Below are 55,023 nucleotides of genomic sequence, written 5' to 3'. Positions count from 1 at the left end.
GCTGGGCATCTCCAGTGCCTGCAGCAGCTGCCAGCGCAGATAGGCGGCAAAGTTGCGGTTCTGGCGATAGCCGACAAAGAACAGCTGTCGGGCGCCGATCAGCGCCAGGGCGATGTCCTCCAGCTGCTGTGCCGAGATCTGTCCTATGGTGACAGCCAGATTCTCAGAGGCCTGGCGCAGATGGGTGGCAATCACATCCGCAGTGGGCTTGCCCTGGGCCGATGCGGCAGCCAGAAACAGCGGCGAGCCGTTGTCGCCCTGGGCGCGGGCATGGCGGCGTGCATCCTCGTAGCCCTCATAGCCCAGCCGCTGTATGAAGCGTGTGACCGTGGCATTCGATACCCCCGTGAGCTTGGCCATCTCGGCCGCCGCATAGCTCGACAGATTGCCGGGAAAGTCCAGCAGGAATTCCGCCAGCCGCCGCTCCGAAGGCGGCAGCTGCGGCAGGGCCGCACGCACGCGGGCGATGAAGGAGTGGGCTTCGGCGGGTTCCGGGGTGGAGGAGCTGGGGTTCATGACGGCGGATGGCAGGCGGGCCCGCAGATCTGCCGGCCCGCTGTTTTTTGTCGATACCGGCAATGTAGCGGTTATTTGGCGGCCATTGCCGAGCTGCCATCAGCGCCCGCGCAGAAACAGCGCATCCAGCTCCTTCATGCTCAGCTGACGCCAGGTGGGGCGGCCGTGATTGCACTGGTCGGAGCGCTCGGTCACCTCCATCTGGCGCAGCAGCGCATTCATCTCGTCCAGCGTGAGCTTGCGGTTGGCGCGCACTGCGCCGTGGCAGGCCATGGTGGCCAGAATCTCGTTGCGTGCGCGCTGCACCACGGTGCTGGCGTCATGCTGGGCCAGTTCGGCCAGCACGCTGCGCGCCAGCTCCACGGCATCGCCCTGGGCCAGCGTGGCCGGCACGGCGCGCACGGCCAGGGTCTTGGGCGAGAAGGGCGAGACCTCCATGCCCAGGGTCAGCAAGGTTTCGGCATGGGCCTCGGCCGTGGCGACTTCCTCGGGCGTTGCGGCAAAGGTGGCAGGAATCAGCAGCGGCTGGCTGGGAATCTGCTGGTCGCCATTTTCCGTATTCACGGCGCTCTTGAGCTGCTCATAGACGATGCGCTCATGGGCGGCATGCATGTCCACGATGACCATGCCCTGGCTGTTCTCGGCCAGGATATAGACGCCATGCAGCTGGGCCACGGCCCGGCCCAGCGGCCAGACGGGGGTGTTGTCTGCCGCAGCCGTCACGGGTGGTTGCGCTGCTGGCGCTGCGGCATGTTCGGCAGTGTGCGTAGCAGCAGGTTCGACCGGGGCTGCAGCTGCAGCATTGGCAACGATCTCAGTAGCGGCTGGCGCTTCCTGCATCTGGGGTGCAGGCGCTTTTCGCTGAAAGTAGCTGGACTGGCCCGAAGGGCGCAGCCTGATGCCTTCGTCCTCGGGCTGAGGCACGGGGCTTGGCATGGCCGTGGTGTTGGTGATCGTGGTCGCGCCGGGGGCCGATTCAGGCACCTCAGCTGTGGCACCCGCAGGGGCCGCAGTCACCATCTGGGGCGCGGGCGCGGTTTTAGCAGTGGCTTCGCGCATGGGCTCCCAGAGCTTGGCCAGATCGCGCACGGGATTGCCGATGGCGGGTTCGCCAAAGCTCATGCGGGTTTGCGGCCAGGCCGGGGCTGCGACGGGCTTGGTCGCGGGCTTGGCCGGGACAGGCGTGGCAGTGCTCTTGTCGATCAGGCCGGGCTGGCGGGCGGCTTCCTGGGCAGCCGCCTCTACCACGGCCGCGGCGCGCGGCGTGGCCAGCGCGTTCTCGATCGCGTGGCGCACCGCCTGGTGGACTTCGCGGCTGTCTCGAAAGCGCACCTCGATCTTGGTGGGATGCACGTTCACATCCACACGCGCGGGGTCGATCTCTATATAGAGCGCGTAGACCGGCTGCTTGTTGCCATGCAGCACGTCCTCATACGCAGAGCGGGCCGCATGCGTCAATACCTTGTCGCGAACAAAGCGGCCGTTGACATAGCAGAACTGCTGGTCGGGACGCGAGCGCGCCGCGTCCGGGATGCCGACGCGGCCCGTGACGTGGACGGGGCCGGCCCAGTGATCGACGGCGACCGAGTTGTCGACAAACTTGTCGTTCAGCACATCGGCCAGGCGGCGCGACAAGGCTTCGTCGGGCGTGCTGCCGGCAGCGCGCCATTGCTCGACCAGCTTGCCTTCATGCCAGATGGCAAAGCCCACATCGGGGCGTGCCAGCGCATGGCGACGCACGGACTCTATGCAATGCGCGAGTTCGGTGGCATCGGTCTTGAGGAATTTGCGGCGCGCGGGCGTGGAGAAGAACAGCTCCTTGACCTCTACGGTCGTGCCCTGGTTGCGTGCGGCGGGGCGCAGCTCGCCGCTGCGTGCATCCAGCAGATAGGCCGAGTCCTGACCTGCAGGGCGCGAGAAGATGGAGGTTTCCGATACCGAGGCGATGGCGGCCAGTGCCTCGCCGCGAAAGCCCATGGTGGCCACGGTTTCCAGATCGTGCAGATCGCTGATCTTGCTGGTGGCATGGCGGCGCAGGGCCACGGGTAGCTCGTCGCGCGGGATGCCGCAGCCGTCGTCTTCCACCGCGATCAGGCGCACACCGCCGGCCAGCAGGCGCACGGTGATCTGGGCTGCGCCCGAGTCCAGAGCGTTGTCCACCAGTTCGCGCACCACGGAGGCGGGGCGCTCGACCACCTCGCCGGCGGCGATCTGGCTGATCAGCTCGTCGGGCAGGTCGCGAATCGGCCGGCGCACGGGGGCTGCCTGGTCGGCGGTTTCGGTAGGGGAGGGGGAGAGTTCGGGGCTGGTTGCGTTCACGGCAACCATTCTAGGCGGCTGTACAAACCGGCCGGGAAGTGAGTTTTTTGAAAGGGGAAAACACAAAGAGCCGCCGGAATACTTCTGGCAGCTCTTCGTTGAACCCGCGGGCGCAGGGCTTAGTGGCGGTGGCGGTAGCCGCCCTTGGTCAGTTCGTTACCGATCAGAGCACCGGCGGCGGCACCGCCGATGGTGCCCACGGGGCCGCCAAACAGCACGTTGCCCACTGCACCGCCGGCCACGGCACCTGCGCCGATACCGACTTGCTGACGGCTGGGGCCATGGGCGCAGCCGCCCAGTGCCAGGGCACCGGTCAGTGCGGCTGCCAGAGTCAGGGCCTTGCCATAGCGCATTGTGAATGTTTTCATGTTCGTATTCCTCTCGTCGTGCTAGTTATGGAAAGCGGTCTGGTCTCTGTGCCCACTCCTGCGCATGCGGGAGGCCGGAGACGCCGGACTTTGTTGGCCAGGGGGCCGATGTCGTGATTTGCAATGCACGGCTTGCGGCGACACATCTCTACTGTGCCAGCAGAAATGGCAAGCTGACGTATTGTTGACGTTTAGTTTTATCAAAACTTGTAACAAACCAGCATTAAATGGCGGGCCTTGTTGCAGTCTGCAAGCAGCTGTGAGTTTGCTCTCAAAAACATGGCACTACAGCAAAGGGTGGAGCGTCTGCGGGCTTTGGGGGCGCAGTACATTACTGGCCGGCATACGCCGGTATGCCAATCCATTTTTGAGGACCGTGTTTTGGAAATCATTCAGTTTCTGATCGACTTCATCCTGCATATCGACAAGCATCTGGAAGCCTTTGTCGTGGCCTATGGGCCCTGGGTGTATGCCCTGCTGTTCATCATCGTGTTTGTCGAAACCGGTGTGGTGGTCATGCCTTTCCTGCCCGGTGACTCGCTGATGTTCATCGTCGGCGCGCTGTGCGGTGCCGGCTACATGAGCTACCCGTTGGCGGTGGTGGTGCTGCTGGCAGCAGCCATCCTGGGCGACCAGAGCAATTACACGATAGGCCGCTACCTGGGCCCCAAGGTGTTTCAGTGGGAGGACTCGCGATGGTTCAACCGCAAGGCTTTTGACCAGGCCCACAACTTCTATGAGCGCTATGGCGGCGTGACCATCATTCTTGCGCGCTTCATGCCTTTCATTCGCACCTTTGCACCTTTCGTGGCCGGTGTGGCTCATATGAGCCGCGCCAAGTTCAGCCTGTTCAATGTCGTGGGGGCCGTGCTCTGGGTGGTGGGCATCAGCGCCGCAGGCTACTTCTTCGGCAATATGGAGTGGGTGAAGAACAATCTTGAAAAAATCATCTGGGGTCTGATCCTGGTGCCCGGTCTGATCGCCATCTTCGGTGCCTGGCGCGCCGGCAAGGCCGAAAAAGCCAGGACCGCCTGATCTGCACTCTTGACAGTGCTTTGCCCCGACCGGAAAAGCGCTGACCCATGAAAAAGCCCCGGCAAGCCGGGGCTTCTTTTTTGGGCATTCAGATCGGATCGAGGCGTTTATTTGCGCTTGCCTACCTCGTTGCCGATCAGCGCGCCTGCCGCGGCACCGCCTACGGTGCCCAAAGTGGAACCAAACAGTGCATCACCGACCACGCCGCCAGCGACGGCGCCGACACCAGTGCCGATCTGGGCATTGGTGGGCGAGGTGGAGCAGCCTGCCATGGCCAGCGTGAAGGCAGCAGACACGGTGATGGCAAGAGTTCGCAGTTTCATGAGGTCTCTCCTGTACAGCTTGCCCTAGAGGCCAGCTTTCATAAGAACACGCCTTGATCTTGAACCTTCTGCCCTGGCTTTCAGGTAGGAGAGAGGGCCAAGCCTGTGTCATTCAGGCTTGGCGACTGTCATCGAGCCGGCTTGTCGGCTGACAGCCAGCATGGTGGTTTTGTGTAAGCGCGCACTTAAACCGATCGGCTGCGCGCCAGGGGCGGGTTGTGGGCGAAGTACTTGCGTATGCCCGTCATCAGCGCATCGGCCAGTTGCTCGCGGTAGGCGGCAGAGGCCAGCTTGGCTTCTTCCTCGGGGTTGCTGATGAAGGCCGTTTCCACCAGCACGCTGGGAATGTCGGGCGCCTTCAGCACGGCAAAGCCGGCCTGCTCCACGCGGGCCTTGTGCAGCTTGGCCATGCTGCCGATTTCGCCCAGCAGCGAAGTGCCCAGCTTGAGGCTGTCCTTGATCTGGGCGGTGGTGCTCATGTCCAGCAGCATGCGCTGCACATGCTGATCCTGCAGTCCGCCCACGTTCAGGCCGCCCACGAGGTCGGCCTGATTTTCCTTGTTGGCCAGCCAGCGGGCGGCCGTGCTCGATGCCCCGCGTTCGCTGAGCGCAAACACGCTGGCACCGCGCGCTGCCGGGGTGGTGAAGGCATCAGCATGGATGCTGATGAACAGATCGGCCTGGACGCGGCGGGCTTTTTCCACGCGTGTGGCCAGGGGCACGAAGAAGTCGGCGTCGCGCGTCATGAAGGCGCGCATGGGGCTGCCGCCTATACGCGAGTTGTTGATGCGCTCGCGCAGCAGATGGGCGACCTTGAGCACCACGTCTTTTTCACGCAGGCCGCTGGGACCGGTGGCGCCGGGGTCTTCGCCGCCATGGCCGGGGTCCAGCGCCACGATGATGATGCGGTCCGTGCTTTGCGAGGTGGCAATATTGGGTGCAGGCCTTGGCGCCGGTGCCGGGCGTGGCGCGGGAGCAGGTGGCGGCGGCACGGGAGCCGGTGCCGGAGCCTGTGCAATTACCGCGGGAGCCGGTGCTGGAGTGCTGGGGCGCTGGTTGCGCTGGGCAATCAGATCGCCTAGAGGGTCGGCCGGAGGGGCTGTCGCAATCGCTACAGGGGGCGGTGTCGTGATGGTAGGGTTGTGCGGTGCCGGCGCGGCGGCCGTGCTGCCGGCATCGCGCAGGCGCTCGCTGATCAGGGCTTCCAACGGATCCACGGCCTTGGCGGGATAGAGGTCCAGTACCAGCCGGTGCTTGTAGGGAGCAATCGGGGCCAGCGTGAAGACCTGGGGCCTGGCTTCCTGCTTGAGGTCGATCACCAGACGCACCACGCCGGGTGCAAACTGGCCGACGCGGATGCTGGCGATATTGGGGTCGTCGGAGCGGACCTTGGCCACCAGTTCCTTGAGCGCCGGGTTCAGATCCAGGCCCTCGATATCGACGGCCAGGCGCGGCGGGCTGGGCACGAAGACCGGTTTGGCCGTCAGCGGAATATCGGATTCCAGCGTGACGCGCGAGTAGTCGGGTGCGGGCCAGACGCGCACGGCCACGATGCTCGCGCCCTGCGCAATATGTTGGCGACCCAGCAGCAGAACCACGCCGCCTGCCTGCAGCAGATTGCGGCGGGAGAGGCCCGGTCGGGAAGGGCCTGGCGGGGAGAGATCCAGTCGGGGCTGATCGGGAAAAGCCGTGGAGGAAGTTGTTTTGCTCATGCCGTCAATGCTTCAAGCACGGTGCAGCCTGCGGGGGTGCCGGCCTTGAGCGTCACCTGTCGCTGCACATCGTCAATTGCTTCGATATGGATAGCTATATCCGCAACAGGTGTAACCGCTGCAGCCTTTTCAGGCCATTCTGCCAGCTTGAGTCCGGCGCTGGCAAAAATGTCACGAAAACCTGCATCTTCCCATTCACGCGGATCGTCGAAGCGGTAGAAGTCAAAGTGCCAGATCGAGAGATCGCCAGCCTCATGCGGCTCCACCACTGCGTAGGTCGGGCTCTTGATGCGGCCCTGCACGCCCAGGGCGCGCAGCCAGTGACGCACCAACGTGGTCTTGCCCGCACCCAGGTCGCCATGCAGGGTCACATAGGCGTTGCGCAGTTGGGGCAGGGCGGCCAGTTGCCGGGCAAAGCGCTCGGTATCTTGTTCGCTTTGCCAGAGTATCTGGCACTGCGCCAGCGCCGGTGTGGGCTCGCTTCCTACAATTCGGGGTGTATGTTGAGCAGCAGTCAATTGGTTCCTTTGATGCAAGCCTGGGCTCGCGAGCTGGGATTTTCCCAAATCGGCGTGGCGGGCGTGGATTTGTCCTCGGCAGAACCCGGTTTGCTGCAATGGTTGGCGCAAGGGTTTCATGGCGAGATGCATTACATGCAGGCCCATGGTTTGAAACGAGCCCGGCCAGCGGAATTAGTTCCCGGCACGGTGAGCGTGATTACCGCGCGCATGGATTATCTGCCGCGCGAGACCGGGGACGGCTGGCAGGCCGTGGAATGGGATCGGCTCAAGCGTCCCGAAGAAGGCATTGTCTCCATCTACGCCAGAGGCCGTGACTATCACAAGGTGCTGCGCAACCGCCTGCAGAAGCTGGCTGAGCGCATCGCACAGGAAATAGGCCCGTTCGGCCACCGTGCCTTTACCGACTCCGCCCCGGTGCTGGAGGCCGAGCTGGCAAGCCGCAGCGGCCAGGGCTGGCGCGGCAAGCACACCCTGGTGCTGAGCCGCGAGGCCGGATCGATGTTCTTTCTGGGCGAAATCTATGTGGACTTTGCGCTAGAGCCCACCGTCCCCGTCACAGCGCACTGCGGCAGCTGCTCGTCCTGCATCGACGCCTGTCCCACGGGCGCCATCATCGCGCCGCACAAGGTCGATGCGCGGCGCTGCATCTCCTATCTGACCATCGAACATGCGGGCAGCATTCCCGAGGAACTGCGGCCCTTGATGGCCAACCGCATCTATGGCTGCGATGACTGCCAGTTGGCCTGCCCCTGGAACAAGTTTGCCCATCCGAGCATCTTGCCGGACTTCGACGCCCGCGCCGGACTGGCAGGCACTCAACTGGTGCATTTCCTGGCCTGGGATGAAGCCACTTTTTTGCGCGTGACCGAGGGCAGCCCCATCCGCCGCATTGGCCATGTGCGCTGGCTGCGCAATGTGGCCGTGGCCCTGGGCAATGCCTGGCGCGAAACCGGCAGGCCCGAACTCAGGGCCGCGCTGCAGAGCCGGGCCGATCATCCCGACCCCGTGGTGGCCGAGCATGTGGCCTGGGCGCTGGCGCAGCGCGCCTGACTTTTAGTGAAATTGGCCCCTATCGCTTATTCAGTAAGTACAAGAAGCTATCAAATTTAAATGCCGATCAGCCAGAGCCCGAAGGGCAGGCTGAGCACGCCCAGCATCGTGGACAGCGACACCAGACTGGCCACAAACGAGCCTTCATAGCCCATGCGCACAGCCAGCACATAGCAGGACGAGGCAGTAGGCAGGCTGGAGAACGCCATCAGCGCAATCGCCTGCGGCTGGTTGAGGTGGAACAGCTGAACCATGGCAAAGGCGATCAGCGGCTGGATGGCATGGCGTATCAGCAGCAACTCGCTGGCCAGCAGCTTGTTGCTGGCCAGAGCACTGAGCTTGAGGCCGGCGCCGGCGGCCATCAGGCCCAGTGCGATCGAGGCCGCACCGATGCGTGCCACGGGGGCTTCCAGCAGGGCCGGAATTTTCAGTCCGGCGGCATTGAACAGCAGGGCGCTGACGGTGGCGATGATCAGCGGATTGCGCAGCAGATGACCGACAAAATGCTGGTCGCTGCCACGCGTCATGGGCCAGACGGCGGCCACATTGAACAGCGGCACGGATACGCCGATCAGCACCGAGACATAGAGCAGTCCGTCCGGCCCTGCCAGGCGCGAAACCAGTGCCAGCGCGATAAAGGAGTTGAAGCGAAACGCCACTTGCGCTGCTCCCGCATAGCCGCGTGCATCGATGCGCCGGCCAAGAAGAGGCAGGTGCGGAAGGCTGTAGGTCAGCGCAATGCCCAGCAGGCCTCCCAGCACACCGGCAGCCAGCAATTGGCTGGCGTCGCCCCACTGGATCGGGTTGCGCGTGATGGAGTGAAACAGCAGCACCGGAAACAGCAGGTAGTAGACGAGCTGCTCCACGGCTTGCCAGACGCTGCGGTTGATGGGCGTGAAACGGCACAGCACATAGCCCAGCACGATGAGCGCGAAATCAGGAAAAAGCAGTTCTAGATAGTTCACGGCCTGTAAGCATAGGGCCGGTCATAGGTTTGCTGAGAGAAAGCTGTCGCCAAGTTTCTATGTAGTAGTACTTACTGTTGTCGCTCGGCTCATTCGAGCTGAACTTTGATGCGCTTCAAGGAAATGGTGTGAATCTAGGGTAATTACTGAGAAATCAGGGCTAACAAGAATGTGTCGGGTTTTTTGCGGCACGTACCATCAGCCGTTAATTTCAGAACTCATAAGGAGACCCCTTCATGAATCGTCGTATGTGCGTGGGCCTGACAATGGCTCTGGCAACTGTAGGTTTCTCGACCGGTGTGTTGGCTGAGGCCAACTACCCCACCAAGCCCATCAAGCTGCTGGTGCCCTTCGCCGCAGGCGGCACGACCGACATCATTGCGCGTGTGATCGCCGAGCCGCTGAGCAAGGAACTGGGTCAGTCCGTGGTGGTGGACAACAAGGGCGGTGGCGGCGGCGTCATCGGTGCGCAGGAAACCGCGCGCCAGAAGCCCGACGGCTACAACCTGGGCATTTCCACGCTGTCGACCATGGCCACCAATCCGGCCATCAACCCCAAGACTCCCTACAACCCGCTGACGGACTTCACGCCCATCATCAATATTGCGGCCACGCCCAATGTGATCGCCGTGAACCCCAAGTTCCCCGGCGCGGCTAACTACAAGGCTTTCGAGGCCGAACTCAAGGCCAATCCCGGCAAGTACTCCTATGGCTCGTCCGGTACGGGCGGCATCCAGCACATGCTGATGGAGCTGTACAAGTCGCTGACCGGCATCCAGATGACCCATGTGCCTTATCGCGGCGCGGGCCCGGCCCTGAACGACGCGGTTGCCGGCCAGATCCCCATGATTCTGGACAACCTGCCTTCGGCACTGCCTTTCATCAAGGACAACCGCCTCAAGGCCATCGCCGTGGCAGCTCCCCAGCGTCTGGCCGTGCTGCCTGACGTGCCCACCTTCAAGGAAGTGGGTCTGCCCCAGGTCAATCGCATGGCTTCCTACGGCATTCTGGGCCCCAAGGGCATGGACAAGGCCATGGTCGACAAGATCAATGCCGCAGTGAAGAAGGTGCTGCAGGACCCCGCGGTCAAGAAGCGCATCGAAGACACCGGCTCGCTGGTGGTGGGCAACTCTCCTCAGGAGTTCGCCAAGGAACTGAAGGAAGAGTTCGAAACCTACAAGCAGGTCGTGGCCAAGCAGAAGCTGACACTGGACTAAGCAGCTGATCTGCTGCCGATACAGTAGCGGATACCGCAAGCCCGAATTGCCTTTGAGGCGATTCGGGCTTTGTTTTTTTATATTATTTTCCGCTGCCCAGGCAGCAACAGAATCTTGCCGATGCTGACCCCGGACTCCATATGTCTGTGCGCCCCAGCAGCATCTGCCAAAGCGAAGGAGCTATCGATCACGGGCCGTATCGCTCCACTCTCCAATGCACCAAGCCATCGCTGGGCAAAGCGCTGGACCATCGCCTGCTTGACTTCGGGCGGGCGTGACTTCATCACGGTTCCGAAGATCCGCAGATGGCGGTACAGCACCAGGTCCATGGGCAATGCAGCGCCCTGGGAGCCGCCCAGCAGGCCCACCATCACCATGCGCCCGCCGACGGCCAGCGATCGCACATTGGGCTCCAGGTAGGGGGCACCGACGAAATCGATCACGATGTCCACGCCTTTGCCGTCGGTGGCCTGGGCCACCACGGTTTGGAAGTCCTCGCTGCGATAGTCGATGAAGACATCGGCTCCGAAACCCAGGACCGCTTCGCGCTTGTCGCCGCTGGCCGTCGCAAAAACCCGGGCGCCGGCAGCATGTGCAAGCTGAACGGCGGCCGATCCGACACCACCCGCTGCCGCATGGATCAGCACCGACTCGCCGGCGCGCAAGCCAGCCAGATGAAACAGGGCCTCGTGTGCGGTCACGAACACCTCGGGTATCGCACCGGCATCCACCAGGTCCAGATTCCCGGGGACATGTATCGCCATGCGGTGGTCTATGCGCGAAATCTCGGCATAAGCGCCGCCGCCCACGATGCCCATGACCCGGTCGCCCACGGAGAAGCCCTGCACCAAGGGACCGGCCTCGATCACGGTTCCGGCGATCTCCAGGCCCATGGTGTCTGCGTCACCAAAGGAAGCTCGGCCATAGGCGCCCTTGCGGTGATAGAGGTCGGCACGATTGACGCCGATGGAGGCGTTGCGTACCAGCAAGTCGTGGGGGCGAAGCTCAGGAGCCGGCAGCTCGCGGGCCACCAGCACCTCGGGCCCGCCAAAATCGTCAAAAACGATGGCCTGCATGGTGGTGGGCTTTGCTGCGGGGATGGAGTCTGTCAAAAAGGTGGGCATAGCGTCGTTCTCGAAATATCTTTGAGCGCTGAAGATTACGACGCAAAGCTTTGTTTGCAATGCAGCGATTTCGCTCTACATTGATGCAAATTTGCATCAACTGATGAGCCATGAACTGGGACGATACCCGCATCTTTCTCGCCCTGAGCCGTACGCACTCATTGCGCGCCGCAGCGCGCAGCCTGGGCATTGATCAGGCAACGGTCGGGCGACGCCTGAATGCGCTGGAGTCCGAGCTGGGGGCAAAGCTGTTTTTGCGGGCCAAGGATGGATACCTGCTCACGGCCGCTGGCGAGGTGGCACTGGCTGCGGCAAAGCGTATGGAGAGTGCGGCCCTGGACTTGCGCACCAAGATCGAGGGTCAGGATGAAAATCCCGGTGGGCTGGTGCGCGTGACAAGCACCGACTCCATCGCTATTGACCTGTTGCTTCCCGCTGTGGAGCGTTTGCAGCAGCACTGGCCGAATATCCGCGTGGATCTGGAAGTCTCCACCCAGTTGCTGAGCCTCGGTCGTCGGCAGGCGGATATTGCTTTTCGCAACGTCAGGCCTGATACCCCGGAGCTGGTGGTTCGCCGTGTGGCTTCGTGGCCTGTGGGGCTGTTCGCAAGCACGAGTTATCTGGCTCGCTTTGGCGAGCCCGCCCCTGAAGACGAGTTGCGCGGTCACCATCTGGTGGCATACGGGCCTTATCTGGAGCAGAGTCCGCTACTGAGCATGGCCGGAGTGCCGGCACGTCAGGCCAGGATTGCCATGTCGGTCCGCTCCAGTCTCCTCGTGCGCAAGGCGGTTGCTGCAGGCATCGGGATTGGGGAAATGCCGTTGTGGATGGGGGAGCGCGAAGGCCTGGTGCGTATCTGGCCGCAACGCCGACGTCCGAACGACTACGAAGTCTGGCAGGTCATGCATCCCGATCTGCAGCGCACGGCTAGGGTGAGAGCGGTTGCGCAGTTCCTGGCCGAGGCTTTCGATGGCCCGTCAGCCGGCATCAGCTGAAGCAGGCACAGCACTTGCCATTGCCGGTATCTGACCCTGATCTTCATGGTGCACCGAGCTGATTTCAGTTCGGTGCATCCTCGCCAGCGTGTACGCTAGCTCCATGTCCGACACTCCTAAAAAAGCCCGCAAACCGCAGATTCCCGATGACTGGCCGCAGCCCTTGCCGCAGAGCCAGCATGCGCTCGATCAGTTCATCGATGCCCTGCTGCTGGAGGACGGGCTTTCGCGCAATACCCTGTCCGCCTATCGGCGTGACCTGACAGCGGCTGCGCGCTGGCTGGCGCGGCTGCAGCCGCCCAAGGCGCTGGATGCTGCGCAGGAAGCCGATCTGCAGGGCTATTTCACGGCCCGTGTGGAGGGCACCAAGGCCACCTCCTCGAACCGCAGGCTGACGGTGTTGCGTCGCTACTTTCACTGGGCGCTGCGTGAAAAGCGCATCGCTGCCGACCCCACGGTGCGCATGCTGGCGGCCAAGCAGCCGCCGCGCATGCCCAAGACCCTGACCCAGGAGCAGGTGGAGGCCCTGCTCGATGCGCCCGATGTGGACAGCCCGCTGGGCTTGCGCGATCGCGCCATGTTGGAGCTGATGTATGCCAGCGGTCTGCGCGTCAGCGAACTGGTGGGCGTGCGCATGCATGAGCTGGACCTGCGCTCGGGCGTGCTGCGCGTGACGGGCAAGGGGCGCAAGGAGCGGCTGGTGCCGTTTGGTCAGGAGGCGCAGCACTGGCTGGAGCGCTATCTGCAGCAGGCGCGAGCGGCGATTCTGGGAGGGCAGCAGACCGAGGAGGTGTTTGTGACCCAGCGCGGCGCGGGCATGAGTCGCGTGATGTTCTGGGTCATCGTCAAGAAATGCGCGCAGATTGCAGGTGTGAACTCGCCGCTGTCGCCACATACGCTGCGCCATGCGTTTGCCACCCATCTGCTCAACCATGGCGCCGACCTTCGCGTGGTGCAGATGCTGCTGGGGCATGCCGATATCTCCACCACCACCATCTACACCCATGTGGCGCGCGAGCGGCTCAAAGCTCTGCATGCCGAGCATCACCCGCGCGGCTGAGCCGCTACCTAGGTCGTCGCGCTGCCAAGCTGCAGGTGGTACAGCCCCCAGACGGCGGCAGGAAAGCGCTGCTTGACGGGCAACTGGCCGAGCTCCGGAATCTGATGGGCTGCAAAAATGGCCCAGAGCGGGCCCACGCCGCCCATTGCCAGCGGCACGCCGTCCAGCTGGGTGGCAATCAGCATGCGCCAGCGCACGGCCTGGGCCAGCGGTATCTGGCTGCGATAGCCATCTATGCCCTGCAAAGTCAGTTGCAGGCCGCGCGCCATGGCCTGGCCTACATCCACGCCGGCGGCCTGCAGCACCTGCTCCAGCAGCGGGCCTTGCAGGCTGTGCTCGGCTTCGTCGTATTCCAGCGTGGTCCTGAGCGTCTGCTGCTCCAGGCTGTTGAGCGCATCCATGCCACAGGACCAGGCTGCATCAAACAGATAGCCATGGATGATCAGCATGCGGTCCGCCACGGCCTGCGGCTTGCCGCGATTGGCCTGCACACCGGGGCCGCTGATGGTGAGCACTGCGGGCTGCAGGCCATCGAGCACGCAGGTGCGGGAGGCCTTGCGTGTGGCCGCGGCGGGCAGAGCCATGGCGCCCAGTGCAGCGCCCGCAGCACCGCTTCGCAGCAAGATGGAGCGACGGGATAGAGGTTGTTTTTCTGCCATGGGGCGCTTTCTTTGTGGAGATTGCTGCAGTCTAGCGGCAAGCCTTGCGGGCGTCATTGCGACATGTCGATGAAGGTGTTGGTCAGTTGGAGTGTTGGTCTATTTGAATGTTTGAAGTTTTATTTTGATGTTTTCTGTCCGGTGAATTGACGAATCGTCGTCCAAATCAACCGGGGAATTCACTTTGGTCAAAAATGCAGGTCTTGATTTTTGGATTTCGAGTGATGACTAACTTTCTGCGTCGCAGCATGCTGACCTGTGCCCTGGCAGCCGTGCTGCCTGCCACCTTGTCCCTGAATGTCCAGGCGGCCGACAAAGCCGACGCGGCTGGCTGGCCCAGCCGTCCCATTCGTCTGGTGGTGTCCTACCCTGCCGGTGGTGTGAGCGATGTGGTGGCCCGTGCACTGGGTGAAAAGCTGTCACAGTCGCTGGGTCAGTCGGTGGTGATCGACAACAAGGCCGGTGCGGGTGGCGCGATTGGCCTGGACCAGGTCGCCAAGTCCAACCCCGATGGCTATACGCTGGGCTTTTCGTCCATCAGCCCGCTGACGCTGAGCCCCCATCTGGGCAAGCCGCTGTTCGATCCGCACAAGGATATTGTTCCCGTGGTCAGCGTGATGTATTCGCCCGTGCTGCTGCTGGGAACGACCCGTCTGGCAGCCAAGAGCTTTCCCGAGCTGATGACCCAGGCCAAGGCCCACCCCGGCGATGTGCGCTGGGCCACGGCCGGTCTGGCCTCGCTGGGCCACATCATGCTCGAGCAGATTGCCGATCAGGGCAAGGTTCAGATCACCCATGTGCCTTACAAGGGCGGTGGCCAGCAGCTCAATGACGGCCTGAGTGCACAGTTCGAAGTGTTGTCCACGAATGCCGGCCCAGCCGTGATGCAGCATATCAAGGCCGGCAAGTTCAAGGCCCTGGCCGTGGGAGCTCCGGCGCGTCTGGACTCGCTGCCCCAGGTGCCCACGCTGGCCGAGCTGGGTTACAAGAACGCCAACACCACATCGGTCTTCGGCATCTTCGCTCCCGCAGGTGTGCCCGCCCCCGTGCTGGCTCGCCTGAATGCCGAGGTGAACAAGGCGCTGGCGCTGCCCGAGATCCGTCAGCGCCTGGAAGCCACTGACAATGTGCCTACCGGCGGCAAGGCTGCGGACTTTGCCAAGCAGATCGAGGTCGAGTCCAGGTCCAACGCCCAGATCATCAAGGCTGCAGGTATCCAGACCAACTGATCGGAACTTTCTTGAATGAAAAAGGGCTTGCGGTCACATCGGCTGCAAGCCCTTTTTCGTTGTGCGCAGCAAGCGCACTGACTGGTCGCGAAGCGGATTGGTTCAGATCACTTCGCTGGCCAGGTTGTCGGCCCAGCTCAGTGCCTGCAGATGGGCCCAGTTGACCTGGTGGTTGGACAGCTGCAGCGCATTGGCGGCGCGGGCAAAAGCCGCTTCGTCGCCAGACTCGCAGGCGCGCGTCAGATCCAGGAAGGGTGCAAAAACGCCCTGGTTGTGTACCAGTGCTTCAACCACGGACTGGGGCAGGGCTACGGATTCCAGGGCCTTGGCCATGGGCTGGCTCAGCATCACATCGAGCAGCGAGAAAACGCCCACGACGAAAGCGTGGTCGCATTCCTCGGGCGGCAGCAGCTCGGCGGTCAGCAGCTCCATCAGGCGGCCGCGCACCACGGCTGTCTGGCCCACAGCCGGCGGTGTGCCGCCGGCGCGTGAGGTGGTCAGCAGCAGGGCCGCCCAGCGGAACAGCTTCTTGAGGCCCAGAATCATCACCGCATGGCGGAAGGAGGTGATCTCGCAGGACAGGCCGAAACCCGAGCTGTTGATGAAGCGCAGCAGGTTGAAGGACAGCGTGGGGTCCTTCTTAAGCAGCTCTTCGATCTCCTCCGTGCTGGCCTGCTGGCGCACCAGGTTGATGAGCTGGATGATGGTGGTCTGCGTGGGGCGGATGGTGCGCGCCTGCACGAGCTGGGGCTGGGCGAACCAGTAGCCCTGGAACAGCTTCACACCCAGGCCCAGCATATGCTCGAACTGCTCGGCTGTTTCGACCTTCTCGGCCACGATCTGGGCGCGTGTGTAGGTCTGGGCAAACTTCACCAGCTTCTCGGCATGCTCGATCGCGAAGCTCTGCATGTCCAGCTTGACGAAGGAGGCCATGGGCAGCCATGACGCATAGTTGCGGCGCAGCAGGTTCTGGTCGAAAGCCAGGCGAAAGCCACGCTGGCGCAGGGCCGCAAATGTGGGCAGGCAGGCTTCGATGTTTTCCTGCGTGGCATCGGCGGGCAGGGCCGGCACTTCCAGTACCACACGGTCGGGGTGAATCAGCTCCAGGTGGCCGCCGCTCAGGCTGTCATGGGTGCAGTTGATGAAAACCGTCTTTTTGCCCACCAGGGCTTCGGCACCGGCGTAGGACAGTGCATTGAACAGCAGTGCCGCATCAGATGCTGCTGTGTGTGCGTTATGTGCAACCGAGCGGTCAAACAGCTCGTAGCCATACACATCCCGCTTTTCATCGACGATTGCCTGACGCGCAATGCTGGCCATATTGGCCTCGTCCCTGTCTGCAACGGGGCTGGCGGTTGGTGAAGAGGCGTTTGTGTCAGAGGTATCCATGTCGGTTATCGCTTGGGTGTGGGGCAAAAGCGCTGTCAGTCGGACAGACACTCCGTCCATCTCAAAGCCTGCAGATGAGCGTGATTGATGTCCCCGTGCTCCAGCTCCAGGCTGCAGGCACTGCGGTCGAATTGTTCCTGGTCATGACTCTCGCAGGCCTTGGTGAGCATCAGCAGCTCGCCCAGAATGCCTTCATGATGCAGCAGCGCGGCAGAGACCGATTCGGACACCGGAATCAGCGCCAGCGCTGCAGGCAAAGGCATGCCCAGCATGCGGTCCAGCATGGAGAACATGCCGCAGATAAAGGCCAGATCGGCATCGGTGTCCGTTAGCGAGTGCTTGGCCAGCAGCTCCATCAGACGGCCGCGAATCACGGCGGTCTGGCCTACGGCCGGCGGGGGGCCGCCTTCACGGGCGGCTGTCAGCAGCATGGCAGCCCAGCGAAACAGCTTGTTCAGGCCGAGCAGCATCACGGCCTGCTTGAAAGAGGTGATCTTGCGATGGGCGCCAAAGCTGGCCGAGTTGATGAGGCGCAGCAGGTTGAAGGCCAGGGCGGCGTCCTTTTTGAGAACTTCCTCGATCGCATCGGTGCTGGCCTGCTCGCGTACCAGCGTCAGCAACTGGATGATGCTTTGCTGCGTCGGGGTCAGAAGGCGGGTCTGCATCACCGTGGGACGGGCAAACCAGAAACCCTGGAAAAGCTCTATGCCCAGGCGCTGCCCCAGCTCATGCTGATGGGCACTTTCGACTTTTTCGGCGATCAGCTCGGCGCGGGTGTGGCGGTTGGCGAACTTGACCAGCACCGTAAGCTGGTCCGGTGCCAGCGTGGAGAGGTCTAACTTGATGTAGTCGGCCAGCGGCAGCCAGGCCGAATACACAGACTCCAGTACCGTGTGGTTGAAGGCCAGATGAAAGCCCTGGTCCTTGAGTGCCAGCAAGGTGGGCAGGCGGGCTGCCACCTCATGCACGGCAGCATGGCCCAGAGGGGGGATCTCCAGCACCACCTTGTCGGCAGGCAGCAGCTCCAGGTGCTCGCCGGTCAGACCTTCGTGAGTGCAATTCACGAACATGAGCTTGGTGCCGACCAGATCTTCCTCTCCAGCATGCGTGAGGGCCGCAAAGATCAGCGTCGCGTCTGAGGCCATGGTGTGACCATAAGGCGAGCGCGAGCGGTTGAACAGCTCGTAACCAATGATTTGCTGCAGCCCGTTGACGATGGGCTGGCGTGCAATCATGCCTTTGGACAGGTTGCGCGGCGAGGCGAATGCCTGGTCCTCTATGGTTTGTTCACTCATTGCTGCATGACGTCTGTGTGGGAAATGGTTGGCTGTGCCGGTTATTGTAAGAACGAGCCGATCATAGTGTCAGCTTCGTGCGTTCAGTCCGTTTGTGCCAACAACTTCGGCTCGCGGGCCTCGCTTGTCGGTGGTTCTTGATTCGAGTCAATAAAAAAATACCTATATCTGTTGCAGCCAGGCGATCTCGGTTGCGGTGAAGCCTGCGGCACGGCGTGCCTTCTCATTGAAGGGTGGGCGCAGGCGCGGCGCTTCATGGCGCTTTGTCAGCTCCAGGTACAACGACTCGGGGTCCAGACCGTTTTTCTCGCACAGCCAGCGATACCAGTGGTTGCCTATGGCCACATGGCCCACTTCCTCGCGCAGGATGATGTCCAGAATGTCACAGGCCGCCAGCGCATCGGTCGCGTGGGTGTTGCGCAGCTTGTTCTGGATCTGCGGCGTGGCGTCCAGGCCGCGCGCCTCCAGCGTTCTGGGTACCAGGGCCATGCGGGCCACGATGTCGCCCGCCGTTTTTTCGCACATGGTCCACAGGCCCTGGTGGGCCGGATGGTCGCCATAGTCCTGACCATGATGCTGGCGCAGATGATCGCGTAGCAGGCGGAAATGCTTGGCTTCCTCTGCAGCCACCTGCAGCCAGTCGTGGTAGTACTGCTCGGGCATGCCGTCAAAGCGCCAGATGGCGTCCAGTGCGAGGTTGATGGCATTGAACTCGATATGTGCAATGGCATGGATGAGCACGGCCCGGCCTTCGAGGGTGGCCGGCGAGCGGCGCGCCACGGCCGTGTGGTGCTTGAGCTCGGGCCGGGCCGGGCGGCCGGGAAGCTCGGATTCGGGGATGCGCAGTGTCGGTGCTGTTTCTGCTATCGAATAGAGAGCTTTTTGTGTATGCAGATCAATGGCTGCAGCAGCTTTTCTCTCTGGGTCTGCAAGGCACAAGACCTCTAGCGCGCGATGACGTAACTCCATCCCTACAATTCTAGGTTCTATAAAGAAGCAACCCACAGGGAGACAAGCAGATGGCAATTTACGAACTCGACGGCGTTGCGCCGCAGATCGACGAAAGCGCCTGGGTGGCCGACAGCGCCGAGGTCATGGGCCGCGTCAAGCTGGACAAGGACGCCAGTGTCTGGTTTGGAACGGTCATCCGCGGGGATACCGAAAACATCAGCATCGGCGCGGGCTCCAACATCCAGGATGCCAGCGTGCTGCATGCCGATTTCGGCAAACCGCTTACGGTGGGTTGCAATGTGACGGTTGGCCACCAAGTAATGCTGCATGGCTGCACGATTGGCGATGGCTCGCTCATCGGCATCGGTGCAGTGGTGCTCAATGGCGCCAGGATAGGCAGGAACTGCCTGGTGGGCGCAGGCTCGCTGGTGACCGAGGGCAAGGAATTTCCCGACGGCTCCATGATCCTCGGCAGCCCCGCCAAGGTCGTGCGCGAGCTATCGCCCGAGCAGATCGAAGGTCTGCGCCAGAGCGCCAGGAACTATGTTGAAAATGCTCGCCGCTTCAAGCGCGGCTTGCGCAAGCTGGGCTGAGGGCCCTGCTTTTTACCGGAATCGATTAGCGTGTCTGAACTGCATAAATTCATTTTTGACGGCCTGCCCGTGCGTGGTGCCATTGTTCGCCTGACTGACTCCTGGCAGGAAATCCTGCAGCGCCGTGCCGGCAACAAGGATACCGGCGCCTACCCAGAGGCCGTCAGCACCTTGCTCGGCGAGATGACGGCGGCTGGCGTGCTCATGCAGTCCAACATCAAGTTCAATGGCGCGCTGGTATTCCAGGTCATGGGTGACGGCCCGGTCAAACTGGCCGTGGCCGAAGTGCAGTCGGACCTGAGCCTGCGTGCCACGGCAACACTGGTGGGAGAGGCCAATCTGCCCCTGCGCGGCCAGTTGGCCCCGCTGGCAGAACTGGTCAATGCCCATGGCGCGGGCCGCTGCGCCGTCACGCTGGACCCCAAGGACCGCCAGCCCGGCCAGAACCCCTATCAGGGCGTGGTGCCGCTCAACGATGGTGCTGGCGGCCGCTTCGAGCGCCTGTCGGATGCGCTGCAGTTCTACATGATGCAGTCCGAGCAGCTCGACACCGTGATGGTGCTGGCCGCCAATGACCAGATCGCTGCCGGTCTGATGCTGCAGCGCATGCCTGTGAAGGGCGAGGCGAATCTGGCCGCGGCCACCGAAAGCGGAGAGGCCGAGCATGATGCCCAGGGCTTGAACGAGGAGTACAACCGCATTGCCACGCTGGCCTCCAGCCTGACGCAGCAAGAGCTGTTGACGCTGGATGTGGAGACCATTTTGCGGCGCCTGTTCTGGGAAGAGAAGCTGCTGCGCTTCGCTCCGCAGGCCGACGAGCAGGCCCCGCGTTTCGCCTGCACCTGCAGCCGTGACCGTGTGGCCGCCATGCTGACCTCGCTGGGCGAGGAAGAGGTGGATTCCATCGTGGCCGAGCGTGGCAAGATCGAGGTGGGCTGCGACTTCTGCGGCCAGCAATACCAGTTCGACGCCATCGATGCGGCGCGTCTGTTCACCGAAGTGCAAAAGCAGCCGCCCAGCTCCAGCTCGGTGCAATAACTGAACAGTCTGCCCGCGGCTATGGAGCTCTGATGGCGGGAGACACCCTGCAAGAGCCCAGGTCGGGGCAGCGCGGGTGTCTTCCAGCTCGGAAAAGATAGGGGAGAAGGCACGAGGCGCCTCAGGGGGCGCTTTTCAAGGCCTCGAACAGTGCCAGCTCGCACTCAGGATCGCCGCATTGCTCGCAGGCTTTGCGGCGTATTTTCTGACTGGAACTCCAGGGGTTTTTGCTTGAAATCCAATCCCAGTCTGCGGCCGGTTCCATGAATTTCAGAGAGGCGGCCAGTTGCTGCCATTGGGCAGACGGTCTGCCGTACAGCATCACATAGCTCTGAGAGCGTGCTTCCAGCAGTGCGCGCCATTGGCTGATCTGCTGAGCGATGGCGGGGTCCGGGTCGGCATCGCGCCAGTCCTGGCCCAGCACATAGACCAGGGCATCGGCCGGCCATTCATCGCCGCTCGCGGGGGCCATGCATTGCCAGGGGCCGGCCAGGCCCGCATCCAGACGGGCCTGCAGCAAGCCATGCGCCATGCTGCGCGCCAGGGCATGGGGAGCGCCCAGCAGCACCAGCGTGGGCGCAGGAACAGCAAAGCCAGCGCGGGGCTGGCTTCGGGACGGAGCGGGCGCCGGATCAGCGCCTGGAAACCTGAATATAGATTTCATTGGGTTTGACCATGCCCAGCTCGTAGCGGGCCTTTTCTTCCACGGTGGACAGGCCGTCCTTGAGGTCGTTGACCTCGGACTGCAGCCTGTCGTTTTCCGATTTTTCTAGGGCATTGGCCGCGTATTGATCCTTGATTTGCTGCTGCAGCTCGTGCACATAGGCCATGCTGCCATTGCCCAGCCAGAGCTGGGCATGAATGGCGGTCAGCAAGACCAGTAAAGTGACGCAGACGACGCGGTTGACCATACAAAAACCTGGTGGAATCAAGGGTAAGCGCCCTGGCCGCAAAGCGGTTGCCGGGCACTTACTTCAGCTGCGCACTTTAGCGCAGGTTGTAGAAGGCAGCGCGGCCGGGGTACTCGGCGACATCGCCCAGGTCTTCCTCGATGCGCAGCAGCTGGTTGTACTTGGCGATACGGTCGGAGCGGCTCATGGAGCCAGTCTTGATTTGACCAGCATTCAGGCCCACGGCGATGTCGGCAATGGTGCTATCTTCGGTTTCGCCAGAGCGGTGCGAGATCACGGCGGTGTAGCCGGCGCGCTTGGCCATTTCGATGGCGGCGAAGGTCTCGGTCAGGGTGCCGATCTGGTTGATCTTGATCAGGATCGAGTTGGCGATGCGCTTTTCGATGCCTTCCTTGAGGATCTTGGTGTTGGTCACGAACAGGTCGTCACCCACCAGCTGAACCTTGGCGCCCAGGCGCTCGGTCAGGATCTTCCAGCCATCCCAGTCGCCTTCGTGCATGCCGTCTTCGATGGAGATGATGGGGTACTTGTCGCACCAGCCGGCCAGCATGTCGGTCCACTGGGTCGAAGTCAGTGTCATATTGCCTTCGCCGGCCAGCACATACATGCCGTCCTTGTAGAACTCGGAAGCTGCGCAGTCCAGGCCCAGGGCGATCTGCTCGCCGGGCTTGTAGCCGGCCTTTTCGATGGCTTCGATGATCAGCTGGATCGCGGCTTCGTGGTTTTCCACGGAAGGTGCGAAACCGCCTTCGTCGCCCACGGCGGTGGACATGCCATTGTGGTGGATGATGGCCTTCAGAGCGTGGAAGACTTCGGCACCCCAGCGCACGGCTTCACGGAAGGTGGGGGCACCCACGGGGATGATCATGAACTCTTGCAGGTCCAGCGAGTTGTTCGCGTGGGCGCCGCCGTTGATCACGTTCATCATGGGCACGGGCAGCTGCACGCCGCCCATGCCGCCGAAGTAGCGGTACAGGGGCAGGCCGGCTTCTTCGGCTGCGGCGCGGGCCACGGCCATGGACACGGCCAGCATGGCGTTGGCGCCCAGGCGGCTCTTGTTGTCGGTGCCGTCCAGGTCGATCAGGGTCTTGTCCAGGAAAGCCTGCTCGGAAGCGTCCAGGCCCAGCACGGCTTCGGAGATTTCGGTGTTGATGTGCTCCACAGCCTTGAGCACGCCCTTGCCCAGGTAACGGCTCTTGTCGCCGTCACGCAGTTCAATGGCTTCGCGCGAGCCGGTGGACGCGCCCGAGGGCACGGCGGCACGGCCCATCACGCCGGATTCCAGCAGCACGTCGCACTCAACGGTGGGATTGCCGCGGCTGTCCAGCACTTCGCGGCCTACGATGTCAACAATGGCACTCATTGCATTTCCTTTGGGTTTCTGAAATCGGTACGTGCAGGCTGACTTCTTTCATGAAATCACGCCCAAGCGCTTGTGCATAAAGCGCAAGCTGCTATCAAAATTGTGAAGCCGACTCTTCTCCACATGCTGCGCGCGCGCCATGCACGCGACGAGTATGGAAGAGGCTGCGGCGGCTATTGTGCACAAATTTGGTGGGCCGCTTTTGCCTTGACGTGTTGCTGCAGTCGAATTTCTTGCGCAAGACGTTTCTGTGCAAGCATTCGGACACAAAAGCGGACACAAAAGCGGATACAAAAAAGGCATGACGCCACGCTTCATCGTGTCGGTCATGCCGGGGTGCATCATCTGCTCAGACGCCGCTGCCCGCCTTGGGGCGGCCGGGGCGTATGGACATGCAGGCCTGCTGCAAGGCCGTCATGTCGCTGCGGATGCGCTGTGTATGCATGCTCAGGCCTGGAAGCGGTCTTCCAGGAAGCCGTTGCGCTTGGTCACATCGTCCAGCGCCACCAGTGTCTCCAGCAGTGCCTTCATGTGCTTGAGCGGCACGGCATTGGGGCCGTCCGACAGGGCGTTGCAGGGATCGGGGTGGGTTTCCATGAACAGGCCAGCCACGCCCACGGCCACGGCCGCACGCGAGAGCACGGGCACCATCTCGCGCATGCCGCCGCTGGATGTGCCGTTGCCGCCGGGCAGTTGCACGCTGTGGGTGGCGTCGAACACGACAGGGGCGCCGGTTTCGCGCATGATGGCCAGCGAGCGCATGTCGCTGACCAGGTTGTTGTAGCCAAAGCTGGCGCCGCGTTCGCAGGCCGTGAAGCTGTCCGCGGGCAGGCCCGCTTCCACCGCCGCAGCACGGGCCTTGTCGATGACATTCTTCATGTCGTGCGGGGCCAGGAACTGGCCCTTCTTGATGTTCACGGGCTTGCCCGACTGGGCCACGGCGCGGATGAAGTCCGTCTGGCGGCACAGGAAGGCGGGGGTCTGCAGCATGTCGACGACAGACGCCACGTAAGGCACTTCGGTTTCGGTGTGCACATCGGTGAGGATGGGCACGTTCAGCTCCTTCTTCACCTTGGCAAGGATTTCCAGACCTTTTTCCATGCCGGGGCCGCGAAAGCTGGTGCCCGAGGAACGGTTGGCCTTGTCGAAGCTGCTCTTGAAGATGAAGTTGATGCCCAGCGAGGAAGTGATTTCCTTGAGTTGCCCGGCCACGTCCATCTGCAGCTGTTCGGATTCGACCACGCAAGGGCCGGCGATCAGAAAGAAGCGCTTGTCCAGACCAATATCAAAGCCGCAGAGTTTCATGGGGGTTCCTTTTTGCACGCCGTGCATGCTTCAAAAACTGAAGCTGCTGGCGCTCTATTTTGAATGACTTCAACATCATTTGATGCTGAAGTCATTGCATTTCAAGCGCTGGCAGCTCCTATTTAAGGATTGATTCCGGAGGAAGGGAATCAGGCCTTCTTGCCAGGCTGGGCCTTGTTGTCCATGGCCGCCTTGATGAAGGCGTTGAACAGCGGGTGACCATCCCAGGGGGTGGACTTGAACTCGGGGTGGAATTGCACACCGATGTACCAGGGGTGAACCTTGGCGGGCAGCTCGACGATTTCGGTCAGCTGTTCGCGCTGGGTCAGGGCCGAGATCACCAGGCCGGCTTCGCGCAACTGGTCCAGATACTGGGTGTTGGCTTCATAGCGGTGGCGGTGACGCTCGGTCACCACGTCGCCGTAGATGCTGTGCGCCAGCGTGCCCTTTTGCACGTCGGAAGACTGTGCGCCCAGACGCATGGTGCCGCCCAGGTCGGAGTTCTCGTCACGGGTCTTGATCGTGCCGTCCGCGTCCTTCCACTCGGTGATCAGGGCGATCACGGGATTGGGGGTGGCGGGGTCGAACTCGGTGGAGTTGGCGCCTGCGAGACCGGCCACATGACGGGCGTACTCGATGGTGGCAACCTGCATGCCCAGGCAGATGCCCAGGTAGGGCACCTTGTTCTCGCGGGCAAACTTGGCCGTAGAGATCTTGCCTTCCACGCCGCGCGAGCCGAAGCCGCCGGGCACCAGAATGCCGTCGTAATCCTTGAGCAGCTTGGTGGCATCCGCGTCGTGGATGGTTTCCGAGTCCACATGCGTGATCTTCACGCGCACATGGTTGCGCATGCCGGCGTGCTTGAGTGCTTCGTTGACCGACTTGTAGGCGTCGGACAGCTCCACGTACTTGCCCACCATGGCAATCTTGACTTCGCCCTGGGGATGCTCGGTCTCATAGACCAGGTCGTCCCAGCGCTTGAGATTGGTGGGAGGCGTGTTCAGGCGCAGCTTGTCGCAGATCAGGCCGTCCAGACCCTGCTCGTGCAGCATGCGCGGCACCTTGTAGATGGTGTCCACGTCCCACATGGAGATCACACCCCACTCGGGCACATTGGTGAAGAGGGAGATCTTGCTCTTTTCCTCTTCGGGCACCTGGTGCTTGGCGCGGCACAGCAGCGCATCGGGCTGGATGCCGATTTCGCGCAGCTTCTGCACGGTGTGCTGGGTGGGCTTGGTCTTGAGCTCGCCGGCCGTCTCGATGAACGGCAGGTAGGTCAGGTGCACAAAGGCGGAGTTGTTGGGGCCGAGCTTGAGCGCCAGCTGACGCGCAGCTTCCAGGAAGGGCAGGGACTCGATATCGCCCACGGTGCCGCCGACTTCGCAGATGGCCACATCCACTTCGTGGTCGGTGCCAAGGCCCGCGCCGCGCTTGATGTATTCCTGGATCTCGTTGGTGACATGGGGGATGACCTGCACGGTCTTGCCCAGATAGTCGCCACGGCGTTCCTTTTCCAGCACGGACTGATAGATGCGGCCCGTGGTGAAGTTGTTGCTCTGACGCATGCGCGTTTCGATGAAACGCTCATAGTGGCCCAGGTCCAGATCGGTCTCGGCTCCGTCATCGGTCACGAACACTTCGCCGTGCTGGAAGGGCGACATGGTGCCCGGGTCCACGTTGATATAGGGATCGAGCTTGATGAGGGTGACTTTGAGACCGCGCGATTCCAAAATCGCAGCAAGGGAGGCTGAGGCGATTCCCTTACCTAGGGAAGACACCACACCGCCGGTGACGAAGACGAACTTGGTCATGTCTTTTTTTGGTGGTGGTAAAACAGGATTATAGGTTCGCCACGAATTTCGGCGTGGCGTACAGGGATGCTTGTGCGGCAGCAAAGCCGCTCAGGTCTGATAAATTGCGCAGCATGAATGACGTGTTCGCAGGCAAACATCTGGTGCTGGGTCTCTCCGGAGGCGTGGCTTGTTACAAATCGGCCATGCTGTGCCGCTTGCTGGTCCAGGCCGGTGCCACGGTGCAAGTGGTCATGACGGAGGCGGCCGAGCAGTTCATGACGGCCGTCACCATGCAGGCGCTTTCTGGGCGCGCAGTCTACACCTCCCAGTGGGATGTGCGCGAACCCAACAACATGCCCCACATCAATCTGAGCCGAGAAGCCGATGCCATCCTCATCGCGCCCTGCAGCGCGGACTTCATCGCGCGCCTGGTGCAGGGCCGCTCGGACGAGCTGCTCAGCCTGATGTGCCTGGCCCGCCCCATGGAGAGCGTTCCCCTGCTGCTGGCCCCGGCCATGAACCGCGAGATGTGGGCCCACCCCGCGACCCAGCGCAATCTGGCCCAGGTGCAGGCCGACGGTGCCCAGGTGCTGGGCGTGGGCAACGGCAGCCAGGCCTGCGGCGAGACCGGCGACGGCCGCATGCTGGAGCCCGAGGAAATCATGGAGGAGCTGGCGGCGCATTTCACGGCCAAGAGCCTGCAGGGCCAGCATCTGCTGGTGACGGCCGGCCCGACTTTCGAGGCGATCGATCCGGTACGCGGCATCACCAATCTTTCGAGCGGCAAGATGGGCTTCGCAATTGCCCGTGCGGCGCACGAGGCCGGCGCCCAGGTCACGCTGGTGGCAGGCCCCGTGCATCTTCCAACGCCGCGCGGAGTGACCCGCGTCGACGTGCAGTCGGCGCGCCAGATGCAGACTGCCGTGCAGTCCCTGGTGGCGGGGGCCTCGATCTTCATTGCCACGGCCGCCGTTGCCGACTGGCGGCCGGCCGAGTTTTCCGATCAGAAGATCAAGAAGGATGGCTCGGGCGATGTGCCGGCCATGGACTTTGTCGAGAACCCCGACATTCTTGCCGGCGTGGCCCAGTCCGACCAGGCCCGGTCCGGCAAGCTGTATTGCGTGGGCTTTGCGGCCGAAAGTCATGATCTGCTCAAGCACGCCAGCGCCAAGCGGCTGCGCAAGAGCGTGCCGCTGCTGGTCGGCAATATCGGTCCCGCCACCTTTGGCAAGGACGACAATGCACTGCTGCTGATCGACGATCAGGGCTCCAAGGAGCTGCCTCATGCCAGCAAGGACGTGCTGGCGCGCCAGCTGGTCGATGAAATTGCGCAGCGACTGAGCGCCAAGCGTCCCTGATCCGTGATCCCAGGAGTCCGAACATGAATCCCTCCAGTTATGAAGGCCCGCGCAATGGCGACTATGTGGCTTATGTGGATCAGCTGATGCGAGCCAGTCCCGAGTACCGCCGCACGCAACGCAGCATTGCCGGAACGATTCAGACCGCGGTCGTCACGCCAGGCTCCCAGGCCGGCTCGCCCATGTCCCAGCTGCGCAACACCCTGCAGAAGGCGCGCGACATGGCCGAGCAGGCGCAGCAGGTGCCGGGAGCGCGAACCACGGCGGCTGCTCAACCGGCCCAGCGCACGGCTGCTGCACGGCGCCCCAATACGGCCGTGACCAAGCAGGAGGCGCAGCAGCGCTTCAGGGCCATGGAGCGCGAGATCGAGGGGCAGAAGGCTCAGAACGGTCGCAAGCCCTGGGTGTCTCCGGGCTCGCTGGCGCTGATCGTGGGCGGGGTGATCCTCTCCCAGTTCATTCAGGGCTTTGGCGTGCTGCTCGCACTCATGGGTCTGATGTCGCTGGTGGGCGGCGTGCTCAAGCGCCTGCAAGGCCGCTGACAGGCGTCAAGCGCCAGCTCTTGCCCGGCAGCGGGCACAATGGCGCCCTTCAGGAAAACCGCTGGCCGCTGCCATGCAGCTGCCGCAATGAATGCAAGGCCCGGTTCACGGGCCTTGTTTCAAGACAGACAAGACTAGCCAGATCCTTATGAATGTTGATGTAAAGATTCTCGATGCGCGCCTGCGCGACAACCTGCCCGCCTACGCCACCCCCGGCAGTGCCGGACTGGACCTGCGCGCCTGCATCGATGCGCCCGTGACCCTGGAGCCCGGCCAGTGGCAGCTGATTCCCACCGGCATGGCCATGCACCTCAAGGACCCCCATTACGCGGCGCTCATCCTGCCGCGCTCGGGCATGGGCCACAAGCACGGCATCGTGCTGGGCAACCTGGTCGGCCTGATCGACTCCGACTACCAGGGCCAGCTCATGGTCAGCGCCTGGAACCGTTCGCAAACCGCCTTCACGCTGCAGCCCATGGACCGTCTGGCCCAGCTGGTCATCGTGCCTGTGGTGCAGGCACAGTTCAATCTGGTGGATGACTTTGCCGACGCCAGCGAGCGCGGCGAAGGCGGCTACGGCTCCACCGGCAAGCACTGAGTCTCTGGACTCGCCCGCACCTCGCGCAACATGAGCCGCCAGACCCGCAGCCGCTCTGCCTCCTGGACCAAGGTGCAGCTGGGGCGCGACCAGCACATGCGGCGACGCCTGCAAAAACGCCACTGGCTGCGTCTGCATGCCGCTCTGACCGGCGGCCTGAGTCTGGCTGCCATGTCCCTGATCAGCCTGTGCCTGCTGCATGCCGGTGTGCACAGCATGGGGCTGCGCTATGGGCTGGCGCTGGCCTGCGGCTATCTGCTTTATCTGCTGCTGGTGCGTCTGTGGGCGGGCTGCATGCTGCGCCGCGACTGGGACGGGGGCGAGCTGCCCTCCGATGGTCCCGGCTTGGGCGGCAAGCCGGGCAGTGCCGACGCTGCGGGCTTCGAAAGCGGGCAGGGAGGCTCCTACGGCGGCGGCGGTGCCGGCGGCCACTGGGACGATGGCGCAGCCGTGCCTGATATCGCGCCTGCGTCATCGGGCCTGGAGCTGCCGGATGTCGATGTGTCGGGGCTGGACGGACTCGATGAAGGCGCCGTGGTGCTCGTGCCGGTGCTGCTGGTTTTTGCGGCCCTGCTGATCGCGGTCACGGGCATGGGCTCGCTGGTGTGGCTGGTGTTCGGTGCCGATCTGTTCCTGACCGTGGCGGTAGAGGTGGCGTTTGCGCTGCTGATGACCCGAACCCTGTATGTGGTGGAGCGCGAAGGCTGGCTGCTGGCGGCGCTGCGCATCAGCTGGAAGCCCGTGCTGGGTGCCCTGGTCGCGGCCGTGGCGCTGGGGCTGCTCGCCGACTGGCTGTTTCCCCAGGCCGATACCCTCGCACAGGTGCTGCGCAGTCTTTGATCAGCTTCAGTCCTGGTGCCTGCCGCCAGGCAGTTGCAGCTGCATGCGCAGCCCGCCCAGCGGCGACGGCAGAGCCTGGATGCTGCCACCATAGGTCTGAACCAGATCGCGCACGATGTCCAGGCCCAGCCCGGCGCCGGGACGCTGTTCGTCCAGCCGCTCGCCGCGCGCAAAGATGCGCTCGCGCAACTCGGGGGCAATGCCCGGGCCGTCGTCGTCTATGCACAGCGTCAGTTGCTGGCTGTCATCGGCTATAGGCTGCACCTTCAGAACGACCTTCGACCTGGCCCATTTGCCGGCGTTGTCCAGCAGATTGCCCAGCATCTCCATCAGGTCCTGGGAGTCGCCCTTGAAGTCCCATTGCGAGGGGTCTCCCTGTAGCTCGAAGCGTATGCAGCGCGCCGCATGCAGCTTGTCCATGGTGTGCACCAGGGAGTGCAGCGGTCCGGCCAGCGCGGTGCGCAGGCCATGGCCTTGCTGCGCCGCTGCGGCGGCGGCGCGGGCGCGGGCCAGGTGATATTCGACCTGGCGGCTGGCACTGGCGACCTGCTCGCGCACCAGGATCGCGAGCGGGCTGTCCTGCTGCGCGGCCGCGTTGCCCATGATGCTCAGCGGGGTGTTGACTGCGTGAGCCAGATTGCCGGCCTGGGTGCGGGCTCGCTCCACCATCTCGGCATTCATGCGCAACACATGGTTGAACTCCTGAACCAGGGGCATGATTTCGGCCGGGTGCTCGCCCCTGATTTCAGAAGCTTCGCCCTGGCTCACGGCGGCCAGCTGACGGCGCAGGGCGGCCAGCGGAGCCAGTGCCAGCTGCAGCTGCACAACCACGGCGGCGATCAGTCCCGCCGCCAGCATGCACAGCGCGGCCACCAGCATCTTGGTAAAGCGCTGCAGCGGCGTGGCCAGCATGGCCGCGTCGGCGGCAATCATCAGGCGCAGCGGCGGGGCATCGGCCTCGGGCAGCTGCACGGTACGCGTCACGATCACCAGGGTGTTGCCATTGCCGTCCGACATATGGCCGTAGCTGGCCGGTGCGTGCAGGGGCAGGGTGGGTTCCCAGACCTTGTCGGCCTGGAAGAAGGGCCAGTCCAGGGTCTGGTCCCAGAGCGAGCGCGAACGCTGGATGCCGGCCTGAACCGTTTGCTGGCCGCTGGCATCGAGCTGGTCCACCTGCCAGTACATGCCCGACAGCGGTTGCTGCAGCAAGGGATCGCCGGAGAAGGGCGAGACCGTGACCGGGACGGCCTGATCCGGCTGGTAGTTGACGGCGCCGCTGAGGCGGTCGAGCTTGGCCACCAGCTGGCTGCGCAACTGCTGGGTCAGGTGCTCGGCAAACAGCGTGCGCAGGCCCCAGCCCGTGAGCAGCAGGGCCGCCAGCACCCAGATCAGGGCGCCCGCCAGCAGTCGCAGGCGTAGCGAGTTCTTCCAGGAGCCCGCAATCAGCGGGGGCGGCTGTTGGGTCGTGGGGGAGGTCAGAGTGTGCTCGGACATATGGTTTATGTGTGGTTGGAGGGCGCGACCAGGCGATAGCCCAGGCCGCGCACGGTTTCAATCGAGCCTGCAGGCAGCTTTTTTCGCAGGCGCCCGACAAAGACCTCGATGGTGTTGGAGTCGCGGTCGCTGTCCTGCGGGTAGATATGCTCGGACAGCTCGGTGCGCGAGACCACGGCGCCCATGCGCTGCATCAGCAGGGCCAGTACCTTGAATTCATGGCTGGTCAGCGTCAGCGCCTGACCTTCGACGGTGACGCGCGCCTGACGCGAGTCCAGGGTGATGGAGCCGCATTGCCACAGTGCGCTGGCATGCGGGCTCAGACGCCGCAGCAGGGCCCGCAGACGAGCCAGCAACTCTTCCATGTGGAAGGGTTTGGCCAGATAGTCATCGGCTCCGGCATCCATGCCCGCGACTTTTTCATGCCAGGCGGCTCTGGCGGTGAGTATCAGCACCGGCATGGTGCGGCCCTGAGCGCGCCAGGCGCGCAGCACGCTTAGCCCGTCGCGCACCGGCAAGCCAAGGTCCAGCACCGCAGCGTCGAAGCTCTCCACCTCGCCCAGGTATTGCGCCGTCTCGCCATCGGCGGCCGTCTCCACGGTGTGGCCGGCCTGCAGCAGGGCCTGATGCAGCTGCTCGCGCAGCGTGGGTTCGTCTTCAATCAGCAAAATTCGCATGCTCTGCAGCCTTCCTGAGTGCCGGGGTTCACTTCTTGCGCTTCATGCTGATGAGGCTGCCGTTGCTGGCATCGATCTCCAGCTTGACCACCTTGCCATCGTTTTGCAGCAGCCGGATCTCGTAGACAAAGCGGCCGTCCTCGCGGTCGAACTCCACCTTGATGACCTGGCCCTGGTATTGCTGCTCGACCTGATCCAGAACCGTGCGCAGCGGCAGCACCTGACCCTGGCGCAAGGCCTGACGGGCGAGTTCGTGGTCGTTGTCGCCGGCATCCGAGGTGGCAGGCCACAGGCTCAGTGCGGCAAAGCCTGCCGTTGCCAGCAGCATGGCCAGCACGGCATGAAGGGCGCGCCGGCGTGGGCGTGGCGGGGATTGCGGTTCATTTGAGGCGTTGGAAGAAGTCATGGCGAAGGAGCTGGAGTTGAGGTGATGCGGCCTGGTGGCGCTCTGCAGCCAAGGTTATAGGCCTGCATCGATGAACGGAAGCTGAATGGCGGCTTCAGAAACGGTTCAGGGTGAATGCGAACAATCGGTCGCAATCCCAACAGGGCACCTCCCGCCCGGCGGGCCGTATTTTTGTCCCCCTCGTTCACCAACCGACTGCAGGAGTTTCCATGTCTCATCTTCAAGCCCCCGTCTTTGCTATGCCCGCTCGTGTCCTGTCGCTATACCGGACCATGCAGCGCAGCGGCGGCATCGCCCTGCTGGGAGGCGCCGCGCTGCTGTCCGCAGGCACCTGCCTGGCCGCAGAAAATTCCCTGGCTGACCGTGCCTCGGCCTCGGTGGCGGCCGTGCGCGGCATGGCGCTCGGGCCGACCCTGTCCATCCGCGATGTCTGCGACCGGCTGGAGAAGGCCGGCTATCGCGAATTCCAGGAAGTGGAATGGGACGACGGCCTCTACAAGGTCAAGGCCACGGCCAGCGATGGACGCTTTGTGAAGCTCTATGTGGATGGGCGCAGCGGTGAAGTGCTGCGCGTACGCAGCAAAGGCTGAGTTTGCTATATTTTTAATAGCTTTCGGCGCTTTGTGATGGAGGTTTCAAATGATATTTGAATCGGAAATAAGCGCTGCTCAGGGCAAGGCGCTATGGTTTGAAGAGTGGTAAACGGCTGCGCTTTACTCAAAGTATTGTGAGCAAATGTGAAAGCTGTCGTCCTGGCGAGCCTGTGCCGCGTTGCAATGGAAAGGCAGACCGTGCAAGGTTTGCAGAGCAACTCATAACAGGGACTGCGGCGCATGGAATGTGCATGCGCCAATCAGGAGATTTCCATGCAAATCAATCAACGCTGGGGCCGGTTGGCCATGGTGAGCGCAATCGTTGCGGCTCTGTCGGCCTGCGCGGCCTATCCCCAGGGGGGCTACCAGAGCGGCGGCTATCAGGGGGGCTACTCCCAAGGTGCTTATTCGGGTTCTGGCTACCCTGGCAGCACACAGGCCTACCCCGTGGGCAACAACCAGGTCCAGACCTATCCCGCCAATAACTGTGGCTACAACAACCCCAACTGTTATTCGCAGCAGCCTCAGCAATACGCTCAGCAGGGCCGTGTGATGAATATCGAGACCGTGCGCGTGCAGGACGGCAGCGGTGTTGGCGCAGGCGGCGCGATTGCCGGTGGCGTGATCGGCGGCGTGCTGGGCAACCAGGTGGGCAAGGGCTCGGGCCGTACACTGGCGACCATCGCCGGTGTGGCTGCAGGCGCTTTCGCCGGCAATGCCGTGCAAAACAGCATGGGCGGCGGCAGCGTGCGCGATATCTACCGCGTTACTGTGCAGCTGCAGGACGGCAGCGTGCGCGCTCTGGACTACCAGCAGCCTCCGCAGCTGAGCATCGGCGAATACGTGCGCGTGGAAGGCAACCAGATCTTCCGCCGCTAGGCAGCCGAGCGCACAAAACAAAAGGGACTCCTCGGAGTCCCTTTTGTTGTCTGAAGCGATGAGCGATGCTTGAGCCGGTGGCGCAGCGCAACTCAGTGACAGCAAGCAAGAGCCTAGGCCGCCCCGCCGCCCCGCAGCGAAGCTGTCGTCCCCCTGAGGGGGGAGGCGCAAAGCGCCTCAGGGGCTCAGTGAAGTGTTTCGTTGCCCGGAGCCATGGGCTCGATACGGAAAAATCCCGTACCGGCTGTGCCACGACCGATTTCTTCCTCGGTGGCCTCGCGCACGGCTTCGATCTTGAGGTGCAGGCGGATGGCGATTCCGGCCAGCGGGTGGTTGCCGTCCAGCACCACGTGCTCGGGATAGATTTCGGTGACCGTGTAGAGCAGATCGGGAGGCACGGGGTTGGTGCCCTTGGGCATGGCCGTGCTCTCGAAGCTCATGCCTTCCTCGATCTCCTCGGGGAACAGCTCGCGCTTTTCCAGGAAGATCAGGCTCTCGTCATAGTCGCCGAATGCTTCTTCGGGCTCCAGGTGCAGGTCCAGTGTGGTGCCTACGCCGTGGCCTTGCAGAGCCTCTTCGATGCGCTTGAACAGATCATCGCCTCCGACAAGGAATTCCACGGGCTCGTCCAGCACGTCCAGCTCCTCGCCCAGGGTGTCTTTCAGTGTCCAGGTCAGGGCGACCACGCATTGTTGGGTAACTTCCATGGTGTGTGTATGCAGTTGGTGGGCCGCGGGCCAGTCCCGCAGCCGAAATTGAAACGCCGCCACGACCGTGGCGCAATGGCAGGCATTGTCCCATGCGCTGCCCGGCACTGCAGCACAGGCCTTTTGTTACACCCTGCAAAAAGCACTTGCACGGGCTTCACATTGGCGCTCTTGCAGGCCTGCATACTGGCCTCATCTTTGCTGCAAGTAATTTGCGGGCTTAAAGGAAAGCACCATGACCTCTCAAGAACAACAACTGCTGCAAGACCTGTGTGCCAGACTGACGCTGACCCAGGGCCAGCCCAAGGATGCACAGGCCGATGCCGAGCTGCGCCGTGGATTGAGCAACGCGCCCGATGCGGTCTACTGGCTGGCCCAGCGCACCCTGATGCTGGAGCAAGCCATTCAGCAGGCCCAGCAGCAGATCGGCGAGTTGCAGCAGCAGGTGAAGCAGGCCCAGCAAAGCCAGAGCCAGGGCGCAGGTAGCTTTCTCTCGGGCGGCCTGGGCACGCACTTTGGCCGGGCTCCCGAGCGTTATGCCGAGGACGGCGGCTACGCTGCCAATGCCCAGCCTCCCTATCAGCCCCAGTACCAGCCGCAGAACCAGCCGCAAGTGGCGCCTCAGCCCTCCAGCTGGCGCGACCGTTTCTTTGGCGGCGGCTCGGCGCCGCGTGCTGCAGCGCCGCAGGCCTATGGCCAGCCCGCAACCTCTGCCGGCAGCAGCTTCCTGGGCAATGCCGCAGCGGCCGCAGCCGGTGTGGCGGGCGGCATGTTTCTGTTTAACGGGCTGGAGAACCTGATGGGCGGCCATCACGCCGGCTCGGGCAGCCAGAGCGGCGGCAGCGAAAGCAAGTCGCTGGCGCAGGACAGCAGCAACCAGGGCTTGCATGGCGACAGCGGCAATACCTCGAGCCTGGCCAACGATGCGGGCCTGGGCAGCATAGACAACTCAGCCAGCTTTGACAGCGGCAGTTGGGACGATGGCGGCGGCTTCTTTGACGATGACTTTGCCTGATTACATGCTTTGAGATTTTTGAGGCTCAAGCCCTTTTCCATCAAGCGCTAGCAGCTATGGATTAGATAGTGAGAAGGGAAAAGAAAGCCACCTGGCGTTTTCAAATCAGGTGGCTTTTTTAATTTCAGTAGCGATGGGCGCGAGCTTTAACTAGGGCGTGACCTAAGTGTGGGACAGCAAGCAAGCGCCGCCGCGCAGCAAAGCTGTCGTCCCCCTCCGCGAAGCAGAGAGGGGGAAGCGGCGGGGCCGCCCAGGCAAAGCCGCTCAGGGGGGTCTTTAGAACGGATAGTGGCGTGCTTCAGTCTGCATGGTAATCCAGCGTGTCTCGGTAAAGGCATTGATGCCCTGCTGGCCGCCGAAATGGCCATAGCCCGAGGCCTTGACGCCGCCAAACGGCATCTGAGCTTCGTCATGCACCGTGGGGCCGTTGATATGGCAGATGCCGGCCTCGATGCGCGCAGCCACACGCCAGCCGCGGGCCGTATCCCGGGTGAAGACTGCGGAGGACAGGCCGAACTCGTTGTCATTGGCCGTGGCAATGGCTTCTTCCTCGCCATTCACGCGCACGATGCCCTTGACCGGGCCGAAGGTCTCCTCGTGGAAGATGCGCATCGCCGGCGTCACATGGTCGATCAGCGTGGCGGGCATCAGCGTGCTCTCGGCCTTGCCGCCGCAGACCAGTTTTCCGCCCTTGGCCAGCGCGTCGTCGATCATGGCATTGCAGCGCTCCACCGTGGCCAGATCGACCACCGAGCCCAGTACCACGGGGCCCTTGCGCGGGTCGCCCAGCGGCAGGCTGCTGGCCCTGGCGGCAAACTTGGCGATGAACTCGTCGGCCACCTTGTTGTCCACCACAAAGCGCTCGGTGGACATGCAGATCTGGCCCGAGTTGGCAAACGCACCAAAGGTGGCGGCGTTCACTGCCGCATCGATATCGGCATCGTCGAGCACCAGGAAGGGAGCCTTGCCGCCGAGCTCCAGCAGCGCGGGCTTGAGATGTCTGGCGCAGGTCTGGCCGATGATGCGGCCCACACGTGTGGAGCCGGTAAAGCTCACGCGGCGCACGGCCGGGTGGGCCACGATGGCTTCGACCACGCTGCCCGCATCGGCGGGCGCATTGGTCACAAAGTTCACCACGCCGGCGGGCAGGCCCGCGTCCTGCAGTGCCTCGATGATCAGGCCGTGGGTGGCGGGGCAGAGTTCCGATCCCTTGAGGATCACGGTATTGCCGCAGGCCAGGGCCGTGGAGATGCTGCGCACGGCCAGGATCACGGGGGCATTCCAGGGCGCGATGCCCAGCACCACGCCGGCGGGCTGGCGCACGGCCATGGCCAGGCTGCCGGGCACGTCGGAGGGAATGATCTCGCCATTGATCTGCGTGGTCAGCGAAGCCGCTTCCAGCAGCATGCTGGCGGCCAGATGCACATTGAAGCCGGCCCAGATGCCCGAGGCGCCGGTTTCTGCGGCCATGGCCGCGGCAATCGCTTCGCCCTTGGCTTCCAGCGCCTGGGAGGCCTTCATCAGCATGGCGCGGCGGGCGTTCGGCCCCAGTTGCGACCAGGCGGGGAAGGCTGCTGCCGCTGCATCGCAGGCGCGAATCGCGTCCTCGGTCGTGGCTGCCGGGGCGCGCGTGGCCACGCTTCCATCCAGCGGGTTCCTGCGTTCAAAAGTCGCGCCATTGCCGGCTGCGCATTCCTGGCCGGCTATCAGCATTTTTTGTTCGATCATTTGTGTCTCCTTTTAAGTGTCGAGCCAGTCGATAAGACTGGTAATTGTTCAGGGCCTTCAATGAAGTGCGGCCTGGTAAAGGGGTGCCGAGCAAGGGCCTAGGCGGCCCAGCCGCCCCGCAGCATGGGCTGCCCCAGCGTGGGCTGCCCCAGCGATGGCACCGTCCCCCTCCGGGGAAGCGGCAAGGCCGCTCAGCGGGATTCATCTCAATGTTCACCGCCTAAATAAGCGCGGCGCACGGCGGGGCTGCTGCTGAGTTCTGCGGCCGAGCCTTCGCCCACGATGCGCCCGGTTTCCAGCAAGTAACCACGGTCGGCAATCGCCAGGCTCTGGCGCGCGTTCTGCTCCACCAGCAGCACGCCCATGCCCAGCGTTTTGATGCGCGCCAGGGCTGCGAACAGCTCTTTGCACATCAGCGGTGACAGGCCCAGCGAAGGCTCGTCCAGCAGCAGGATATCGGGTTGGCTCATTAGCGCGCGGCCCACGGCCACCATCTGCTGCTCGCCGCCGCTCATGGTGCGCACGGCCTGGGGCAGACGGTCGCGCAGCTTGGGAAAGAGGGCGAAGACCTGCTCCAGATTGCTGGCCTCGTTGGCGCGCGCGCGCCGGGGCTGGGCTCCCAGCAGCAGGTTTTCCTTGACGCTGAGATCGCCGAACACGCCGCGCCCCTCGGGCACCAGGGCCAGGCCGGCTTGCACGATGGCATGCTGGGGCAGCTGCATCAGCTCCTGGCCCGCCAGCTGGGCGCTGGCGCCGGCCTGGGGCGTGACCATGCCGCCTAGCGCCTTGAGCAGGCTGGACTTGCCCGCTCCGTTGGCGCCCAGCATGACGACCAGCTCGCCGGGCCGCACCTGGAGGCTGACCTGGTGCAGCGCCTCATGCTTGCCGTAGCTCACCGAGATATTGCGCACTTCAAGCATGGCGAACCTCCGCTGACCGGTCTTCATCTGCACTCACATCTTCCCCCAGATAGGCACGCACCACCTCGGGCTCTTTGAGCACCTGGGCCGTGGGGCCGTCGGCTATTTTTGTGCCCGCGTTCATCACCACGCAGCGGCTGCACAGCGCGTGTACGGCGTCCATCACATGTTCGACCATGAGAATCGTCAGCCCCGTGGCCTGCAGCTGCCGGATCAGCGCAATGCCCTGCTGCAGCTCCGTGGGGTTCAGGCCTGCCAGCCATTCGTCGAGCAGCAGGATCTGCGGCTCCAGCGCCAGCGCGCGGGCCAGCTCCAGGCGCTTCTGGTTGATATAGGTGAGCTCGCCTGCAGGAGCATTCGCAAATTCGGCCAGACCCACCTGATTGAGCAGTTGCAGGGCACGCGCAGCAGCAGGTTTGCCAAACAGTGGTCGGGGTTTGAAGGCCATGCCGGCAATGACGTTGTCGCTGCAGCTCATGGAGCCCAGCACCTTGACCAACTGGAAGGTGCGTGCCACGCCCAGGCGGGCGATCTGGTGGCTTTTGAGCGGGTGGATGGGCTTGCCGTTGAATACGATCTCGCCGCCGTTGACGGGCAGGGCGCCCGAGATCAGATTCATGGCCGTGGTCTTGCCCGAGCCATTGGGGCCGAGCAGGCCCACGACCTCGCCCGGGTAGACGTCAAAGCTCAGTGCGTTGACGGCCACCAGGCCGCCGAAGCGTTTGGTGGCGCTGCGCACGGAAAGCAGGGTGGCGGTCTTCATGGCTGGTCTCCCTTGCTGGCCGAATTCCTGCCCAGCAGCCTGGCCAGCACGCCAGACAGGCCCTGGGGAATGAAGTACACGATCACGATGAACACCAGGCCCAGCAGAATCGAGAAATGGTTGGGGAAGTTGGCACCCAGGTACTCGAACAGCAGCACCAGCGGCACGGCCCCCAGAATCGGGCCGAGCAGCGCGCCGGCACCGCCGAGCAAGGCCATGATCAGGGTTTGGAACGAGACGGCGGTAGCAAAGGCAATGCTGGGGTCGATATAGGTCCAGCGCGGAGCCATGATGGCGCCCGTGACGGTGATGAACACGGCGCTGACGGCGAACAGCAGCAGCTTGGCCGTGGTGGTGTTGATGCCCACATGGGTGGCCACGGTCTCGTCCTCGCCGATCACGCGCAGGGCCAGACCCAGGCGCGAGCGATTGATGAGGGCGCGCAGCGCCAGCACCAGGGCCAGCATGGCCAGCAGCTGCCAGTAGATATCGAGCTGGGTGATCTCCACGAACACATAGCGGCCCAGGTCCTTGGTGATGTTGACTTCCCTCCAGGTGACGAGCTGCTTGACCAGCTCGGCCAGGCCGAAGCTGAAGATCACGAAGTACACGCCCGACAGCCGCAGCGTGGACAGACCCACGATCAAGGCCATGATCAGGCCCACGCCGGCCGCAATGCCCAGCACGGCGGCCCAGGGCAGGGACTCGCCGAACACGGCGGTGACATAGGCGCCCATGCCGAAGAAGGCGACGGTGGCCAGCGAGATATAGCGCGTCGGTCCAGAGAACAGCGCCCAGGCCGTGGCCAGCACGCAGTACATCAGGATGCTGATCATGAGCGAGAGGTAGTACTCGTCCGTCAGCCAGCGCGGCAGCAGTGCCAGGCCCAGCAGGGCGGCGGCGCTGACGGCCCAGATCAGGATTTCCTTGCGATGCTGATTCATCGTGCGGCCCTCCCGAACAATCCTGTGGGCTTGAACAGCAGCACCAGCAGGAACACCGCGTAGTTGACGGCCAGCGTCAGGCCGGGGTCGACAAAGGAGGCCACCAGCGTTTCGGCAAAGCCCAGCAGCATGCCGGCCACCAGGCAACCCATGAGATTGCCCACGCCGCCCATGATGACGACGATCAGCGCCTTCATCGCAAACATGGTGCCCATGCCGGCCGAGAAGGGCAGAAACATGCTGACCAGCACGCCGCAGACCGCCACCAGCGCGCCGCCCAGACCGTAGGCCAGGGCCGCCGTGCTGCGCACATTGATGCCGACCAGAGGTGCGAACTGCGGTGCCACGGACACGGCGCGCACCACGGCGCCGGCGCGGGTGCGCGTCAGCAGCAGGTACAGGCTGCCCCCCAGCACGATCGCAAAGCCCAGCACCAGCAGACGGTTGGCGGCGACCTTGCTGCCCAGGATCTCCACGGGTTCGGACAGATAGCTGTAGCTGTGATAGTCGCCGCCGAACATCACCAGCATGATGCCCTGCACGACGAACAGCATGCCGAAGGTGGCCAGAATCGAATCCACCTCCAGCGCGGGCCCGCCCTTGGCGCGGCGCACCAGCGGGGTCAGCAGCAGCTGATAGATCAGCCACTGGATGGCAAAGCCCAGCGGCACCACCAGCAGCACCAGAAGCAGCGGTGAAATACCCCAGCTGCTCACCGCAAAAAAGGCCAGAAAGGCCGGTGCAATCAGAAACTCCCCATACGAGAGATTCATGATGCGCGCCACGCCATACTGCAGCGTCAGCCCCATGGCCACCAGGCCGTAGAGCCCGCCCAGCATGGCGCCAGCAAGAAGGATGTCTATTAAATTCATAGCGTATACCGCTGGTGATTCATTGTTCTTGTTATGAAATCAACGCAAAGTGAAAGCGAGACATGCGCAACCAGCTCTTGTTTTGATAGTTCTTGCGGAGCTGGGCGAATGCTGGAATAGGCATGCCCCAGCAACGGGACAGCGAGGAAGGGCAGCCCCGCACCGAGGCTGTCGTCCCCCTCCCATAGCGCGAAGCGCGTAGAGAGAGGGGGAAGGGGCGCAGCGCCTCAGGGGGTGACCCGCGGTATCACCGCAGGTTTGACCCCCGCCCGGTTGGTCGGTGCAATCGCATTGAACTCGCCGTTCTGCCACTGGCCCACATGCCAGAGCTTGGTCAGCATCTGGCCTTCAAGCTTGACGGGGCCGAGCACGGTCTCGAAGCTGCCGCTCTTGAGCTCCTGGGTCACGGCGGCGCGGTCAATCTTGCCCACGCGCTCGATGGCCTGCTGCAGCATCTGCAGCGAGGTATAGACGATGGGGCTGGCAAAGCGGTCCGACTCCTGGCCGGTCACTTCCTTGAAGCGCTTCAGATAGGCCTGCATCTGCGGGTTGCCGGCATCGATGCCGCCCGGCGCCATCACGCCTTCGGCCGCTGCGCCGAACTTGCCCTTGAACATGGGGAACTGCGTGCCCACGCCGGTGAAAAGCACCTTGGGAGCCAGGCCCAGCGTCCTGGCCTGCTCGTTGATCAGCATGGTGTCGGGCGGATAGGAGTAGGCCACGAAGGTGTCGGCACCCTTGCCCTTGGCCTCGTTGATGACGGGCGTCATGTCCTGCGTGCCGATCGGGTAGCTCTTGTCGTAGACCAGCTCGAAGCCATGCTGCTTGGCGGCCTTGCGCGTGGCATTGGCCAGCTCCACGCCAAAGCCGTCGGCGATGTTGATCATGGCGATCTTGTTGTTGATCTTGCCGTCTTTCTTGGCCTTTTCCAGCATGGCGACCAGGCCCTCGGCATATTCGCCGCCCGTGCCCAGGAAGAAGAAGGCATGCTTCCAGCGCTTGGCCAGATCGGGGGCCTTGTCGGTCACCGAGGTGGCGGCCAGCAGCGGGTATTTGTGTTTTTCGTAGGTCGGACCGACGGCCAGGTTGGAGCCCGTGCCCCAGGGCGGCAGCACGAAGTCCACCTTGTCTTGGGTGATCAGGCGCTCGGTGGCGCGCACGGCCTCCTCGGTGCTGGAGCGGTCGTCGTATTCGATGACCTCGATGGGCACGCGCTTGTTGTAGGCCTTGAGCATGATGCCGCCGGCGTCGTTGATCTCCTTGACCCAGAGCTTGTAGTTGGGCGCCGTGGTCACGGAAGTACCGCCCGCGTTGACGCCGGTCTTGGCAATTGCCCAGCCGATACGGATGGACTTGGGCGCTTCCTGGGCCAGGGCCTGGCCGCACAGGCCCGCCAGGGCCGTGGCTGCGACCAGGCTTTTGAGAACAAAACGCTTGTCGGCGAATGTCATGTTTGTCTCCTTTTGATGGACGGGTGTCCGGGTTTTCGGCCATCGTAGGAAATCGCGGCGCAAGGGGCTTGTCTGTGCGTGCACTGCGTCTTGTCTGTGCATGCAAGTGTCTGTGGGTAAACACTGATTTCCCTGCGAGGCGCCGGTTTTGCCCGGCCCCTGGTCTGGATTGCTATGGATAATGAAGCATCCTGTTACTTCTTCAGGAGCCCAGATGCGGCCAGACATTCCTGCCTACCAAGTGACCGAGAAGATGACCGAGATGCAAGGTGCCCAAGCCGTGGGCGCCTGGCAGCACTGGATGTCCACGCTCTATGGACTGGAGAGCGATGTCTATGGCGATCAGCATTTCTCGGCGCGGCTGGGAACCCTGGAGCTGGGGCCGGTGGGCATGACCCGGATCGAGGCCAGCCGCCATCGCGTGCGGCGCACTTCGGCCAGCATGGCACGCCACAGCACCGACTTTCTCAAGATCGTGGCCCCCTGGCATGGCGAGGCCCGCGTCTGCCAGAACGGGCGCGAAGCCGTGGCGCGCAGCGGCCAGTGGCTGATCTATGACACCACGCAGGAGTACGAGGTGCTCAACCCCGAGTGGTGCGAGCATCTGATCATCACCTTGCCCAAAAGCCGCTTCGAAGACCATGGCCGCGCCATCGACGCCCTCATGGGGCGCTATGTGGGCGGCAGCGAAGGCGTATCCCGCATTGCGCTGGACATGATGCGCGGCACTTTTGCCGAATGTCGGGCCATGGGCCAGGGACTGGCCCAGCATGTGACGGATTCGCTGCTTCAGTTGATCCAGCTGTCCCTGCTCGATGCCTGCGGCCGCGCGGCCTCGCTGAGCGCCAGCGAGCTGCTGCAGGGCCGCATCAAGGCCTATGTGCGCCAGCATCTGCGCGATCCTGCCCTGAGCGTGGATGCCGTAGCCGCAGCGCTCAACTGCAGCAAGCGTCATCTCTACAACGCCTTTGCCGATGAGAGCTTGTCCATCAGCCAGCATATCTGGGCCGAGCGCGTGGCCCTGTTCCAGCGCGAACTGCTCAGTCCTGCCAATCGCCACTGCACCCTGACCGAGCTGGCGCTGGCCAGCGGCTTTGCCAGCGGCGCGCATCTGAGCCGCCTGTTCAAGCAGCACACGGGGCAGACGCCGGCGCAGTTCAGGGCAGGCGTGCAGTCTTCGAGTCTGCTGAACTAGGCATTAAATTGGCCTTAAACCCAATCCAGGAAATCGCAAACAGCTATTGATACAATAGCAAACAAAAAGCAAACAAGGAAAAGAAAGCCACCTGGCGTTTTCAAATCAGGTGGCTTTAAAAATTTGAGGCTAGGGCGCAGCAATTGAACAGGCATGCCCCATCAAAGGACAGCAAGCAAGCGCCGCCGCGCAGCAAAGCTGTCGTCCCCCTCCCGCATTGCGAAGCAAAGCGAGAGAGGGGGAAGGCGCAAAGCGCCTCAGGGGGAGATCAAATGTTTATTCCGCACTTGCCCGGGGCCAGAATCCCATTGGGGTCCAGAGCACGCTTGATCTTGCGCTCGATATCGCGCTTGACCGGACCGTAGCTCTGCGCCACGCGCTCCTGGAAGGCCGTGTTCACGCGGTACACGGCATAGCCTTCCTTCTCGAACTCGTCCAGCAGCTCGGCAAAGCAGGCGTTGGCGCGCTTGGTTTCCTCTTCGTTGCTGCGGTCGTAGAGCACATCGATGACATGGTGCATATCGCGCCAGCCGACGATGAACTCGCCCACATAGTCCAGGCCATGCTTGTTGAGGATCTTCTTGGCCAGCGACTTCTGCTTGTCGCACTCGCTGCCGCGCGCCTGCGACACAGGGGCAAACCACATCGAGCCGCCACCCCCGCGCCAGTTGTAGAGGCCGAACTCCTGCAGGTTGGGCACGCCCGACATGAGCTGGGCACGGTACTTGAAGGGCTGGGTGTCGCCAGCCATCTCCTCGGTGATCAAGCGGCCCTTGCCCAGTTTCTTGAGCGCGTCCTGCACGATCTTGAAGTTGACGTCGACCTGCTCCCTGGTGCCGTACAGCGCAGCGTAGACATTCCAGGCGCCCAGATGCTTGTCTTTCTGGATCTGCTTGAGGATGGCGTCCGGCGTATGGCCGGGCTCGGTGGTGTAGTCCGAGCGGCGGGTGTTGCAGGTGGATGCCTCCCACAGCACGCCGGCAATCACCACCGAATTGGGGATGACCTGGGCGATGCGCAGGGGGCGGATGAATTCCACGATCTCGGAGATATCGCTGTCTTCGTCGAACTGGATTTCCAGCGGCTTGAAGACCGGGGGCTTGGGCATCAGCCAGAAACCCATCTTGGTGCAGATGCCGTAGTTGGACTGGGTGAACATGCCGTCCAGCGTCGGGCCGTAACCCCATTTGAACACCTGCCAGGCCTTGTCGCCCTTGACGCCTCCCATGCCGGTGCGCAGCACATCGCCGTTGGCCATCACCACTTCCATGCCGCACTGCATCATGAAGTGTTCGCCATAGGGGGTGTAGCCCACGCCGCGGTCCATGGTGTTGCCCAGCGGGCCGGCAATGGCCGAAGGTGCCGAGAACGACAGCATCAAGGGAATCTTGTTCTCTTCGAGGTAGTCGTAGAGCATCTGGTAGGTCACGCCAGGCTCGACCAGGGCCGTGCACAGTTCGGGGTCCACGTGGATGATCTTGTTCATCTTGCGCAGATCCAGCACCACCTGGCCGCGCTGGCCCGGCGCGGCCGAGCCGTAGCCGAAGTTGCGGCCGGTGGAGATGGTCCACACGGGCACCTTGTGCGCGTTGCAGATCTTGACGACCTCTTGCACCTGCTCCACGGTGGTGGCAGTCACCACGGCGGAAGGTGTGTGCTCTTCGGTGGGCACAGCCATCATCACCTTGGTGTAGGGACGAACCAGCTCGTCCTTGATCATCACATTGTCTTCGCCCAGGGCCTTCTTGAATTGGGCGATGGCCGCATCAAAGCTGCTCTCGCTCATGCCCTTGGGCAGGGCCATGTATTTGCTTGTCATGCTCTGCTTTCCTTGTTTCTTAGATTACGCAGCTAAAGGACACGCGGGCTTCCTTGCCTGCTGCCGCCGTGGTGGTGTTCATGACTTGACCGGACGCCAGCGACCGACCCAGCGCCTGGGCCCAGTCGGCGGCGGCGCCGTCCACACGATGGTGTTCCACGGCCAGCACGCGGCCACCGCTGGAGCGAACCAGGTCCAGCACCAGCGTGGCCGAGGCGTCATCAAGCAGACCCACCAGCAGGGTTTCCTGACTGTCGGTCAGCAGCTCGCCCAATTGGTTGAATGCGGCGCTGTCCAGACCTTGAAGGCCGGTATGCACCACGTTGCGGGAGGTGCTCTGAACACCGGCCGCAAAGGCCTTGTCCAGCGCGCTGGCGTGCATGGAGGAGGTCACGGCCAGCACCTCGGCAGAGCGTGTGGCTGCGCTGGCGGTGCGGCCTGCAGCGGAGGTGGTGGCAGCCTGTGCCCAGCCTATGCCGGAGACAGCCAGACCAGCAGCGGTCAGACCTTTGAGAAGGGAGCGACGATCGGTTTGCATTGCATCGTCCTCCTTATTTCCTGGCTGGCTCGGCTGCCTTGGGGGCCTCGGTCTTGGACAGGTAGTTTGCCAAGTCTTCCAGCGTGGCGTCGTCGATATCGGTTACGCGAAAGGACGGCATGGCGTTCATGCCGTTGCGCGCAATGATCACGTAGGTCGCGGGCGGAAAGCCTCGCCCCTTGATGACGGGGCCTATGCCGGCTTCATGGCATTTGGCGCAGGTCTTTTCGTAGAAGCGCTGGCCGGGGCCAATGTTGTGAGAGTCCGCAGCCGAGGCGGCGAGGCTGAGGCCAGACAGCAGGGCTGCCAGGGCCAGTTGGGAGGCATGTTTCAACGTGGGTCTCCGGTGGTTCTGTTGGTCGGCAGACACAAGGCGCAGGTTGGGGTCCGCGCCTTGCCCATGCGGGCGCTGCACCTGAGGTCTTTGCCTCATGGCCCAGTGCCGGCGATGGAAGTTTCAAGCGAGGACAGGAGTCATGCCTGCCGGCTACGACTGCTGTCCTGGACGCTTTAGAAGGGGTAGTGACGTGCGGTGGTCTGCATGGTGATCCAGCGGGTGTCGGTAAAGGCATCGATACCGGCCTGACCGCCAAAGTGGCCGTAGCCCGAGTTCTTCACGCCGCCGAAAGGCATCTGTGCCTCGTCGTGCACGGTGGGGCCGTTGACATGGCAGATGCCCGCTTCGATGCGGCCGGCCACGCGCCAGCCGCGCGCTGTGTCCCTGGTGTAGACGGCGGAAGACAGGCCGAACTCGTTGTCGTTGGCCATGGCAATGGCCTGCTCTTCGCCACGCACACGCACGATGGCTTTTACCGGGGCAAAGGTCTCTTCACGGAAGATTCGCATCTCGGGGGTCACGCCGTCTATCAGCGTGGCTGCCATCAAGGTGTCGCTGGCCTTGCCGCCGCAAAGAATCCTGGCACCCTTGGTTACGGCGTCGTCGATGAGCTCGTTGACGCGGTTCACGGTGTTCATGTCCACGACGGAGCCCAGCACCACAGGGCCTTTGCGGGGGTCGCCCAGAGGCAGGGTTGTGGCGCGGCCCACCAGCTTGGCGATGAATTCCTCGGCCACGGCCTCGTCCACGATGATGCGCTCGGTGGACATGCATATCTGGCCCGAGTTGGCGAAGGCGCCAAAGGTGCAGCCGGCCACCGCGGAGTCGATGTCGGCATCGTCCAGGACCAGGAATGGGGCCTTGCCGCCCAGCTCCAGGATGACGGGCTTGAGGTATTTGGCGCAGGTCTGGCCGATGATGCGGCCCACGCGCGTGGAGCCCGTGAAGTTCACGCGGCGCACGGCGGGGTGGGCCACCATGGCCTCGACCACGGCGCCGGCGTCTTCGGGCGCATTGGTCACAAAGTTCACCACTCCGGGCGGCAAGCCGCCTTCCTGCAGCGCTTCGATGATCAGGCCGTGCGTGGCAGGGCACAGCTCCGAGCCCTTGAGGATCACGGTGTTGCCGCAGGCCAGGGGCGTGGCAATGGCGCGTACGGCCAAGATGATGGGGGCATTCCAGGGGGCGATGCCCAGCACCACGCCGGCGGGCTGGCGCACGGCCATGGCCATGCTGCCGGGAATGTCCGAAGGAATCAGCTGGCCGTTGATCTGGGTGGTCAGCGATGCGGCTTCGAGAAACATATTGGCGGCCAGATGCACATTGAAGCCGGCCCAGATGCCGGAGGCGCCGGTCTCTGCCGCCATGGCTGCGGCAAAGGCCTCGGCCTTGGCCTCCAGGGCCTGGGAGGCCTTCATCAGCATCAGCCTGCGTTCTGTGGGGCCCAGGGCCGCCCAGGCAGGGAAGGCCGCCTGAGCGGCTTCCACGGCACGCACGGCGTCGGCTGTTGTGGCGGCCGGGGCACGCGTGGCGACCGAGCCGTCCAGAGGGTTTTTGCGCTCGAAAGTGGCGCCATTGCTGGCCTGTGCGGTCTTACCGCCGATGAGCATGCTTTGTTCAATCATCTTCGCTTCCTTCACTACCAAGGGCGCGTGACCGCAGTCACTGCTTGTTGATGCAAGTTGAAAAGTGGGGGCTGGTGTCGTTGCACAAGGCTTGTGTCACCGGGCTTGTCTCCACCTTTTGTGATGTTTCGCCTGACACTGGCGTGTGAGTGATCGTAGGAAAAGCCCTGGCAAGATGCTGTGCGCAATGTGCACAAACCGTTTGACGAATCGTGCACGCGACCTAGGGTTTGCACTAGTTTGAATGCACTGTGGGAGATTCTTCATGGCCTGAGCGCGAAAGTGCTCACTTACCGATAATTGCTGTACTTTGTCGGTACAGGCAGAGATAGATACAACGAGGAGTCAAGGCCCATGACCGCGCCCGTGGTACTGAGTACCGATGGTCTTCCCGAGAAGGAAACTGCACCAGCCTGGCAGGGCTGGATGGCGCAGCTGTTCTCGGGTCTGGATACGGATCTGTATGGCGACACCTGTTTTGACGGACATCTGAGCGTGGCATACGCAGGCGATGTGATGCTCACCAAGCTGGATGCCGGGCGCCATCGCGTCATACGCGACAGCCACCGTCTGCGCGACAGCGAAGCGGCCTACCTCAAGATCGTGGCGCCCTGGAGCGGCCATGCCGAGGTGGAGCAATACGGCAGCAAGGCCTGCGTGAGCAATGGCAGCTGGGCCATCTATGACACCTCGCAGCCCTATGTGGTGGCCAATCCCCGGCACACGGAGCACCTGATCATGATGGTGCCCAAACAGAGCATTGCCGAGCGAGGCCTGCGTCTGGAAAACCTCATGGGTCGATCGGTGGGGGGCAGCGCCGGCATTGCGCGCATTGCTCTGCAGACCATGCGCAGCACTTACCAGGAACTGGACAATATGACGGCACCGCTGGCGCGCCGCGCCGGGGAGTTGCTGGTGGATATGGTGCATCTGTCCCTGCAGGCACTTGGCGGGCAGGCCACGGCGGTGACGCAAAAGCAGGCTCTGTACGACCGCATCTGCGAGCATGTGGCCTGCCATGTGCGCGACCCCGGGTTGTCGGTCGATCAGGTGGCCGAAGCACTCAATTGCAGCCGTCGGCATCTGCACAACGCCTTTGCGGGGCGAGACCAGTCGCTGGGCGGCTTCATCCAGCAAAGCCGGCTGGAGCTTTGCATGCGGGAGCTGCATTCCCCGGCGCTCGCGCACCGCACCATTACGGAAATTGCCATGGGCTGTGGTTTTGGCAACAGCGCGCACTTCAGCCGTGCCTTCAAGGCCTATGCCGGCATGTCGCCGTCCGAGTTCAGAGCGCTCGGTCATTGATCTGTGCCGACCAGCGTTTTCGAGGCCTATAGGACAATGCAGTCCGTTGCTTAGAAAGCAGGACTGTATTCATGGACATCAATACGCCGCTCACCCTGCTGGGTGGGCTCACCGCCTCTCAATTCATGCGCCGCCACTGGCACAAAAAGCCCTTGCTGGTGCGTCAGGCCATCCCCGGCTTCAAGGCCCCGATTCCGCGTGCCCGACTGCTAGCCATGGCGGGCGAGGATGGCGTGGAGTCGCGCCTGATCCAGCAGCTCGAAGGCGACAACTGGAAGCTCAGCCACGGCCCGCTGTCCCGTCGCAGCCTGCCTGCATTGACCAAGCCGGGCTGGACCGTGCTGGTGCAGGGCGTGGACATGCATGACGCCAAGGCGCATGAGTTGCTGCAGCAATTCCGCTTTGTGCCCGAGGCGCGCCTCGATGATCTGATGATCAGCTTTGCCACCGATCAGGGGGGCGTAGGCCCGCATTTCGACAGCTATGACGTGTTTCTGCTGCAGGCCCAGGGCAAGCGCCGCTGGCGCATCGGTCGTCAAAAAGACCTGTCTCTGCAGCAGGGCAAGCCACTGAAAATCCTCTCCAATTTCGAGCCCGAGGAAGAGTTCGTTCTGGAGCCCGGCGATATGCTGTATCTGCCGCCCAAATGGGCGCATGACGGTGTGGCGGAAGGCGAATGCATGACGTATTCGATAGGCTTTCGCTCGCCCGATCGCAGCGAGCTGGGCCGCGAGTTGCTGCTGCGCATGTCGGACGAGCCCGACGAGCCCGAAACTCCGGTCATTTATCGCGACCCCAAGCAGGAGGCCGTGAGCAACCCGGCGCTGATTCCTGAAGGCATGTATGACTTTGCCCGCGAGGCACTGAAGAAGGCCATGGCCGAGCCGCTGGCGCTGGAGCGCGCGCTGGGCGAGTACCTGACCGACCCCAAGCCCAACGTCTGGTTCGAGCATGGCGATGAAAACGGCATGTTCGAGAGCGTTGTGCTGGATCGTCGCACGCGCATGATGTATGACGCCAAGCACATCTTCATCAATGGCGAAAGCTATCTGGCAGGTGGCCGCGATGCCACGTTGATGCGCAAGCTGGCAGACAGCCGAGCCCTGTCGCGCAAGGATCTGGCAACTGCCAGCGATGACGCGCTGGAGTTGCTGTCGTCGTGGTTTGATGCTGGCTGGGTTCGCTCCGGCGACTGAAACAGGGTGGACTTGTAACAGCGATCGTGCTAACTTACGGGTTTGTCCTCTGTGGCTCCTGCTGATTTCGCAGGCTTTGTGTAGGTTATGTAAATCTTTATCAAAGCTTTGTCAGGGATTTGACAGGAATAAATTTATGCTCCACAGTGTGGCTCAAGGCAAGCGTGGGCTTGCCCGATAAATGAGAACGCGCCGATTTGTGCAGAATTGTTTGGTTGCTGTCAGTGTTAGTCAGCAATGGGCAAAACTACCTATAATGCGGGCTGAGTCGAATTTATCGTTTGACCTGATCTGCCAGAGCGATCAATAGCTGCAAAAGGCTGACCGTAATGGCAATCTGCATACCGTCTGCTGAACCTACCATTTAGGAAACTGTCATGAAGAACTCTCTGATTCTGGCTACCGTGATCGCTGCTGCTGCTCTGGCTGCTTGCGGCAAGAAGGAAGAAGCTCCTGCTGCTCCCGCTCCTGCTGTGGAAGCTCCTGCTGCTCCCGCTCCTGCTGCTGAAGCTCCTGCTGCTCCCGCCGCTGACGCTGCTGCTCCTGCTGCTGACGCTCCTGCTGCCCCCGCCGCTGACGCTCCTGCTGCTCCTGCCGCTGACGCTCCTGCTGCTCCCGCCGCTGAAGCTCCTGCTGCCAAGTAATTCGCTGCATCAGCCAGCTTGAGGCCCAGGCCTCAAGCATGAAAAAACCGCACTCAGGTGCGGTTTTTTTACGTCTGGATTTCACAGCGGATTTTCGAGCCGCGGATGCTTGTCGGCATACAAGATCTGCACCGGTATCAGCACTTGGGCGGATTCTCGCGGGCAAGTGTGCCATGAGCATTGCAGCCCCCAAGCCGAAGTTCGATTCGTTCGGGCATGAAAAAAGCCACCAGAGCGCAGTCCGGTGGCTTTTGCATGGGGCAGCGCTCTTTACTTCAGATCATCGGTGATGATGCGCACGATGCGCTGGCCGTTGGCGGAGTTGTCCGGCTGGCCTTGCTCATTGAGCACGCTGACCTGGGACTTGTTGCCGTCACCCTTGACCTGGATCTGATACTTCTGAGGCGCAGCGGCTTCCTTGCCCTGGCTGAAGATCTTGCTGAAGAAGCCCTTGGATTCAGGCTTGGCGTTCGGGTCCACGTAGCGCACGTAGTAGAGGCCGCGGCTGCGGTCGCGGTCTTCCACGGTGAAGCCGGTGCGGTCCAGTGCCACGCCAACGCGGCGCCATGCGCGCTCAAAGCCTTCTTCCAGCTGCAGCGTGGGCACACCGTTGATGGTGTCCATGCGTGCGCTGGTCGAGGTGGTGGCTGCAGACTTGTCCGCCTTGGCAACGGCAGAGGCCTGCTCTTCGCTCACACCCAGCTTGACCATGATGCGGCGCAGGAATTCGGTTTCCAGTTCGGGATCGCGAGGACGCGGTTGCCAGATGGTGTTGTCCTTGCGCTCGCTGGTGTAGACCTCCTGCATGCCACGGTGGGTGACATAGATGCGGGTCTTGCCATCGGGCTCGCGCTCCAGGCGGGTGCGGAACTTGTCGCGCTCGCTGGTGGAGTAGAGCGAATCGAACACCTTGCCCAGGCTTTTTCGGATGATGTCCTGAGGCAGCTTGGCGCGGTTTTCGGCCCAGTCGGTCTCGAGAATGCCCAGCTGGCGGTCTTCCATCGCATAGATGAAGCCGTTTTCCAGCCAGAAGTCGCGAGTGGGCTCCCAGAGCTTGTCGGCTGCACGATCAACCACGAGCCAGTGCTCGGCACCGTCGCGCTCGATGCGGACGTCGCCAATCTTGTTGGCTGCGGTGTTGTTGTCGGCAGGCTTGGCGGCCTTGGCATTGGCCTGCATGGCAGCAGCGGATACCACGCCACCAGGGACGGTATAGCGCGAGTCTTGCGACAGCTGCGTCAGATCCGGAGGGACTTCAAGAGAGGGAGCTTGATTCTTGCCCGCGCTCTTGTAGTCGATCTTGGTCTCTTGGAACGTGGTCGTGCAGGCAGACAGGCCCAGCGCGATGCTGAGCAGGCTCAAACGTGCTGTTTGTTGTTTCACGCGGATTGTCCTTGGGTAGCGTTCAAGCTATGTGCGAAAAACCGCTAGCTTAGCGCAACTCGATCAGAGTACGCCAACTTTACGCAGAGCATCCTCAACAACTGCTTCGCATTGCTCGCTTAGCGGCGTCATGGGCAGGCGCATGGCGGGGCCGCACAAACCCATGCGGGCTGCTGCCCATTTCACGGGAATGGGATTGGCTTCCACAAACAGGCTCTTGTGCAGGGGCATGAGCTTGAACTGGATTTCCATGGCGCGCTTGGTATCGCCGGCCATGGCGGCCTTGCACAGCTCGCTCATCAGGCGGGGAGCGACGTTGGCCGTCACGCTGATGTTGCCGTGGCCGCCGCACAGCATCAGTGCCACGGCGGTGGGGTCGTCGCCGGAGTAGACGCCGAAGCCGGCAGGCACGTCACGGATCAGCCATTGAGCACGCTCGATGTTGCCGGTGGCTTCCTTGATGCCGATGATGCCGGGGATCTGGGCCAGGCGCAGCACGGTGTCATGCTGCATGTCCGCAACCGAGCGGCCGGGCACGTTGTACAGAACCACGGGCAGGTCGCCAGTGGCTTCGGCGATGGCCTTGAAGTGCTGGTACTGGCCTTCCTGTGTGGGCTTGTTGTAGTAGGGAACGACCTGCAGCTGGCTGTCGGCGCCCACCTTCTTGGCGTACTTGGCCAGCTCGATGGCTTCGTGGGTGCTGTTGGCACCGCAGCCGGCCATGATGGAGACGCGGCCGGCGGCCTGTTCCACGGCGACACGAATGATTTCGCAATGCTCTTCGACATTCACGGTGGGCGATTCACCAGTGGTGCCGACCACACCGATGCAGTTGGTGCCTTCGGCCACATGCCAGTCGATGAGTTTGCGCAGCGACGGGTAGTCGACGCTACCGTCTTCGAGCATGGGCGTAATGAGGGCAACAATGCTGCCAGTGAGAGCAACGGAGGGTGATGTCATATCCGCAATCAGAAAACGGTAAAAATGAATTCTACAAACAGGGACAGGGTGCAGGCAGTGGTTTGCCATCAACAGTGTCTAGCAAAACTCTGTTTTTGTCGAAGTGTTGTTGATAAATGACGAAATGACGAAATATTTAATTTCTGTGCGTCATATTGTTCGTTGATCGTGGCTTTGTTTCGGACGGCATGGCTGCAATCTGGCGGCTTTGCAAGTCTTGCACCATGCGGTCCGGCCGCTTTTCTCAAAGCCTGCATGCAGGCTTGGCGACCGTGGTTTCAGCCCCGCCGGCATCGCTTCAGTTCGCGCTGTAGTTCCAGGCGCTGATATGGGCCTGCGCCAGCCGCTCCATGAAGTCCTCGGCATCTGCCGAGCGCACCACGGTCACGCGCAGGCTGTCGTCATCGGTGGCCAGCTTGATCAGGGCCAGCTGGCGGCCGGCCAGATGTTCGGCCATGTTCTCCAGGCCCGATTCAACACCGTCAGCGGGCGTGTCCCATTGCCAGTCATCGGTGCCTGGCAGCCAGTGCGTGTTCGCAATGCCATCGGCATCCTTCCAGTCAAAGCGGGCGAACTCACCGGCAACGGCAAGCAGATGCACCCAGTACAGGGTCAGCGCGTTTTCACCAGCGGGCAGATGCATGACATCGGGGTCGATCTCGTCATCTTCGTCCCAGCCCATGTCGTCAGGATCAGGTGCCGCCACGCAGTCACGCCATTGCTGAAGCAGTTCTGCGGCCCGGCTTTCGTCATTCAGGCAGAGGATGCGCGATATATCCTGCATCCAGGCCTCATCCTCTGCCTCTATCAGTTCCGCGCGGGTCATGGCCGTGGTTTCGGGGGTGTCTCCACTCAGGCTCTTGAACATGCCGCGCAGCGCATTACGGTAGTCCTCCCAGGTTTCTCCAGTGCGGGTGATGCTGAAATCCTGGATGGAGAACATGACCAGTTCGGCCTCCGGCCCTTCGCCCTCAAAGGTGAGCAGTTCATTTTTCTTGGGACTGCAGTTCAGCGGCGGGCACCAGATATCAGGGGCGGCCAGCAGCTTGCCTTTGGTGTTGAAGATGCGGGGCTCGCCTTTTTCGGTGATGGCCAGCAGCTTGCGGCCGGGAAATACCTTGGGGGGCGAGCTGCTGAAGCCGCGCTCTATGGTCTTGAACTGACAGGGGATGATTTCCTGGCCGCGGATGTCAATCACGCCTTCGAGGATGCGGTGCTCCTGTTCGCCCTGCTCGTTGACAAAGGGTTCCCGGACGCAGGCGACGGCCAGCTCTGTCTTGGCGCTGAAGTCGTTGATGTGCTCATAGCGGCCTGCATCAAACACAGGGTGGCCGTCGGGCTTGAGCAGCAGCTGGCGCGAGTCGCCATAAGGGCCTTGTTCGGCACGGATGAATTCGTCCTGTTCCTCGTTGTAGTCGATGCTGCTGAGCCCTTCGTGCAGCAACGCGAGGCCGGGCAGGTTGCGCAGGTCCTGCATGTTTTCCTGCCTCGGTGATCTGCAGGCCATCACCTGGGGAGTGACGGCATAGGCGTCGCGATAGCCCTCGGAGGGCGATACCAGCCAGATGCCGTTCAAATCCTTGATGCCGGACCTCGCGCCTTCGCCCGGCATGGTCTCGGGATAGTGCACGCTCAGATGCTTGCCAGAGACAAAAGTCATGCTCGCGCCTTCCAAGGGGCGCTGAAGCCAGCGGCCATAGGGCGTGACCATGCCCACGGGCCAGTGGCCGCGCTCGGCTTCGTTCTGTGGCTTCAGGCCCGTGCGCGGGTGCAGCTTGGGCATGACGTAATAGCTTTCGGTCGCTTCGTCCCAGGCGCCATGGTGGCGCGGCTCGTAGTGATCGGCCAGCCAGGCGGGCCAGTCTTCTTCGCTTTCCTGCTCGATCACCTCGGTGCGTGCAATGACCGAATCGCTCCACCATCCCAGATGGGATTGCGGTGCCCGCTTCAAGGCCTGCAGGGATTCGGGCAGCTCGCCGCCGCTGCAGCTCCATTGCCGGCATAGCTCGCGCTGGGCCTGCAAAAAGGTCGTGAACTCCGCTTCGTCAAAGTCATGCGGACATAGCGTGGCGCAGTTCAGCAGCAGCCACTGGCGCGTGCTGGTGCTGATGGTGTGATCGATGTGCTGCCATTGCTTCTTGACGGAGTCGGGCCAATGCGCAGGGCTTTTTGCGGGCAGTGGCTCAATCACGCTCCTCAGCCATTGCCAGCGGGCCCGGACCTGCTCCATGGGGGCGGCCAGGGCCGAGAGGCTTTGCTTGTCCTGGTAGGCGCTGCAGGGAACCAGTTCGGGCAGATGCCGCGCATCGCCCAGCAGCACGCTGAACAGCAGCGGCGTGCTGCTGAACCATTCGGCCCAGCCGTCGCAGCTGCCGCCGGGTTCTGCGGGCCACTCTGTCGAGGGACTGGGGTGTTCGTCGTGGGCAAGCAGCAGGGCGTAGGCGGGCATGGCAGTCGGGCAGATGTGGATGCGGAAGAAGGGCGTCAGGCTTGAAGCAATGCG

Annotated in this window: 54 protein-coding genes (2 of these 54 cut by a window edge); 19 read left to right on the top strand and 35 right to left on the bottom strand. The window is 62.9% G+C overall.

The genetic code is table 11. The annotated features are described in order from the left end of the window. From Cth01_RS00505 to Cth01_RS00495, 3 genes are all read right to left on the bottom strand, one after another. Window positions 1-516, bottom strand: partial view of a MurR/RpiR family transcriptional regulator gene (locus Cth01_RS00505; protein ID WP_034378795.1) — the 5' portion only. The gene continues 360 nt to the left of window position 1, outside the view; the window shows 516 of its 876 coding nt (coding positions 1-516); the start codon lies at window positions 514-516; its stop codon lies off the left edge, out of view. Between the two features lie 99 nt (window positions 517-615). Continuing rightward, the gene (gene mutL / locus Cth01_RS00500) at window positions 616-2,844 is read right to left on the bottom strand and encodes a DNA mismatch repair endonuclease MutL (protein ID WP_082085620.1); all 2,229 of its coding nucleotides are present in this window, start codon (window positions 2,842-2,844) and stop codon (window positions 616-618) included. A gap of 110 nt (window positions 2,845-2,954) precedes the next feature. After that, window positions 2,955-3,203, bottom strand: coding sequence for a hypothetical protein (locus Cth01_RS00495; RefSeq protein WP_003064462.1), 249 nt, complete (start codon window positions 3,201-3,203; stop codon window positions 2,955-2,957). Window positions 3,204-3,584: 381 nt separating this feature from the next. Here Cth01_RS00495 and Cth01_RS00490 point away from each other — a divergent pair, with 381 nt between their 5' ends. Beyond that, window positions 3,585-4,238, top strand: coding sequence for a DedA family protein (locus Cth01_RS00490; RefSeq protein WP_003064464.1), 654 nt, complete (start codon window positions 3,585-3,587; stop codon window positions 4,236-4,238). Between the two features lie 107 nt (window positions 4,239-4,345). On the opposite strand, the gene Cth01_RS00485 is transcribed toward Cth01_RS00490, so the two are convergent. From Cth01_RS00485 to tsaE, 3 genes are all read right to left on the bottom strand, one after another. Then, entirely contained in the window at window positions 4,346-4,561 is a 216-nt protein-coding gene (locus tag Cth01_RS00485; protein ID WP_003064466.1) for a YMGG-like glycine zipper-containing protein, read from the bottom strand. A 185-nt stretch (window positions 4,562-4,746) separates the two neighbouring features. Next, window positions 4,747-6,273, bottom strand: coding sequence for an N-acetylmuramoyl-L-alanine amidase (locus tag Cth01_RS00480; protein ID WP_174446993.1), 1,527 nt, complete (start codon window positions 6,271-6,273; stop codon window positions 4,747-4,749). Then, window positions 6,270-6,791 carry a tRNA (adenosine(37)-N6)-threonylcarbamoyltransferase complex ATPase subunit type 1 TsaE gene (gene tsaE, locus Cth01_RS00475; RefSeq protein WP_034359921.1) on the bottom strand — a complete coding sequence of 174 codons (522 nt, stop codon included), beginning with the start codon at window positions 6,789-6,791 and terminating at the stop codon, window positions 6,270-6,272. Before tsaE ends, Cth01_RS00480 begins: the two co-directional genes overlap by 4 nt. Before the next feature lie 12 nt (window positions 6,792-6,803). On the opposite strand from tsaE, the gene queG reads away from it, so the two are divergent. Continuing rightward, window positions 6,804-7,844, top strand: a complete 1,041-nt coding sequence (gene queG / locus Cth01_RS00470) for a tRNA epoxyqueuosine(34) reductase QueG (RefSeq protein ID WP_034378801.1) — start codon at window positions 6,804-6,806, stop codon at window positions 7,842-7,844. Between the two features lie 56 nt (window positions 7,845-7,900). Here queG and Cth01_RS00465 read toward each other — a convergent pair whose 3' ends face one another. Next, the gene (locus Cth01_RS00465; protein ID WP_012837347.1) at window positions 7,901-8,809 is read right to left on the bottom strand and encodes an AEC family transporter; all 909 of its coding nucleotides are present in this window, start codon (window positions 8,807-8,809) and stop codon (window positions 7,901-7,903) included. Between the two features lie 236 nt (window positions 8,810-9,045). Here Cth01_RS00465 and Cth01_RS00460 point away from each other — a divergent pair, with 236 nt between their 5' ends. Further along, window positions 9,046-10,026 carry a tripartite tricarboxylate transporter substrate binding protein BugE gene (locus Cth01_RS00460; protein WP_034359925.1) on the top strand — a complete coding sequence of 327 codons (981 nt, stop codon included), beginning with the start codon at window positions 9,046-9,048 and terminating at the stop codon, window positions 10,024-10,026. 77 nt (window positions 10,027-10,103) lie between these two features. On the opposite strand, the gene Cth01_RS00455 is transcribed toward Cth01_RS00460, so the two are convergent. After that, on the bottom strand, window positions 10,104-11,150 hold the full coding sequence (locus tag Cth01_RS00455) for an NAD(P)H-quinone oxidoreductase (protein WP_082085619.1): 1,047 nt from the start codon (window positions 11,148-11,150) through the stop codon (window positions 10,104-10,106). A gap of 110 nt (window positions 11,151-11,260) precedes the next feature. On the opposite strand from Cth01_RS00455, the gene Cth01_RS00450 reads away from it, so the two are divergent. Next, window positions 11,261-12,145 carry a LysR family transcriptional regulator gene (locus tag Cth01_RS00450; RefSeq protein WP_034359927.1) on the top strand — a complete coding sequence of 295 codons (885 nt, stop codon included), beginning with the start codon at window positions 11,261-11,263 and terminating at the stop codon, window positions 12,143-12,145. 103 nt (window positions 12,146-12,248) lie between these two features. Beyond that, complete coding sequence (gene xerD, locus Cth01_RS00445; protein WP_045838299.1) at window positions 12,249-13,205, top strand: site-specific tyrosine recombinase XerD; 957 nt, start codon at window positions 12,249-12,251, stop codon at window positions 13,203-13,205. 8 nt (window positions 13,206-13,213) lie between these two features. Here xerD and Cth01_RS00440 read toward each other — a convergent pair whose 3' ends face one another. After that, window positions 13,214-13,864 (bottom strand): molybdopterin-dependent oxidoreductase, encoded by a 651-nt coding sequence (locus tag Cth01_RS00440; RefSeq protein ID WP_034389416.1) that lies wholly within the window; start codon window positions 13,862-13,864, stop codon window positions 13,214-13,216. A gap of 224 nt (window positions 13,865-14,088) precedes the next feature. Between Cth01_RS00440 and Cth01_RS00435 the strand changes: the two genes are divergently transcribed. Further along, complete coding sequence (locus Cth01_RS00435) at window positions 14,089-15,093, top strand: Bug family tripartite tricarboxylate transporter substrate binding protein (RefSeq protein WP_034408734.1); 1,005 nt, start codon at window positions 14,089-14,091, stop codon at window positions 15,091-15,093. 102 nt (window positions 15,094-15,195) lie between these two features. Here the strand turns inward: Cth01_RS00435 and Cth01_RS00430 are convergent, their stop codons facing one another. The 3 genes from Cth01_RS00430 to Cth01_RS00420 form a co-directional block, all read right to left on the bottom strand. Beyond that, entirely contained in the window at window positions 15,196-16,482 is a 1,287-nt protein-coding gene (locus tag Cth01_RS00430) for an EAL and HDOD domain-containing protein (RefSeq protein WP_045838298.1), read from the bottom strand. A gap of 35 nt (window positions 16,483-16,517) precedes the next feature. Continuing rightward, on the bottom strand, window positions 16,518-17,777 hold the full coding sequence (locus Cth01_RS00425; RefSeq protein WP_003064492.1) for an EAL and HDOD domain-containing protein: 1,260 nt from the start codon (window positions 17,775-17,777) through the stop codon (window positions 16,518-16,520). A 162-nt stretch (window positions 17,778-17,939) separates the two neighbouring features. Continuing rightward, window positions 17,940-18,746 (bottom strand): ferritin-like domain-containing protein, encoded by an 807-nt coding sequence (locus Cth01_RS00420; protein WP_034359934.1) that lies wholly within the window; start codon window positions 18,744-18,746, stop codon window positions 17,940-17,942. Window positions 18,747-18,796: 50 nt separating this feature from the next. Here Cth01_RS00420 and Cth01_RS00415 point away from each other — a divergent pair, with 50 nt between their 5' ends. After that, on the top strand, window positions 18,797-19,321 hold the full coding sequence (locus Cth01_RS00415; protein WP_003064497.1) for a gamma carbonic anhydrase family protein: 525 nt from the start codon (window positions 18,797-18,799) through the stop codon (window positions 19,319-19,321). Window positions 19,322-19,351: 30 nt separating this feature from the next. Beyond that, the gene (gene hslO, locus Cth01_RS00410) at window positions 19,352-20,359 is read left to right on the top strand and encodes an Hsp33 family molecular chaperone HslO (RefSeq protein WP_045838297.1); all 1,008 of its coding nucleotides are present in this window, start codon (window positions 19,352-19,354) and stop codon (window positions 20,357-20,359) included. A 121-nt stretch (window positions 20,360-20,480) separates the two neighbouring features. Here the strand turns inward: hslO and Cth01_RS00405 are convergent, their stop codons facing one another. From Cth01_RS00405 to pyrG, 5 genes are all read right to left on the bottom strand, one after another. Continuing rightward, complete coding sequence (locus tag Cth01_RS00405; protein ID WP_174446992.1) at window positions 20,481-21,023, bottom strand: hypothetical protein; 543 nt, start codon at window positions 21,021-21,023, stop codon at window positions 20,481-20,483. Next, window positions 20,992-21,270 (bottom strand): septum formation initiator family protein, encoded by a 279-nt coding sequence (locus Cth01_RS00400; RefSeq protein WP_034389417.1) that lies wholly within the window; start codon window positions 21,268-21,270, stop codon window positions 20,992-20,994. The genes Cth01_RS00405 and Cth01_RS00400 overlap by 32 nt, the downstream gene beginning before the upstream one ends. A gap of 76 nt (window positions 21,271-21,346) precedes the next feature. After that, the gene (eno, locus tag Cth01_RS00395; RefSeq protein WP_003057720.1) at window positions 21,347-22,633 is read right to left on the bottom strand and encodes a phosphopyruvate hydratase; all 1,287 of its coding nucleotides are present in this window, start codon (window positions 22,631-22,633) and stop codon (window positions 21,347-21,349) included. Between the two features lie 447 nt (window positions 22,634-23,080). Continuing rightward, a complete protein-coding gene (gene kdsA / locus Cth01_RS00390; protein ID WP_045838296.1) occupies window positions 23,081-23,938 on the bottom strand; it encodes a 3-deoxy-8-phosphooctulonate synthase in 858 nt (285 codons plus the stop codon). Window positions 23,939-24,087: 149 nt separating this feature from the next. Further along, the gene (gene pyrG / locus Cth01_RS00385) at window positions 24,088-25,749 is read right to left on the bottom strand and encodes a CTP synthase (protein ID WP_034359936.1); all 1,662 of its coding nucleotides are present in this window, start codon (window positions 25,747-25,749) and stop codon (window positions 24,088-24,090) included. Between the two features lie 113 nt (window positions 25,750-25,862). Here pyrG and coaBC point away from each other — a divergent pair, with 113 nt between their 5' ends. From coaBC to Cth01_RS00365, 4 genes are all read left to right on the top strand, one after another. Beyond that, the gene (gene coaBC / locus Cth01_RS00380; protein ID WP_034359938.1) at window positions 25,863-27,089 is read left to right on the top strand and encodes a bifunctional phosphopantothenoylcysteine decarboxylase/phosphopantothenate--cysteine ligase CoaBC; all 1,227 of its coding nucleotides are present in this window, start codon (window positions 25,863-25,865) and stop codon (window positions 27,087-27,089) included. 23 nt (window positions 27,090-27,112) lie between these two features. Beyond that, window positions 27,113-27,631, top strand: a complete 519-nt coding sequence (locus tag Cth01_RS00375) for a hypothetical protein (protein WP_045838295.1) — start codon at window positions 27,113-27,115, stop codon at window positions 27,629-27,631. A 148-nt stretch (window positions 27,632-27,779) separates the two neighbouring features. Continuing rightward, window positions 27,780-28,229 carry a dUTP diphosphatase gene (gene dut, locus Cth01_RS00370; protein WP_003064513.1) on the top strand — a complete coding sequence of 150 codons (450 nt, stop codon included), beginning with the start codon at window positions 27,780-27,782 and terminating at the stop codon, window positions 28,227-28,229. A 30-nt stretch (window positions 28,230-28,259) separates the two neighbouring features. After that, on the top strand, window positions 28,260-29,069 hold the full coding sequence (locus Cth01_RS00365) for a hypothetical protein (RefSeq protein ID WP_045838294.1): 810 nt from the start codon (window positions 28,260-28,262) through the stop codon (window positions 29,067-29,069). A 6-nt stretch (window positions 29,070-29,075) separates the two neighbouring features. On the opposite strand, the gene Cth01_RS00360 is transcribed toward Cth01_RS00365, so the two are convergent. The 3 genes from Cth01_RS00360 to Cth01_RS00350 are packed head-to-tail and all read right to left on the bottom strand — an operon-like array spanning window position 29,076 to window position 31,577. After that, a complete protein-coding gene (locus Cth01_RS00360; protein WP_082085618.1) occupies window positions 29,076-30,563 on the bottom strand; it encodes a sensor histidine kinase in 1,488 nt (495 codons plus the stop codon). A 5-nt stretch (window positions 30,564-30,568) separates the two neighbouring features. Continuing rightward, a complete protein-coding gene (locus Cth01_RS00355) occupies window positions 30,569-31,240 on the bottom strand; it encodes a response regulator transcription factor (protein ID WP_045838293.1) in 672 nt (223 codons plus the stop codon). 28 nt (window positions 31,241-31,268) lie between these two features. After that, on the bottom strand, window positions 31,269-31,577 hold the full coding sequence (locus Cth01_RS00350; protein ID WP_080745993.1) for a PepSY domain-containing protein: 309 nt from the start codon (window positions 31,575-31,577) through the stop codon (window positions 31,269-31,271). Window positions 31,578-31,855: 278 nt separating this feature from the next. Between Cth01_RS00350 and Cth01_RS00345 the strand changes: the two genes are divergently transcribed. Both Cth01_RS00345 and Cth01_RS00340 read left to right on the top strand, forming a co-directional pair. Next, window positions 31,856-32,236: a PepSY domain-containing protein gene (locus tag Cth01_RS00345; protein ID WP_052703243.1), complete on the top strand. Its 381-nt coding sequence runs from the start codon at window positions 31,856-31,858 to the stop codon at window positions 32,234-32,236. A gap of 276 nt (window positions 32,237-32,512) precedes the next feature. Next, on the top strand, window positions 32,513-33,118 hold the full coding sequence (locus Cth01_RS00340; RefSeq protein ID WP_034360058.1) for a glycine zipper 2TM domain-containing protein: 606 nt from the start codon (window positions 32,513-32,515) through the stop codon (window positions 33,116-33,118). A gap of 185 nt (window positions 33,119-33,303) precedes the next feature. On the opposite strand, the gene Cth01_RS00335 is transcribed toward Cth01_RS00340, so the two are convergent. Beyond that, the gene (locus Cth01_RS00335; RefSeq protein ID WP_003064531.1) at window positions 33,304-33,825 is read right to left on the bottom strand and encodes an FKBP-type peptidyl-prolyl cis-trans isomerase; all 522 of its coding nucleotides are present in this window, start codon (window positions 33,823-33,825) and stop codon (window positions 33,304-33,306) included. Between the two features lie 235 nt (window positions 33,826-34,060). Here Cth01_RS00335 and Cth01_RS00330 point away from each other — a divergent pair, with 235 nt between their 5' ends. Beyond that, window positions 34,061-34,840: a DUF2076 domain-containing protein gene (locus Cth01_RS00330; protein WP_045838291.1), complete on the top strand. Its 780-nt coding sequence runs from the start codon at window positions 34,061-34,063 to the stop codon at window positions 34,838-34,840. A 276-nt stretch (window positions 34,841-35,116) separates the two neighbouring features. Here Cth01_RS00330 and Cth01_RS00325 read toward each other — a convergent pair whose 3' ends face one another. The 6 genes from Cth01_RS00325 to Cth01_RS00300 form a co-directional block, all read right to left on the bottom strand. Continuing rightward, window positions 35,117-36,568, bottom strand: a complete 1,452-nt coding sequence (locus Cth01_RS00325) for an aldehyde dehydrogenase (RefSeq protein WP_034359957.1) — start codon at window positions 36,566-36,568, stop codon at window positions 35,117-35,119. Window positions 36,569-36,774: 206 nt separating this feature from the next. Then, entirely contained in the window at window positions 36,775-37,488 is a 714-nt protein-coding gene (locus Cth01_RS00320; protein WP_034359959.1) for an ABC transporter ATP-binding protein, read from the bottom strand. Next, window positions 37,481-38,251, bottom strand: a complete 771-nt coding sequence (locus tag Cth01_RS00315; RefSeq protein ID WP_034408752.1) for an ABC transporter ATP-binding protein — start codon at window positions 38,249-38,251, stop codon at window positions 37,481-37,483. The genes Cth01_RS00320 and Cth01_RS00315 overlap by 8 nt, the downstream gene beginning before the upstream one ends. Continuing rightward, entirely contained in the window at window positions 38,248-39,195 is a 948-nt protein-coding gene (locus Cth01_RS00310) for a branched-chain amino acid ABC transporter permease (RefSeq protein ID WP_045838290.1), read from the bottom strand. Before Cth01_RS00310 ends, Cth01_RS00315 begins: the two co-directional genes overlap by 4 nt. Further along, a complete protein-coding gene (locus Cth01_RS00305) occupies window positions 39,192-40,067 on the bottom strand; it encodes a branched-chain amino acid ABC transporter permease (RefSeq protein WP_034359964.1) in 876 nt (291 codons plus the stop codon). Before Cth01_RS00305 ends, Cth01_RS00310 begins: the two co-directional genes overlap by 4 nt. Before the next feature lie 227 nt (window positions 40,068-40,294). Next, window positions 40,295-41,518 (bottom strand): amino acid ABC transporter substrate-binding protein, encoded by a 1,224-nt coding sequence (locus Cth01_RS00300; protein WP_045838289.1) that lies wholly within the window; start codon window positions 41,516-41,518, stop codon window positions 40,295-40,297. 214 nt (window positions 41,519-41,732) lie between these two features. On the opposite strand from Cth01_RS00300, the gene Cth01_RS00295 reads away from it, so the two are divergent. Continuing rightward, window positions 41,733-42,713: an AraC family transcriptional regulator gene (locus Cth01_RS00295; protein WP_034359967.1), complete on the top strand. Its 981-nt coding sequence runs from the start codon at window positions 41,733-41,735 to the stop codon at window positions 42,711-42,713. A gap of 268 nt (window positions 42,714-42,981) precedes the next feature. On the opposite strand, the gene Cth01_RS00290 is transcribed toward Cth01_RS00295, so the two are convergent. The 4 genes from Cth01_RS00290 to Cth01_RS00275 form a co-directional block, all read right to left on the bottom strand. After that, the gene (locus tag Cth01_RS00290) at window positions 42,982-44,532 is read right to left on the bottom strand and encodes an FAD-binding oxidoreductase (RefSeq protein WP_034378834.1); all 1,551 of its coding nucleotides are present in this window, start codon (window positions 44,530-44,532) and stop codon (window positions 42,982-42,984) included. Window positions 44,533-44,551: 19 nt separating this feature from the next. Continuing rightward, entirely contained in the window at window positions 44,552-45,070 is a 519-nt protein-coding gene (locus Cth01_RS00285) for a hypothetical protein (protein ID WP_045838288.1), read from the bottom strand. A 13-nt stretch (window positions 45,071-45,083) separates the two neighbouring features. Beyond that, complete coding sequence (locus Cth01_RS00280; RefSeq protein ID WP_012837377.1) at window positions 45,084-45,404, bottom strand: c-type cytochrome; 321 nt, start codon at window positions 45,402-45,404, stop codon at window positions 45,084-45,086. A gap of 176 nt (window positions 45,405-45,580) precedes the next feature. Further along, entirely contained in the window at window positions 45,581-47,032 is a 1,452-nt protein-coding gene (locus tag Cth01_RS00275; protein ID WP_045838368.1) for an aldehyde dehydrogenase, read from the bottom strand. 354 nt (window positions 47,033-47,386) lie between these two features. Between Cth01_RS00275 and Cth01_RS00270 the strand changes: the two genes are divergently transcribed. The 3 genes from Cth01_RS00270 (at window position 47,387) to Cth01_RS00260 (ending at window position 50,177) form a co-directional block, all read left to right on the top strand. After that, a complete protein-coding gene (locus Cth01_RS00270) occupies window positions 47,387-48,337 on the top strand; it encodes an AraC-like ligand-binding domain-containing protein (RefSeq protein ID WP_034378841.1) in 951 nt (316 codons plus the stop codon). A gap of 71 nt (window positions 48,338-48,408) precedes the next feature. Then, window positions 48,409-49,533, top strand: a complete 1,125-nt coding sequence (locus Cth01_RS00265) for a JmjC domain-containing protein (protein WP_034378842.1) — start codon at window positions 48,409-48,411, stop codon at window positions 49,531-49,533. A gap of 377 nt (window positions 49,534-49,910) precedes the next feature. After that, entirely contained in the window at window positions 49,911-50,177 is a 267-nt protein-coding gene (locus Cth01_RS00260; protein ID WP_034359978.1) for a hypothetical protein, read from the top strand. Window positions 50,178-50,447: 270 nt separating this feature from the next. On the opposite strand, the gene bamC is transcribed toward Cth01_RS00260, so the two are convergent. The 4 genes from bamC to Cth01_RS00240 form a co-directional block, all read right to left on the bottom strand. Then, a complete protein-coding gene (gene bamC / locus Cth01_RS00255; RefSeq protein ID WP_034359980.1) occupies window positions 50,448-51,560 on the bottom strand; it encodes an NlpB/DapX family lipoprotein in 1,113 nt (370 codons plus the stop codon). Between the two features lie 63 nt (window positions 51,561-51,623). Then, window positions 51,624-52,520, bottom strand: coding sequence for a 4-hydroxy-tetrahydrodipicolinate synthase (dapA, locus tag Cth01_RS00250; RefSeq protein WP_003064577.1), 897 nt, complete (start codon window positions 52,518-52,520; stop codon window positions 51,624-51,626). A gap of 298 nt (window positions 52,521-52,818) precedes the next feature. Beyond that, on the bottom strand, window positions 52,819-54,969 hold the full coding sequence (locus Cth01_RS00245; RefSeq protein WP_045838287.1) for a DUF6630 family protein: 2,151 nt from the start codon (window positions 54,967-54,969) through the stop codon (window positions 52,819-52,821). 35 nt (window positions 54,970-55,004) lie between these two features. Beyond that, window positions 55,005-55,023, bottom strand: the final stretch of a protein-coding gene (locus Cth01_RS00240; RefSeq protein ID WP_045838286.1) for a class I SAM-dependent methyltransferase. It continues 617 nt past the right edge of the window; only the last 19 of its 636 coding nucleotides appear in the window; its start codon lies off the right edge, out of view — the gene reads right to left on this strand; it ends in the stop codon at window positions 55,005-55,007.

This window comes from Comamonas thiooxydans (genome assembly GCF_000964545.1).
Taxonomy (GTDB): Bacteria; Pseudomonadota; Gammaproteobacteria; order Burkholderiales; family Burkholderiaceae_C; genus Comamonas; species Comamonas thiooxydans.
The sequence above is the reverse complement of the archived record's forward strand: the minus strand, read 5'-3'. Positions and strand labels throughout refer to the sequence as shown.

Excerpts from the sequence above, each read along its gene's own strand:
- mutL (WP_082085620.1), bottom strand. The coding sequence starts at position 2,844 with ATGGTTGCCGTGAACGCAACCAGCCCCGAACTCTCCCCCTCCCCTACC.
- Cth01_RS00495 (WP_003064462.1), bottom strand. The coding sequence starts at position 3,203 with ATGAAAACATTCACAATGCGCTATGGCAAGGCCCTGACTCTGGCAGCC.
- Cth01_RS00485 (WP_003064466.1), bottom strand. The coding sequence starts at position 4,561 with ATGAAACTGCGAACTCTTGCCATCACCGTGTCTGCTGCCTTCACGCTG.
- Cth01_RS00480 (WP_174446993.1), bottom strand. The coding sequence starts at position 6,273 with ATGAGCAAAACAACTTCCTCCACGGCTTTTCCCGATCAGCCCCGACTG.
- queG (WP_034378801.1), top strand. The coding sequence starts at position 6,804 with ATGCAAGCCTGGGCTCGCGAGCTGGGATTTTCCCAAATCGGCGTGGCG.
- Cth01_RS00460 (WP_034359925.1), top strand. The coding sequence starts at position 9,046 with ATGAATCGTCGTATGTGCGTGGGCCTGACAATGGCTCTGGCAACTGTA.
- Cth01_RS00455 (WP_082085619.1), bottom strand. The coding sequence starts at position 11,150 with ATGCCCACCTTTTTGACAGACTCCATCCCCGCAGCAAAGCCCACCACC.
- Cth01_RS00450 (WP_034359927.1), top strand. The coding sequence starts at position 11,261 with ATGAACTGGGACGATACCCGCATCTTTCTCGCCCTGAGCCGTACGCAC.
- xerD (WP_045838299.1), top strand. The coding sequence starts at position 12,249 with ATGTCCGACACTCCTAAAAAAGCCCGCAAACCGCAGATTCCCGATGAC.
- Cth01_RS00440 (WP_034389416.1), bottom strand. The coding sequence starts at position 13,864 with ATGGCAGAAAAACAACCTCTATCCCGTCGCTCCATCTTGCTGCGAAGC.
- Cth01_RS00435 (WP_034408734.1), top strand. The coding sequence starts at position 14,089 with ATGACTAACTTTCTGCGTCGCAGCATGCTGACCTGTGCCCTGGCAGCC.
- Cth01_RS00430 (WP_045838298.1), bottom strand. The coding sequence starts at position 16,482 with ATGGATACCTCTGACACAAACGCCTCTTCACCAACCGCCAGCCCCGTT.
- Cth01_RS00425 (WP_003064492.1), bottom strand. The coding sequence starts at position 17,777 with ATGAGTGAACAAACCATAGAGGACCAGGCATTCGCCTCGCCGCGCAAC.
- Cth01_RS00420 (WP_034359934.1), bottom strand. The coding sequence starts at position 18,746 with ATGGAGTTACGTCATCGCGCGCTAGAGGTCTTGTGCCTTGCAGACCCA.
- Cth01_RS00415 (WP_003064497.1), top strand. The coding sequence starts at position 18,797 with ATGGCAATTTACGAACTCGACGGCGTTGCGCCGCAGATCGACGAAAGC.
- Cth01_RS00405 (WP_174446992.1), bottom strand. The coding sequence starts at position 21,023 with ATGAAATCTATATTCAGGTTTCCAGGCGCTGATCCGGCGCCCGCTCCG.
- Cth01_RS00400 (WP_034389417.1), bottom strand. The coding sequence starts at position 21,270 with ATGGTCAACCGCGTCGTCTGCGTCACTTTACTGGTCTTGCTGACCGCC.
- eno (WP_003057720.1), bottom strand. The coding sequence starts at position 22,633 with ATGAGTGCCATTGTTGACATCGTAGGCCGCGAAGTGCTGGACAGCCGC.
- kdsA (WP_045838296.1), bottom strand. The coding sequence starts at position 23,938 with ATGAAACTCTGCGGCTTTGATATTGGTCTGGACAAGCGCTTCTTTCTG.
- pyrG (WP_034359936.1), bottom strand. The coding sequence starts at position 25,749 with ATGACCAAGTTCGTCTTCGTCACCGGCGGTGTGGTGTCTTCCCTAGGT.
- coaBC (WP_034359938.1), top strand. The coding sequence starts at position 25,863 with ATGAATGACGTGTTCGCAGGCAAACATCTGGTGCTGGGTCTCTCCGGA.
- Cth01_RS00375 (WP_045838295.1), top strand. The coding sequence starts at position 27,113 with ATGAATCCCTCCAGTTATGAAGGCCCGCGCAATGGCGACTATGTGGCT.
- dut (WP_003064513.1), top strand. The coding sequence starts at position 27,780 with ATGAATGTTGATGTAAAGATTCTCGATGCGCGCCTGCGCGACAACCTG.
- Cth01_RS00365 (WP_045838294.1), top strand. The coding sequence starts at position 28,260 with ATGAGCCGCCAGACCCGCAGCCGCTCTGCCTCCTGGACCAAGGTGCAG.
- Cth01_RS00360 (WP_082085618.1), bottom strand. The coding sequence starts at position 30,563 with ATGTCCGAGCACACTCTGACCTCCCCCACGACCCAACAGCCGCCCCCG.
- Cth01_RS00355 (WP_045838293.1), bottom strand. The coding sequence starts at position 31,240 with ATGCGAATTTTGCTGATTGAAGACGAACCCACGCTGCGCGAGCAGCTG.
- Cth01_RS00345 (WP_052703243.1), top strand. The coding sequence starts at position 31,856 with ATGTCTCATCTTCAAGCCCCCGTCTTTGCTATGCCCGCTCGTGTCCTG.
- Cth01_RS00340 (WP_034360058.1), top strand. The coding sequence starts at position 32,513 with ATGCAAATCAATCAACGCTGGGGCCGGTTGGCCATGGTGAGCGCAATC.
- Cth01_RS00335 (WP_003064531.1), bottom strand. The coding sequence starts at position 33,825 with ATGGAAGTTACCCAACAATGCGTGGTCGCCCTGACCTGGACACTGAAA.
- Cth01_RS00330 (WP_045838291.1), top strand. The coding sequence starts at position 34,061 with ATGACCTCTCAAGAACAACAACTGCTGCAAGACCTGTGTGCCAGACTG.
- Cth01_RS00325 (WP_034359957.1), bottom strand. The coding sequence starts at position 36,568 with ATGATCGAACAAAAAATGCTGATAGCCGGCCAGGAATGCGCAGCCGGC.
- Cth01_RS00320 (WP_034359959.1), bottom strand. The coding sequence starts at position 37,488 with ATGCTTGAAGTGCGCAATATCTCGGTGAGCTACGGCAAGCATGAGGCG.
- Cth01_RS00315 (WP_034408752.1), bottom strand. The coding sequence starts at position 38,251 with ATGAAGACCGCCACCCTGCTTTCCGTGCGCAGCGCCACCAAACGCTTC.
- Cth01_RS00310 (WP_045838290.1), bottom strand. The coding sequence starts at position 39,195 with ATGAATCAGCATCGCAAGGAAATCCTGATCTGGGCCGTCAGCGCCGCC.
- Cth01_RS00305 (WP_034359964.1), bottom strand. The coding sequence starts at position 40,067 with ATGAATTTAATAGACATCCTTCTTGCTGGCGCCATGCTGGGCGGGCTC.
- Cth01_RS00300 (WP_045838289.1), bottom strand. The coding sequence starts at position 41,518 with ATGACATTCGCCGACAAGCGTTTTGTTCTCAAAAGCCTGGTCGCAGCC.
- Cth01_RS00295 (WP_034359967.1), top strand. The coding sequence starts at position 41,733 with ATGCGGCCAGACATTCCTGCCTACCAAGTGACCGAGAAGATGACCGAG.
- Cth01_RS00290 (WP_034378834.1), bottom strand. The coding sequence starts at position 44,532 with ATGACAAGCAAATACATGGCCCTGCCCAAGGGCATGAGCGAGAGCAGC.
- Cth01_RS00285 (WP_045838288.1), bottom strand. The coding sequence starts at position 45,070 with ATGCAAACCGATCGTCGCTCCCTTCTCAAAGGTCTGACCGCTGCTGGT.
- Cth01_RS00275 (WP_045838368.1), bottom strand. The coding sequence starts at position 47,032 with ATGATTGAACAAAGCATGCTCATCGGCGGTAAGACCGCACAGGCCAGC.
- Cth01_RS00270 (WP_034378841.1), top strand. The coding sequence starts at position 47,387 with ATGACCGCGCCCGTGGTACTGAGTACCGATGGTCTTCCCGAGAAGGAA.
- Cth01_RS00265 (WP_034378842.1), top strand. The coding sequence starts at position 48,409 with ATGGACATCAATACGCCGCTCACCCTGCTGGGTGGGCTCACCGCCTCT.
- Cth01_RS00260 (WP_034359978.1), top strand. The coding sequence starts at position 49,911 with ATGAAGAACTCTCTGATTCTGGCTACCGTGATCGCTGCTGCTGCTCTG.
- dapA (WP_003064577.1), bottom strand. The coding sequence starts at position 52,520 with ATGACATCACCCTCCGTTGCTCTCACTGGCAGCATTGTTGCCCTCATT.
- Cth01_RS00245 (WP_045838287.1), bottom strand. The coding sequence starts at position 54,969 with ATGCCCGCCTACGCCCTGCTGCTTGCCCACGACGAACACCCCAGTCCC.